The sequence below is a fragment of the Microcoleus sp. D3_18_C4 genome (assembly GCF_036702355.1).
Taxonomy (GTDB): Bacteria; Cyanobacteriota; Cyanobacteriia; order Cyanobacteriales; family Microcoleaceae; genus Microcoleus.
The window spans coordinates 1-57671 of record NZ_JAUBTF010000033.1 but is presented as its reverse complement, the minus strand read 5'-3'; the positions used below and the strand labels follow the sequence as shown (position 1 = coordinate 57671).

Sequence of the window (57671 nt, the reverse complement as noted above, 5' to 3'; positions counted from 1 at the left end):
TTTACCTGCTGCGACTGATTTGAGACGGAGTTTTCGGGCAATTCTAGGGGTTGGAAAGCGAGCGGGATGTGGGGATTTGCGATCCTCTTCGAGGGCTTCGCTAACGGGCGAGCGCCCGCCAATTTTTTATTATATCGAAAATCTACGGCTAATTGACCATCTAAACTCGATTTTTTGGGAAATAAATCGGGGAATTCACCGAAATTTAAATTGTCATAAATTATATCAAATGTCCGCGATCGCTGGTGCGGTTCGGCGGTGGAGTTAAATGCCCAATTCCCGTCTGCTGTTGATAAATCTGAGTTAGCGGGTTTGGCAATCCGGCGAGTGACGGCAACTCCCAAGGCGAAGGGGACAAGGGCAGCCGCAGACATTGCCAGCAGCCAGTTGTTGCCCCACCAAGTTGCGATCGAGGTTTTGGGGATGCCCCGAACTAAAATTGCTGCGGGTTTTCCCGCTAAATTGCCAAGGGATTTGGCAGCTACTGCATAAGTTTGACTGCCTGTTTGTAGGTTTCCGGCGACTGGTTTGCCGCCACCGGCGAGTGCAGATTGTAGGAGAGATTTGTCTATGGAATTTAAGTCTGGTAACTGTTGTTTTTTTGTAACTGCTTGCGAACTTGCCAAAACAAATTTGCCGTCAGCCAGCGGTGCGTAGATAGCCTGATATCCCCCGCCCTGTAAATTGAGGGTTTTGCTGCTAGCAACTACCGACGTTGTGCTGATAATTTTTCCTAATACTAAGGCCGCAATCACTGTCTGAGTTTTTGGATCTTTTATGGGAATTGCTGCGTAGTGGACGAGAACAGGTCGATCGCCCTTTCCGGGCGGCAAAGATCCCAATTGTTCCTGAACTTCTGATTTGGCAATGATTTCGGTAGCCGTAATTGGGTTTTTTGCACCAAATGCTCGATCGACTATTTTTTGCAGTTTAAAAATTTTTCCCTTCTGGTTGGAGTTGACGCTAACCACTATCTGCCTGTTTTTTCCCACTAATGCCGCGCTGTCTATTTCCCCTGTTTTGACTTGATTTTCTAGAATTTGCTTGACAGATTTTTGCAAATCTGATACTTTTTTGCCGCTGTTGTAAGCTAAGGCTGTTTGGGCGATCCTTTTGCTGTCAGAGGAGTTTTGCAAACGGTCGGCGGCGCGATCGAGTTGGAGATTATAGTTAATTTCACTAAGGCTCAGTTCTGATTTTGCTTGATTTTGCAGTTGATTGTTTGCAACGGCCGATGTTAGCAAAAGTGCTGCTCCCGTTAGCCCAACTGGCAAAATTGTTTGTAAAGCCACCAGTCCAATTAGCTGTTTTCTGGTGACGGACAAGTTGTAAGTGGACGGATTGAAAGCAGCTTTCAATTTTCTTTCGGAAGTCGCAACTTTAGTTTGCTGCAGACAATTTTGCTGGCTGTCGTTTAACTGAGTATGAGCCATAGTAGTAGATGCGAGATCGGTTGTAGATGACAGGCCATCAATTAATCGGGAAGGGAATTAATTAGAAATTTGAGATTTGAGATTTTAGACTTCGGCGTGAGCGCTCAGTCGAACGATTTTATATTTTATATCGAGTTCGCTTAGTCACTCATCATAAAATTGTTAGCTCTCGCCGGGGGCAATAAAGCAAGAAAATGACTGGGATATTTTTAAATAAATCAATTTATCGGTGTTCAATCAGATTGTCTTATTTAGTTGTTTTTCCATATACTGTCGGCTCCTATTTAAAGTTTGTTGCGAGCAGACAGGGGACATTGGTGTCAACTTCAGACTAAAACCATTTGTATCTCTCGTTTATAGCCGAGTCTCGCTCCCCGTAAATCCCCCTTAAGAAGGGGGACTTTGACGCTCTTGTCCCTGGGGGGTTAGGGGGAATCAGCAAGACTATGAACTCAAACAGTAGATTGGTACAACATAAGACGTTAAGTGGACACCAATGCCTGCAGACAGTCCGCAAGTTAAGTAGTTTTTTGATCGACTATAGAGTAAATTCACTTAAAAAAAGTTTAGCGTAATTATTGCAACTCTTAGATAGGCTCGATCGACTTTTTCCCGCCTTCACCTTTTTTTCAATCCCACAACCGCCTGCCTGCTTTGCCGCCCAGTCGCTGGTGAGTATCTTTGAGCAAAATTGGGATGTCTAACTCTTCGGGACACCTGGGCAAACATTCGCCACAATCGGTGCAGCGGTTGCCTTTGCTGCCGGGAAACCAGTGTCCGGCATTTTCAAACATGGCGTAGCGGTATTTGCCAAAGTCAGTCATGTCGAACCCGACGGCGAGATTGCGGAGTCGCAATACTTCGGGAATGTTGATGTTTTCCGGGCAAGGCAAACAGGCATAGCACTGGCTGCATTTGTCGGTTTTCAAAGTGTCTGCAATAGCCGATTCTAGCCGATCGAACGCAGCGATTTCGGCGTTGGTGAGGGGAAAGTCGCGATCGCCATATTTCAGAGGTTGCTCTAATTCTGTCGCATTTGCAGCCCCCACACTCAAAGTCCCAATCCTAGTATCGCTAAGTAAAAACCGATAGTTTAACTCTAAGGGCGAGAAAGGCGAGCACAATTGTGCGAGTGTTTCCGGGGGCGTGTAGAGTTGCCCTCCTTTATCGGCTGGGGAAATGATGAAAACGCCCATATCTTTGTTTTTGGCGAGTTCAATTGCCGGGGCGTTGCGCTGAAAAAAATAGTAATAATGCAGATTGACAAATTCAAACAAATCTGTATTGATTGCAGCCAAAATCAGATCCAGAGGCCCGTGAGTCGAAAAGCCAACGTGCCGAATGCGACCATCAGCCAGGGCTTTGCGTACAGATTCCATGCAGCCTGTGGGCGATCGCACCCAAGCCAAATGTTCCCAAGTATTCAAACCGTGAATTGCCAGACAATCGATATAGTCTAAATTCAGGCGTTTGAGGGATGCGTCGATCCAGCGTTCCATTGCTGCTGCATCCTCGGTTGGGGAAATTTTTGTAGTGACGTGAAGGCGCGATCGATCGACAGACAAACCAGCCGAAAGGGCCGCGCCAAGATATTCCTCGCTGCAACCGTAACCCGCCGCCGTTTCCAGGTGATTGATTCCCTGAGACACCGCCTGTTGTACAGTCTGACAGGCAGTTTCCTCAGAAGCCAAATAGCGCATGGTTCCCAAGGAAAATACAGACAGGTGCAACTCCGTTTTGCCAAACCGTCGATAGCGCATAAAGTTTAGGAAGTTTCGCCCGGGCCCAAGCCGCTTCTCTTAATCAAATCCTCTGGACGGAGGTTTGAGATAAATTCCCGGAAGGCCCGGCGTTCGGCCTCATCAGCATCTCGATCAACCGGTATCGAAGCATCGGCGACGACTTCTTCCATCACCCAGATGGGGCAGTTCGTACGCAGGGCCAGGGCGATCGCGTCGCTAGGTCGGGCATCGATCTCTTTTTTAACTTCTCCCTGACGGACGATCAGGACGGCATAGAACGTGTTATCTTGCAGCGAGTGAATAACTATGCGCTCCAAGGTAAGACTCCATGCCTCTAAAAAATTGACCATCAGATCGTGAGTTAAGGGCCGAGGAGGCTTGTGGCCTTCGATCGCGCTAATAATAGCCTTTGCTTGCTCCTGACCGATATAAATAGGCAAAGCCCGTCGCTCCGTAGCGTCTCTCAATAGGACAATAGGACTGCGCGTGGCTGCATCTAAGGCAATTCCAGCGACTTTCATTTCAATCATTCGATCGGCCTCATAGAATTAAGAAACTGTAAGGCAGTAGAGAACTTGGACATAAAGATCACCTAAATCCAGTATGACTTGATCTTCGCCGGAATCTGCAACAGATCTGGGACTATCGATTTTAGATTTTAGATTGACTCGGGGGGAGAGGGGACGGCAAAACCTCCTGTCTATGGTTTGTCTCTATGGTTTCATGTAAATAAGCGATCGACTACGGAAAAATACTTATGTTTACAGGACTAATTCAATCTCTCGGAAAGCTGAAGTCGCTAGGCAACGATTATTTCCAAATTTCCTGCACATCAAAGAACTCCTACCAGATTTTACAAGATTTAGCCATTGGGGACAGCGTAGCCGTGGATGGAGTCTGTTTGACGGTAGTGGAAGTTCTGCCGCAAGGTTTTGTCGCCGTCGCTTCGCCAGAAACTCTCCGGCGCACAACTCTGGGATCATTCCCCGATGCTTTGGTGAACCTAGAAACCTCCCTGCGCGCCGGTAGCAAATTGGGGGGACATTTCGTGACGGGGCACGTAGATGCGATCGGCACTTTAGCGACATCCACCCAAACCGCGAACGCTTGGGAGATGCGGTTTACTGCCCCACCAACAGCAAACTCGGGATGGCAACGTCAAATCGCACCTTACATCGTTTCCAAGGGCAGTATCGCCGTCAACGGCATCAGCTTAACCGTGGCAGATTGCGATGCTGACGGCAATTGGTTTGAAGTTGCTGTCATTCCCCACAGTTTTGGTGAGACAAACCTCAGTTATTTGCAACCAGGAAGTTTAGTTAATTTAGAAGCAGATATTCTGGGTAAATATGTCGCCAAATTTCTCCGCAGCGGCTCAAAATCCCATCCCGAACCGTGGGAAGAAGCCCCCACAATCAACAGTTTGGGAACAATTACACCAGAATTCTTAGCAGAACACGGATTTATTTAATCTTCGGGTGCGCGCGGCGCACCTTGCTAAGATAAAACTCGGGGGTTGAAAGCTACTACACAAACGAACTCCTAATTGCAAGCTCATGAAAATTCCATCATGGCCCGCGTGGTTTCCTTATCCTATCTCATGGTTAAGGGGTTTTGGACTTGTCTACATTCTCTCCGCCCTGGTCAAATCTCAACTCCAAAGTGGTGACAACTTTTTAGTCATTTTCATTGGGGCTTGGCTTACAGTACCGTTTGTATTCACCTTTTTCCATTGGGCGATCGCAGCGACAGTGAAGTTTCTACTGACTTATTTGCCAGCGCACCCAAAACTCAGCTCTGTCCGCCAGTACCTAACCGATCGCTGGACTGGACTAGAGCGGTCACACTGGAGAGAAGGACTGAACGCTTTCATTGTCAGCTTTGTAGCTTTTCTCATTTCAGTTTTGGTAATAGCGTACCTGCTACCAGTTCCCAGTAAAGCTGAAGCGTCGGAGTTCGACACTTATTTATTGAGGCGCAACATTCTCGTACTCAGACGCGATCTAATTCCAATCGGCATGCTCCTCCTCTCACCCTACCTTTATCAGTACGATTTGTGGGTTCGACATCGGCGGGCGGTCAAATCGGCTGCCAAAGCTAAAAAGCAGAAACCAACAAAAACGCGATCGCCTGCTGCCACAAACTTACCCGCTCCAAATCCAATAGAACAAGAACTCAATCAACTGAGTGCCGATGCTGGAGCAACTCGGATGCGACCTGTGAGACAAGCAGCCCCCGAAGTTGCTAACTGGTACGTGTTCCGATCAGGTAAAGCCGAGGGGCCGTATACCGCATTGCAACTGTGGGAGATTCAGAAAATTACGGCTCGCACAAAAGTTAGGCGAGGAGAGGGTGACTGGCAACGCGCTGGTGAAGTTTCAGAACTGACCAAATATCTTACACAACAATAGACCTCTTGCACAATAATTTTGTGCTATTAAGGAAAGTTTAGCCAATTTTATAATCTAGCAGGCTGGGCAAGTTTAAGGAGATGCCAATCAACCCAATAATTCAAAGTTTGACCTAAACTTGAGCAAACTTTTAAGAATAATACATATTTTTTTTGCAAGAGGTCTAAAGAATAAACTTGTAGTTGTAGGGTGCCTAATCCGCGAATTATTTTATCAATAATTGACGGCTCAAAGCTGACGCACCTACTAACTCTTACTCCTCTCTCTGCGTTCTCTGCGTTCTCTGCGGTTCAATAATCCAACTCTATTCCTCAACAAAATTGTTTTTCTCCCAAAACAATCCCGCAGCAATCCCCACCTGAGAAACTAAAAACAATACAGCAATTAATAGCTTTTGAAAGCCCGGTGCGTGGAAAAATGGATAAGTTAGCAAATTCAAATAAAATGACGGATGTTGTAGTTTCCCATTAGCCCCGCGTTTCGAGATCATTTGCTGAAACAAAAAAGCACCTCTACCATAATTGAATTGCTGTTTCCAAAATTTGCGAAGAGTTAGTGCATGGGAGTGATAAACTATAACTTCGGGAGCGTAAATTGCGGCATTGCCCGAATGCAACCACCGATCGCAAAATTCCCGGTCTTCTCCAGCCGCGAGAGAAAAAGTCGTGTCAAAGCCGCCGATTTTTTGGAAGGCCTCAGCGGGAAGGGCAAAATTGTTAGAAGTGAAAAATTGCGCGCGATCACCAATAGCATTATAGTAACTGTAAAGGTAATCGATCAGTTGCTGGCTGGCAGTAGAATAAATGTTATCCGGCAGCGCGTTTACAGTTCGACCTCCGATTAAGCAATCTGGTGTTTCCACAAATCGCTTTTCCAGATTTTGTAGCCAATCTACCCCCACAGTACAGTCATCGTCTGTAAACACTAAAAATTTGCCTTCTGCGGCAAAAGATCCAGTATTTCGCGCCGTTGCAGGGCCGGAGTTGGGTTGTGTCAGAAGGGTGATATTTAGCTGATTTTGAAAAGGCGAAATTGTATTTTCGACAGAGATTTCGGTGCTATCGTTGACGACGATAACTTGAAATTTATCGCGCGGATATTCAATTTCAACAAAAGACTGAATACACGCCGCTAATTTATCGGGGCGATTGTAGGTAGGAACAATAATTGAAAATAGAGTTTTAGCTTGGTTCATGTTCAGTTGACAGTTGACAGTTGACAGTTGACAGTTGACAGTTGACCGCTTTATAGCGACTTCTACCTGGAAGTCCGAGGATTGGAGTAATGAATAGTCTTCTTTTAATTTCCCCCGCTTATGCTTGGGGCTTTAAACCAATTCTTTCTGGTAACTAATAACTTTTAATTTTTCAAGCGATATAGCACCGACTCAGTATTAAAATCTTTACCGAAAACTGGTTGCAGCGGGCCTTGGGCACTTGTCAGCCAAGATAAAGCTTTTCTGGTAGCTGCGTTTGTCCCAGTCAGGGGCCCGAATCCCACAGTCCTAATTTTATTTTTCCGGAGTTTTTCAATCCATGCCGAAAGTCGATCGGCTCTAAACGGCACATATAAAACTTGTCTGTCCAAATTTCTCCCGTAAAACAGGTAGCTGCGCGAACTTAAAAAGAAGCCTATTCTTTCATCGGGTACTGTATTTTTATCAATATATTCGTAAATACCACGATACAGTTCTGTGCGTGCAATATCTCGCTTTTCCCTCCAATGACCAATTACTATCAATCCTATACAGACACCAATTATCACTAGGTAAATCGATTTTTTTCGGGTGGAAAATAGATGATTCAGCCATCCTAAGCCAGGATTGATTTTCAACCATATTGCAGCCAGCGTCACTGACACAAGATAAAATGTCGGATAGGGTAATATATATTGCCAACTGGTTCGTAATATTTTTCCGATACTGTTAATAGATTCTATGGGGTTAGACTTAAAATTGTCAATCAACAAACTCCCCCAAACAATGCTATCTCCGGTGAAAGAAGCATTTTTAATATAATCAAAAATTGTGTTGCTAGTAATTCCGAACAAACCACTAACCAAAACCACTGCCAGAATAAATTTATTTGGAGTTTTCAAGAGAGTTGCTGTAGCTGCGGCGGCGATGGCGAGTACGCTTAAAAAGGGAAATCCGTATCTGAGGTTAAAACCGAGTATAGGGCTGAGTTGACCGATCGACTCTCCGGCAGTACCGGACGTGTAAGGTGTAATTAGATACAGAATTCCTGTGCTGGCGAGAAGTACAATTAAAATAATATTATTTTGATTAATTATTCTGGTTTTACCCTGGATAAAAGCCAGAGGTGCTGCCAATACCTGAAGTGCGATCGCCAGAAAGGGCAGTTGCAATCTAATGATAATTTGTAAGCCGACAGTTTGCCAGTGGGAAATATTGCTGGGATTAAATTGAGCTGCTAAAGTGCTTTGCCAAATCTTTAAAAGTGGCGAAGCGGGCGGTTGCTGTACCGGAGGTGTTTGTGCAGGTAAGGGAGACGGTAAGGGAACAGGCTCTAAGGGAATTTTAATATCGCCGACTTCGGCGACAGGATAATTGATTTGCAGCAAGTTTCTCGCATACCAAAAACCTCCTAAAAGCAAGCAACAAGCTATGCCACACAGTAACACGGGTTTGAGAAAGTGGCGAATTCTAAATTTAGCTGATGTAGATTTTTTATTAACCGCGAATCTTTTAATTTCTAATATTGCTAATCCTCCTAAAAGTGAGGCTGCATAGACTATCCCGGTGATTTTGATTCCGGCTAGCATTCCTGCGGCGGCCAAAAATAGGGAAAGTTCGGATTGGGATCTGCTGCTATGGTAGGATAAACCTAGATACAAACCCACTGTAAATATTGCAGCTAGCGGTAAGTCTGGCTGAATGGTGTTCACTTGGTTGAGCATCATTGGTACTGTCAATACTAAAGATGCTGCTGCCATACCGTGAAGTCGTGTTGCTCCAAATTTTACGCTTAATAGATAGACGGCAATTCCCTCCAGTAGCCACGCAATTAGCATGGGAAAAGCTGCTAGAAAATCTTCTCCGAAGGGAAGCACGCACAAAGCAGATAAAACGTGCCAATTGTAGGGATATACTCGTGCTTGCTCTTGTTCAAAAATCCAATTTCCCGCGGCATCTAATAATGTAAATGAATGGGTTTGATACCATCGGGCGATCGCAGGCAGGTGAAACCACAATGAGTCATAATTGGTTGTGGGTTTGGTTGCCAGAGTTTTCAACAGCACAACTCCTACAACAGCGGTGGCAACAATAATTAGGAATTCTGATGGGCCGAAAGGTTGCTTGAGTTGGGGAATCGGCAACTGCGAGAAGGTAAAAGCTGTGTGGTTTTTGGTATAAATCAGGATGAAGCCGATCGCACAAATCAAAATTTCTGCTATAATCACCGCAGCAATATTTAGGCGATCGGCACTTCCTAGAATCAAGCCGATACAAACTTGTGCAATGCTCCATCCCGTCAGGAGCATGAGGAGAAAATGGGGAAATGAATAGTTATTGTTTTGTTTCTGATTATCGAAGGCAAGAGACAAGCTTAAGGGAATCGGCCCGACTAGAATAATCAGAAATAAAATTAATTCCCACAAATGCTGCGCTATTAGCATAAGCTGCAAGTTACCATTTTTTATCAGTTTTTCCTCGTTACCCGAAAGAGCCTGGTAACGAGGAAAAGTAACGAACACGCGAGCTCGTTGCACAAAACATAAATTTTCTTGTGGGGTGGGTTTTTCGACCCTTCCACAAGAAAATTAATCTAGCCAATCCCCAATTTTTACCTGTTAGCTTGCTTCTGAGGTTTGGGCTTGATTGCTTCAGAATCTTTGGGCTTAGAAGTGTCAGCTTTTAATAGTTCCGGGAATGGCGGCTGGAGGTTGTGAACTTCGATGTCCATTCCCAGCGGCAGAGGGGGAAGCTGGGGCAGATCGTTTTCCAAATCCTTGAGTCCGCTAGCGGTTTGTATTTCCACCATTTTCGGCATTTGCGGTACTTTGGCGGTTTCCAAACTGCCGATCATTTTTGCCAGAGCGAATTCTAGCTGAGATCCCGGGTCGATCGCCACCCAACCCTGGTCAGTCATTTGCCGGATCTCGAAGTGGAGGTGAGGCCCTGTAGACATTCCCGTACTGCCGACGCGGCCGATCGTCTCTCCCTGTTTCACCCACTCTCCCGGTTTCACAAACAGTTCCGAAAGGTGGCCGTAGAGAGTTTCCTGAGACTTTTTGCTGTGGTTGAGAACCACCGTCAAACCGTAGCCGCCCAACCAATCGGCGATCGCCACTTGACCTGCATAGGCTGCCAGTACGGGCGTTCCCATCGGGGCCCCCAAGTCAGTTCCGGTGTGAAACCTGCCGTAGCCCATAACCGGATGAGTCCGCCACCCAAACGGCGAAGTAATTGCCGAAGCAATAGATAGCGGAAACAGCAAGCTGGTGTTGCCATTTCCGGGCAGGCCTGCGGGACGCGGTGTGAGATTGTAGTAAGCAAAACCGGTATTGCTGCCGCTGCTGACACTAACCGCACCGACTTGAACCGGCCCGAGTCCCATGCTGGGCGCTGGAGGGCCGCCGCCGTAAGATGCAGATCCGGCATAATACCCAGCGTCTGCGGAGTATCCAGTGTCTGCGGAGTAGCCGATGTTAGCCGAGTATCCAGTGTCTGCTGAGTATCCTGCGTTAGCCGAGTAGCGCGGGGGTGCGTAAGCAGATTCCGGTGGGTTTGAATCCCTCCAAACCTGGCTGCCTATTTGTTGAACGGCTTGACCGAGTTTACTCACAGGATTTCCGCTACTATTTCCGGCAACAGTTCCCCGAACCAAGCCCGGAAGGCTTTCTGGCCGATTTCGAGGAGGAGGGGCTGCAATATAGCCGTCGTCTGCGATCGGAGGTTCCTGTCTGTAGTTGGGTTCTCCTGCATCTGCCGTCACCGGCTCGGAAACAGGAGGAGGCGCGCACAAACCGCCTTCTCCTTCGCACCCAGTCGATCGTTCTGCAAACTCTATCCTGGTTGGCGCTTCGTACTCGCTGGTAGCGCCAACGCTGTAGTCTGTTTGGTCGATTTCAGCGTGGGCTGGGTTAACTGGCGCTTCAAAAGGCGGCTCTTGGGCCGTCGCTTCTGGCAGGGGAATCAGCGCGGGTTCCGGCAGATAATATTCGGTGGGAGGTGGTTCGCTGGCGTACTCCGGCTCCCAGGCCGGTGCGGCATCGAAAGGCTCCGACGGTGGAACTTCTGCCTGCGGTTCAGGGTAGGGTTCTGGCGACCCTTGGCTGTATTCGGGTTCCGGGGGCGGGAGAGGAGCTTCAAATAATGGCTGGAGTTCTGCTGCGCCGGGGACGGCTTGTTCTGCTGGCGGAGTTTCGGCTTGGGCCCAAACTAAACCTTTGCTGAGCAGTCCCAGACTGGCAAGGCAACCCAGTCCCACCAGCAGTGAGCGATCGGACAAAAGGCGCGATCGAGTCCGGGCGCCTGTAGGGTTCTTTTTTTGCTGTTTGGTGTTCAAAGGGGCTGTTATTTGCTTGTCTGGAACTGGTTTCACGATTTTTTTTCCCAACTCAACAGGGGGCACAAGGATCTCGAAGTCAGGATCGAATGTATGGCAATCCTTGTCTTTATATACAGGCCTAACTGATTTTACCGGGCTTGAGGCAATTTTTTTTGCACATACAACAAGCTCAAATGCTTTACGCATTCAGTCGCGATCGATATCCGGTTTTTTTGATCCCGATGGCACTTGCGTAAAAGTGTCTTAGGGCCACACTGATGATAGCGCTTTGGCGTTCGCCTATGTTAATTAGTTGCCTATATTTGTCAGATTCTGCAAAATTTCTGCGCTGTCGGTCGTCCTGAAATATTGCACCATTCTCAATAATCTTTTCAGGGCGGACTCTCCTGCCCAACCCCTACTCCCCACAAGAAAATCTACTCTTTGTGGAACAGGCCGGAAAGCCTGTGCGAGCGAGAATGCTGCAAGATGTGAGTTGTTCTAAAACCGCCTACTCATCGCGATTTTTTCCTGAAAGCTGGCCCTGCCTTTAAAATTCGCGGACAAAATTTTTGATTGTTTAGAATACAAGCTAAATGATTCGCTTGGGTAAGGATAGGTTTCATGACTGTAGCTGGCGATCGCTTGACAAATTTTCCTGACTCTGAGTGTGGCGGACAGCCTGACGGTATCAGTTGGGACTGGCAGAGTTCTGAAGGCTTGCCCTATCTGACTTGCAGCTTGCTTTCTCGCTGGTCTCACGGCTTTTTTACTCGCGATTTCTCGCCCCAGGGGCCGATCGATCTGACGGAAGTTCTGGAACCTGGAGCTAAGGTTTACCGACTCCAACAGGTACACGGCAATGCGGTACTCAAAACCACTGAGTTGTCCCCGGTTGTGGCTCCGGGCCCGGAAACCGCTGCCCCAAGCTATGCTGAGGCTGATGGCTTGGTTGCCCATCGAGAATTGGAGGCGCTGTGGGTGTGCTCGGCTGACTGTGTGCCGGTGCTGATTGCTGACGATCGCACGGGACTGGTTGCGGCAGTTCACGCGGGTTGGCGCGGGACTGCTGCTAAGATATTACCAGAGGCGATCGCTCAACTTGTGGCACAAGGCAGTCAACTAGAAAATCTGAAGATTGCTATGGGGCCAGCGATCGCTGGAGAGGTTTACCAGGTATCTGTGGAAGTAGCAGCGGAACTGGGAGCCACCATTGCTCCTAAGAGTGGCGTTAGTGCGACAGCCGACGGCATTCTAGAGTTTTTGCACCAACTGCCGGAAACGCCTGTCTTAGCCGATCCAGAACCGGGAAAAGTACGCTTGGATGTTCGCCTCTGCAATGCTCTGCAATTGCAGCAGTTGGGAATCGATGTTTCTCAAGTGGCGATCGCTCCTTTCTGTACTTATTCTGACTCGGCTCGCTTTTTTTCCTACCGCCGCGATCGACTTAAAAAAGTCCAGTGGTCGGGAATTGTGAGTTCCAGCAGGACAAGTCCCTTCTGAGGGCATTTGGCAGAAGGTAAAATTTTAGACGGCCAAGATAAAAATAACAATCTTTGGATTCATTATTTTTTATTTACGAATGCCAAATGCCTTCTAGTTTCTATTTTCGTAAGGTTTGCTGGTTCCTGTTTTAAAGCACCAAAAACTAGCAGCAAAACTTTTGGGAAAGCGGCAGAGATCCCGCCCCGCTTTCCTCTCTTGTTAAGATTACTCTATAACGAGAGTCTTCAGCGGGTTATTACCATGAGTGAGCCAACTCCCTATCAACTTCTTGAAGTCGATGAAGATGCTTCCTTTGATGAAGTGCAAGAGGCCCGCACGCGCCTAGCTGAGCAGTACAGCGGTGACAAGAAACGTTTGGAATTGCTCGAAGCAGCTTACGACGCGATCCTCATGGATCGCCTGCGGCAGCGACAGGAAGGGAAAATTAAAGTACCTGAACGCATCCGCTTTCCCGAACGGCTGACTCCCCCACCCCCAAGCTTTACTCCCTCTCCTCCTAGTGGCAGCCCAGCTTGGTTGCAGCGGCTAATCGATACTCCTAGTCGATCAGACATTTTGTGGCCGGCTGGGGTGTATGTGGGGTTAGGCGGACTGAGTATTTATCCGGCGGCTAATGATGGTTTACTACAGTTGACTCTGGCTCTTGGGGTCGGCTCTTGTCTTTATTTTATTAATCGCAAGGAACAAAAATTTGGTCGCGCCGTGCTGCTGACTGTGGCTGGCTTGGTTATAGGCTTGTTGCTGGGAGGATTTTTGGGTTCTTTGGTCAGTCCGGCATTTATAACAACAGAGAAATTTATCGCTTTGTTTACGTTTTTAATTCTGTGGCTGGTCAGCGGTTTTCTGCGATAGTCAGTTGTCAGTTGACAGTTGACAGTTGACAGTTGTCAGTTGTCAGTTGTCAACAGTCATCAATCATTAGTCAACCATCAACAGTCATTAGTTATTGGTAATTGTTAATTGGTAATTAGTAATTGGTAATTGGTAACAATCAACTAACTACTAACACCTAAAACCTACGAACCAACCAATAACAATTAACCAATAACAATAATTAACCACTGCCAACTGTCAACTGTCAACTGACAAGTGACTATCTAAAATAATCTCAACTGCTTCGCTCAAATTGTTAGCAATTAAATCCGGTTGGTGCATTTCTAGTTGGGCGCGATCGCGAATTCCGCACAAAACACCAATTACCTTGACACCGTGGGTCTTTGCTGCTACAATATCTGCCTCCGTATCCCCAACCATCCAAGTGTCAGAAGCCGGAGGCAGTTCGGCAAGAGCTTTTGCCATCAACAGCGGCTTATCTTTGACATCCCCGGTTTTAACGTAATCGTTGGGGAGGCAATAGCGGCGGTTTTCTGGGAAAAAATGCCCTAAATTGCAGCGGTTGAAGGCTTCATCTAGTTCCCTAACACGGCGCATGGTCATCACCGCTAAGTCTACTCCAGCGCCCTGCACCTTTTCGAGAGTTTCCAGAGCGGTGGGAACTGGTTGATCATAAATCATGTAGGGTAGGGTGTGGACGGTTTGACGGCGTTTCTGGGCAAAATCGCGGGCTTGGGCTGCGTCTAATCCTGAGACAATGCCAATTTCGGTTTCGGGAACCCGCGCGCGCTTCATGTCCCAAAACTCGGCTTTGGGGAGTTCTCGCACTGGTTGGCCCGAACGCTTAGTCTCGGCGAGACAATACTGGTAAACTCGGTAGTAGCGATCGGACACGTCCATAATCGGGCCGTCAAAGTCGGTAATAAGTCTCAGCATTTAGCAGAGTATTTTTAAGCTTTTATACAAATCCTTCGATACTATAGCAGTTCTCAATCTTGGTGAGGTATGCCCTATGCCCACGGAGGCCTATGCCCTATGCCCGCTTATCAAGCGTGCACCTCATGTTACTGAGAAAGGCTATATATCATTTAAAGGTAACACTTTCTTTACAAAAATTGACACAAATACCCAGGGGAGGTAAGGTCTATAGGAATGGTGCTAATTAAAGCAAACATTTGAATTAAACTGTGCTGTTCCTCAACTTGAGCGGTTGTCAGCCATATCGGGGAATTTAAAATTAAAATGTGCCGCACAAATAGTGTAAACCGCTACATATTGTTCATAAATCTCAACCTCAATCGAGGCTGATTTTGACTTCGTTTTCTCAAAAAAATTTGGTTCAATTAATATTTGACCCCATTTTTAAAATAAGCAAAAAACTGCTTGGAGAATCCAAAGTGTACTGTTTGCATAAATTAGCCAGCGGTAACAGGTGATGACATTTGCCAGGATAAAAATTCCCATGAGAAATCGCATCCAAACAACAACTAACTTTACCGGCTAACCTTTGAGAGAGATGCTCTACAATAACGAGATGCTTCCCACATTAACTGTAGAGAGCAGCCCCAGAAGTATTAATATTCTTCTTTATAAGCTGTTATCCTTACGCAGGATTGAGTACCTCACAGTCGATCGGGATCTTAAGATTAAAGAAATATCTTTGAAAGTGCAAGATTTTGCCTACATTCATGAGGAAGTAGGCGAAGGAAAAGACGTGCGCGATAGTTTTCCTGAACTAATCGGAATTGAAGGAATCCTTGAAGATATTATTGAAGAACGACAGCAAGATTGTCAGTTAAAATCAATTAGCCGAGTTCTCAAAGACGGATCTTATTTGTATCTAAATTTGTACATTTTTGGTTGTAAAGGACAAGCCAATGCTGACAGATTGATTATGTTATGCGAAGATGTGACAGATAGCATTGGATCTCAGCCAACCATTGTTCAGGCTGCCAATAAAACAAGTATTAAAGGCGATAACTTAGCGGCGGCTGGCGATTATATTGACAAAATTATTAATTCCCTAGGGGATGTTTTGTTCGTAACAGGAACATCGGGCCAAATCAAAAAAGTGAATAAAGCTGCACAGCAATTATTTGGATATACCGAATCGGAATTAATTGGCAAATCCATATCCATGATTACGGCAGAGGAGGAATTGTTACGCAAAGTCAGCCAGCTACCTCCTGCACTTAAAAGCGAATATTGGCCTCAAGTAAAAGTAGCTTGCCAAACGAAAATAGGTTTAAAGCTGATTGTTGCGTTTTCATGTTCTACTTTCGAGACAAGCCCAGGAAGCAAGGATGGAGATAGCGGGGTTATACAAGATTTTGTTTATATCGGCAAAGACATTACCAAGCAACAACGCATAAAAAAGTGTCAAGAAGCACAGTATGCTGTGACTCATATCCTGTCAGAATCAACTTCTCTAGATAGCGCCACTCCGAAAATTTTGCAAGCTATTTGCCAAAGTTTTGGGTGGGATTTTGGCGAACTTTGGACGCCTGCTGAGGCGGAGAAAGAAACTAGATTGGGTGAGGAAATAAAATCTGAAACAGATCCGCTTTGGTGCCTGCCGCTTTGCTGTCCGATCGAGGAAACTCCTTGTTGGCGGCGGGTGGCCGTTTGGCAGGCAGCGGAGGAAGTTAGGGAGTTTGCCGAAAACGACCAGCAGATTACTTTTGCTGCGGGTGAGGGTTTGCCGGGAGCGGTTTCCAGAAGCGGTTGTACGCAGTGGATTACTGATCTTGTGGGCGATCCCAATTTCGTGCGATCGCGCTTGGCCGAGGAAGCGGGATTGCGATCGGGATTCGGTTTCCCCATTCACGCTAGGAGCCAAGTTGTAGGAGTAATGACTTTTTTTTGCCGGGAAGAACTGCAACCAGATCAAGATTTACTTCAGATCATAGCTGTGGTAAGTTCTCAATTAGGAGAATTTGTCAAGCGCAAATATGCAGAGCAAGAATTGCAAGAAGCTGAAGCTTCAATCCGCTTTTTGTACGAACAAGAAAAACGCCAAAGTGAAGAATTAGCTCGGCAAAACTTAGCTTTAGAACAAGCCAAATTAGAATTACAAGCAGCTAACATGGAATTGCAGCGCCTCGCTGCGGTGGATGGATTGACTCAAATTCCCAACCGTCGCTGTTTTGACAAAAAATTGGAGTTAGAATGGCAGTTGATGGAGCGAGAAAAAGAGTCGCTATCTTTAATTTTGTGCGATATCGATTTTTTCAAACTTTACAACGATCATTACGGGCATCAAGGAGGCGACGAATGTTTAAAACAAGTAGCCGAGATTTTAGCTAGCAACGCTCAGCGGGCAGGAGATTTAGCCGGCCGCTACGGTGGCGAAGAATTTGCGGTAATTTTGTCGCGAACTGATGTGCAAGAAGCAAAGCGGGTAGCTGAAGCAATTCGCAGCGATTTGAAAGCAGCGGAAATTTTTCATGCTGCTTCCAAGGTAAGTAAGTTTATAACTCTCAGTATGGGTATCGCTACTACTGTACCTGCTGCTGGTTTATCGATCGAGGAGTTAATTGGACAGGCCGATCGAGCGCTGTATCGAGCTAAACTAGAAGGACGCGATCGTATAGTTGCCCTAGACTTGAAAATAGAATTTCAGGGCCCGAAAGGAGTATGTTCTGATGATTGTGAGAGAAGCTAACATCGCTGACGCACCTGCAATCGCACGGGTGAATCTAGATACTTGGCGCACAGCTTACCGGGAAATTGTACCAGCAAATTACCTCGCACAGTTATCCTATGAAAAGCGAGAAAGCAATTGGCAAGAAATCCTGGCAAACGTCAAAAAGACTGGCGTTTTTGTCTGCCTTGCTGAGAATGAATCGGGAGAAATTGTGGGTTTTGCTGCGGGTGGTTGCGAGCGCACAGGCAAATATGTATATAAAGGAGAATTATTTGCCATCTATATTTTGGAGGAATATCAGCGTCAAGGAATTGGACGGCAACTCGTGAAAACAGTTGCCACAAAATTGGCAGAATTAAGTTTGAACTCGATGCTAGTTTGGGTACTAGGAGACAATCCAGCCTATAAGTTTTATGAATTATTAGGAGGTGAAAAAGTAGAGGAACAGCAAACAAGTAGAGCAGGAGTTGCACTCAAAGAAATTGCCTACGGTTGGAAAGACATCGCAGTGCTGATTAACACGCCTGTATGACCGAAAAAGTGGAAGTTTTATCAATCATCTATCAAACTTCCTCTCTTCATTTGTTCACGTTCAATTGCCTCAAACAAAGCTCGAAAATTCCCCGCCCCAAAACCTCCAGCTTGCACCTGTTTCCCGTTAACTAAACTAACTCGGCGCTCAATAATCTCGAAAAAGAAAGTCGGTTCTGCAAAAATTGGCTGGGTAAATATTTGCAGCAGCATTGCTGCAGGAGTATCTTCTTGCCAATCTGCCAAAACTTGACAAGCTGCAATTGCTTGCCAATCTGCGGGCAAATAGTTTTGCCGCTGCTGTAATTCGGAGTAGTATGTTGGAGGAACTGGCAGAAAAGGCAAACCGCACGATCGCAAATCGGCAACAACCCCCACGATATTATTAGTTTGCAAAGCCATGTGCTGAATACCCGGCCCCCGATTGGCGCTCAAAAACTCTTGAATTTGAGAATTAGCTGATGCCGGTTCATTAATCGGGAATTGCACCCCACCTTCAGCGTGCACCATAACTTGGCTCCGCAAAGCCGATTTCTCAGTCTGAATGTCAAAATTTTGCTGCGGTTGAAAACCTAATATTTTTTGATACCAACTAACAGCACTTGACAAATCGCCCGATTCAACATTTAACACTACGTGGTCAATCCGGGTAAACAACGGCAGCTTATCCGAAGCCGATAGCAGTGAATGGCTGCCAATTCGCTCCACGAGCGTATGGCTTAAATCTCCCCAGCCCGCGATTTTTGCCCGCTTAAAATAGCCTCCTGCGTTTAGGTCTTCTTGAATCGGTTCCAGGATTTTAGCGCCTTCAGCAGCCGCTCTAGCTACCGCTAATTCAATATTTTTTACCCGAAAACCCACATCGGCAATCCCTGGAGGATGAAACTTCAACCAACTAGCAGCGGGACTAGCGGGTGTCAGAGGCGAAGATAAAACAAAACATACATTGCCGCTGCTGACAACTTCAGTGTGAGTGTGGCTGTTGGCATAACCTGCTATTGATTGAAAGCCTAACTTGCCGACAAACCAGTCGCGGGATACTTTAGCGTTTTCAACGTAAAATTGAATGCGATCGAACTCCATAATCAATAATTGAAAATGGAAACTGAAAAATGGAAAATCTGCTGATTTTCAAGGCAAAATTGCAAGGTAGAGACTGAGTAATGGATATTTTTCATACTTTTTATTGCGCGCCCACTTAATAATAACCTAAAGATTGAATATCCTAGCTCCCTCTGAAGGCAGAAATACGTCAGCACTTAAAAGAAAAGACACCCGGTGTCTGGGATAACTTGGGTTTGCCGCGACGCCTTCGCCAAAAGGACTTACGCAAAAAACAAATAGTTTGACGCGCGAATTATAGGGGTAAGGTGCGCCAGCCCGTGCACCCTACATAATTAAGTGCTGTACAAGTTCTCAAACCTAAAAATATCATAATTTTTCTTGCCTTCAGCTTCCGCTGCGTTCTGCCTTCAAATCATTCCTCAATAGCTAAAAGAACAAATGACTTTCCGGCTGAATATTAATCTCCATCGGCACAGCTTGCGGGTCAGCCGAAAGAGCAAACATAATCGCATTGGCGGCAGTTTCGGTACTCAGCATTTTTGACCTGTCTACCTTCAAACTCACATTATCCCAAAACGGAGAATCCACCCCGCCAAAATAGAATAGCGTAAACTTAATGCCGTAGCGTCGCAGCTCATCTGCCATGCACTTGCTGAAACCAACTACCCCAAACTTTGAAGCGCAATAAGCCGTTCCCATCGCCATCGAATGCTTGCCCAAAATCCCGATGACATTGCAAATGTGGCCGGATTTACGCTCTTTCATCACATTCGCCGCTGCTTGAGACGTGTAAAAACTGCCTTTTAAGTTCAAGTCAAGCATTGCATCTAAATCAGCGGGTTCTAACTTGTTCCACTGCTTGAGAATTCCGGCACCGGCGGCGTTTATGAGGGCATCAATTTGTCCGAAATGTTCCACAGCTTTGTGCATCAGCGTCTCGACTTGCGGCAAATCGGTGATATCTGTGGGCACGCACAGTACCTCTGTTGCCGAAAGTTCGCTAGCTAAAGCGTCTAACTTACTGCTGTCTCTGGCGGCGAGCACTAGCCTCGCACCCGCATCAGCGAGTTTGCGGGCCACTGCTGAACCGATGCCGCCAGTCGCACCCACCACAACTACAACTTTGTCCTGCATATCCCTTTACATTTCTTTACGTCCAGATTGTATAATAACTCAAGTTGCTAGTAATGGGGATGCTTATAGCAATCCTTGCAGGAGTCGTAAATTTTTTACCCCACCCCAACCCTCCCCGAACCCAAGGGGAGGGAGTAAGAAATTTACCAATGATTTAGGATTGCTATATATATTTTAAATTTTAATTAATTGAGGGAAACTTGCCAGCCTTTTTCGGCTTTTTTAAGCTTGAGAGAGGCGCAGGATTGCAAAAATTTAGTAAATTTCCTACCGAGATTAAAATCTTTAATTATTTGGGTAATTTGTTTGCCGTATTGTCTGTGAAATTCGCTGCCTACATTTGAAAGAAATACAGAATTTTCAGGAGAGTTGCCGGTTAAGTCGCCAACGATTTTGACAAGAGCTCTTTCCAAGTCTTCCAGAGAATTAATATCTGTCAAACTCGCAGGTGCTGCTTGGTGGTTATTCAGAGTTTCTTGGCTCAGTATTGGCGGTGGTGGCGACAATCTCACTTCAAAAAGAGTGACATAAGTTTGAGAAGTTTCTGATGGTTTGTGGAGGACAAAATCGGTGGGATATTTGAGAAAGATATCGCGGGTTTTAGTGCCGAGCAAATGATGGGCAACAACTTGATTGAGGACTAAACCGTAATTCTCTTTAAATAAAGCTGAAACAGTAGAAAGTTTGATCCACTGAGTTGAGGTGCGTTTTTGCTCTTTTTTGATTAATTCTTTTAGCTGAATAACTAATTGTTCTAGGGGTGTAATTTCCGGTGTGGTGACGAGGGAATGGGTTTCCACTTGTCCGGTTTTGCTGTTTAAAACTATGATTTTATCTATTTGTTTGCGGACTTGAAATACGGTTAGTCCGTGGGCTTGCAGTGTGTTGCTGAGGTGAGTCAGGGCGCGATCGGACGAACAGACAAAAATCTCTTTGGCTGTGGGATAATGTACGAAAATCGATGCGCCGACTGTAGCCATTTTTAAGTCGGCGCTGTCTTTGCCGGGGGGGACGTGAATTAGTTGATAGCCGCGCTGGTGAAATTCGGCATCTTTCTTGCCCATGCTGCGCCAATTGGCAAAGGCAACTTTGATTTGGATGGGATAGTGGCAAATTCCCTCTAGGAATTTTTCGGTTTCGATGTTGAGTTGCAAGTTTTCGACATCTAGCAGCAAGATAGCAATGCCGATAGGAAGCGAATTTGTTTGATTTGTGGTGGGAGTGGGAGGTTTTGAGGAAACTGAGTTTTGTGATTTAGCGGGTGCTGTTTGAGATTGGGCTAGCTGCTGAATTTTGGCAAATAATTTGCTGAATTGAGGTGAATTAACGAATTCTGGAATCAGCAGAATTTGTAGGTATTTTTTTGCAGTCAGCAGCAGGGAATCTGTATCGCTGGCTACTGTGAAACTTTTTGTCAATTTTCCAATCAAAACTGACTGAAAATCAGGTTTGGCCCAGGGGGTTTTCCTGTATTTTTCAGTTATCCATTCGGGATGCTGTTCCTGAATGGTAATTAGGGTTTGAGCTATATAGCGACTGATGACGCTGAATGCGGGAGATTCTTGAGTCGCAAGCTCGGAAGTTCGATCGGGCATGGCCCTCTACAATGCGGGATGCTGTTTCAATTTATCACACTTCTAGTTTCTCGCCGGGAGTCGGACGATCGCCCGCCAAATTAAACCGGCGACAATTAATGCCAATCCTGTCAGCCAAATTTCCCTCTCCACCCAGAAAGCCAGAAACAGACAATTCCCCAAACCCACCCAAGCCAACCACTGCGGATAAAGCCTTTCGGCGGGGGAAAGTTGCAGCGCGGCGAGGTTGGTGATAGCGTAATATATCAAAACGCTAAAAGCGCTAAATGACCAAGTGGTTTTGACATCGCCGACGAGGATTAAAAGTGCGATCGTAACTTCCACAACCACAACAGCCACGTAGGGAGTTGTCCCCGAAGGATTCAGCCGCGCCAAGACTCTCGGCATATCCAAGCGCCGCCCCATCGCCAGCCAGATGCGCGAGAGCCCTAAAATTAAGTTCAGCAAAACTCCCAACATAGCGGTAATGGCGCCGACGGCTAGCAGTTGAGAAACTCCCGCAATTGGGAAACTGCGGGCGATGACTTCCAGGGGTGCAACCGTACCGCCTGGTTGTAAAGACAATTTATCGCCTCCCCCCGCGCCCGCGACAACTACTGCTACCCCCACGTAAAGCAGCATTGTCAGCACCAAAGTGAAAATTATGGCTTTCGGAATAGTTTCCCTCGGTTCCCGCACTTCCTCGCTCATTGTGGTGATGCGGGCGTAACCGCTATAAGCGACAAACATCAGGGCGGTGGCCTGGAGGATGGAGCCGATCGAGCTATCATTCTGTACGGTGGCCATTTCCCACCTTACCTCTGGCAAACCGACAGCAACAAACACTGCTAAGGATAGGAGTGTAACTGAGACTATGGCAGTATTGGCAATATTCGATCGCCTAATTCCCGTCAATACAATTAAAGTGATGGCGGCGAGGGCGAATAAAGCTGTTAGGATCAGGTAAGTGCGATCGGCTACACCAACTGCATTTAAAAAATACCCCGCAAAACCTAAAGCAGCAGTAGCCGCAGAAGCCGTTTTCGCCAACAGAAACATCCAGCCGGCAGTGAAACCCAGCCAAGGATTGAGATATTTGTAGCCATATTCATAAGTACCGCCGCTAACAGGATGATTTGCCGCTAATTGAGCGCTGCTAAGGCCATTGCAAACAGCCACTAAAGCCGCAATACCTACAGCCAAAATCACTCCCGGCCCCGCAACTTCCGCAGCAATGCCGATACTCACAAATACTCCGGTACCGAGGATTGAGCCCAGGCCCATGAGAGTTGCGCCGAAAATACCTAACTCTCGCTTCAGCAGTGGTGAAGACATAAATATACTAGGCAAGATGCCTGCACAAAAATATTTGTCTGTTGTGGAACAGGCATCTTGCCTGTTCTGAAAACATAACTATAGCAGGCAAGATGCCTGCACAAAAATATTTGTCTGTTGTGGAACAGGCATCTTGCCTGTTCTGAAAACATAACTATAGCAGGCAAGATGCCTGCACAAAAATATTTGTCTGTTGTGGAATAGACATCTTGCCTGTTCTGAAAGAGGTTCAAGATGTAAGTATTAACCGAAACGGCCTTGAATGTAATCTCTCGTACTCGAATTGCCCGCAGAAGTAAAAATCTTACTTGTCGGCCCAAATTCCACCATGCGGCCGATGCGACTTTCATCAGTATTAAAGAAAGCCGTGTAATCAGAAACGCGAGCCGCCTGCTGCATATTATGCGTCACAATTACAACTGTTAACTGCTGCCGCAGAGTCTGAAACAACTCCTCAATCTTCATCGTAGAAATCGGATCTAGAGCAGAACAAGGTTCATCCATCAACAAAATTTTCGGCTTCACAGCCAAAGCGCGAGCAATACAAAGCCGCTGCTGCTGTCCCCCCGAAATCCCCTGAGCCGATTTATTCAAATCGTCTTTGACTTCATCCCAAAGCGCCGCACTTTTGAGTGCCGATTCCACAATTTCATCTAATTCTGCTTTGCTTTTGCGACCAAAAATCCTCACCCCGTAAGCAATATTATCGTAGATGCTCAGTGGAAAAGGATTCGGTCTTTGAAACACCATCCCAATTTGCCGACGCAAACTATTAATGTTTACTTTTGGGCTGTAAATATCCTGTCCAAAAAACTCTACTCTTCCTTTAATTTTAACTTTTCCCTCCAATTCACCAATCCGGTTGAGAGCTTTGAGAAACGTAGATTTGCCGCAACCTGAAGGACCAATAATAGCCGTCACTTGCGGGTGAGGGATATTCATCGATAAATTTTCTAAGACTTTGTGAGTTCCGTAATAAAAACTCAAGTCCTGAACCCGCAGTGCTGGCATTGCATTGGGGTCTATTTCCGGGGCGGCATCTTCTAGGAATTGATCTGTATAGTTTTCGGATTTCAAGTTAGCTTTAGGTTTCATTATTTAGCTGGTTATCTTGTTAATATTTGACTGAGAGATGCACTTTAGTTATTGATTTATCGATTTTGCAAGCGTTTCCGAGTTACTGTACGGGATGCGACGCTAGCAATCAAAACCATACCCAAAAGGACAGAGGCAGCAGTCCACGCCAATTCGTTCTGCTCTTTGTAAGGAGAGCTGGCGTAGCTGTATATTAATACTGACATGGAAGGAGTCGGGGTCAGCAGTGTTTCGGGAATTTCTTTGAGTTTTGCAATGGTTTCTGCACCTATAGGGGACTGCATTATCTCGCCCAATTTATCAACTAAAGGAGGCCAAAATTGACTCGATAACGCCGTTACAATCAACGGTGCGGTTTCGCCGGCGGCGCGGGAAGCAGCGAGTAAAATACCTGTGGTAATAGTTGGAAGTGCTGAGGGTATGATAATGCGAAACATAGTTTGAAAGCGTCCGCCTCCCAAACCAGCAGAAGCGAGGCGGTAAGAAGTAGGCACTAATTTTAATGCTTGTTCTGTTGTCAGAGCAACCACTGGAAGCATGATGACGCCGAGGGCAAAACCGCCTGCTAAGGATGAAAATGCTTTGGTGGTAACGACGATTAGGGCGTAGGAAAAGACGCCAACTACGATCGAGGGAACGCTGCTGAGAATGACGGTGATAAAGCGAATACTATTGGCTATCGCTTTGTTTTCTCTACCAAACTCAGACAAAAATATTCCCGTCATTACGCCGATAGGTACGCTAATTAATGTCGCAATTCCCACCATTAAAGCAGTGCCGAGAATCGCATTAGCAAAGCCGTTGGGCTGGTCTTCAACTCCGACGGGTGCGGGCAGAGATACTAGCACTTCCCAGCTCAAATGTGTAAGTCCTTCCCCCAGAATTTTGTATAAAATAGCAAACAAAGGGAGCAGGGCTAGAGCTGTCAGAGCGAAAGCGATAACTGTCATTCCCCGGCTGAAAAAAGTTCGGCTTAGCGACAGGGGGTTGGTGATTTCTGCATCCAGAATACTATCTAATTTTTGTGCTTGAGCCATGGGATTTTAGATTTGAGATTTTAGATGGAACCAGGGGATAAATCTGGCGGCGCGGCTTGTGACCAAATTGCTTTCGATGATGTTAAGTTTTAGCTTTTTTGCCCCCAATTAGCTGAACCAACAATACTGCGATCGCATTTACGAACAGAGTGATCACAAATAAAATTAAGGCTAAATACATCAAAGCGCCGGTGTGCAGCGGTTCTACAGCTTCCCGAAATTGACTTGCCAAAACAGCAGGAATTGAGTAGCTGGGAGCCAGCAGGGATTTGTTAATTTGAATCGAGTTGCCAATCACCATTGTGACTGCCATTGTTTCGCCTAAAGCGCGTCCCAATGCTAATATGGTGGCGCCGATAATCCCCGAACTAGCTGCTGGTAATAACAGCTTAAATATTGTTTCCCAGCGGGTGGCACCAAGGGACATGGAAGCGCTTCGCACATCTACTGGAACCGACATCAATACATCGCGGCTGATGGCGGCTACTGTTGGCAAAATCATAATCGATAAAAGGATTCCAGCGGGCAGCATTCCGGGGCCTAAAGGTTCGCTGCTGAACAAGGGAAACCAACTGAAATTATCAAACAATGACTGCTGCAATGGCAACAAGAAGGGAATCAAAACAAATATTCCCCAAAGGCCAACTATTACGCTGGGAATAGCCGAGATTAATTCAACCATGAATCCCAAGGGCGATCGCACCCAAACGGGTAAGAAGTTCTCGCTAGTAACTATAGCTACTGACAGCCCTAAAGGAAGTGCGATGATTATGCCGATCGCAGAACTAATTACAGTACCGTAAATAAACGGCAAAGCCCCAAACTGCAACTCACCGATATCCCACTTGGGATTCCACAAGAAAGAGAGTCCAAATTGGCTAATAGCAGGCCAAGCATCTTTAAAAATTACCGCACTCATCAAAAACAACGTACCCGCTGTTGCTAGGGCAAAACCCCATACAAATAGTGTAAATCCTGACTCCATCCATAGACCTTCACCAGCAGTATCTGTCAAATCTACTTCTGTGTTCATTTCTGTCGGTTTCCGAGTCAATCTATCCCGCTTTTTTGAAATATTGGTCATACCAAAATTAGTGCGTACAAAGTAAAATACTTGCTTAAAGGACGAGGAATTATAATGGGCGGGTTGCGCGCTGGGAACCTAGTTTGTAAGGTACGCAGTGCGTACCTTACACAGTAAATTTAGTGCACACTAACCTGATCATTTATGAATTTTGAGTCATCGATTTAACTCGTCAACTCATAACCCCGTGCGATCGCCGGAATTAACCTCTGGCAATCACAGTCTGATTAACTGCTTGAACCACCTTTTGAGCTGTAGCTGAAGGAATCCGAGTAAACTCTAGCTGTTTGTTGATACCTTGACCTGTAGTCATCACCCAATTAACCATCTTTTTAATAGCCTCTGCTTTCGCAGCAGGATACTGTTTGTAGATTAACAGCCAAGTCAAACCAACAATCGGATAACCGTCGTTGGGATTGCCTTCTACTAAGCGGAAGTCTGCGGGGAATGTTTCCCCTGCTAAAGCTTTCTCTGCTTCAGCCAAGCTAGGGTCTACAAACCTGCCAGCTTTATTTTGAATAAATGCTGTTTGAAGATTGTTTTGCCGAGCAAAAGTATCTTGAACGTAGCCGATCGCACCCGCTGTATTCTTCACCAAAGCAGCTACGCCGGGGTTTCCTTGACCCCTGACAGCGGTGTCTGGCCACTTCGGCTGAGCGGCAGCTTTGATGGTGCTACCAGTTGCCTGCAAATGATTAGCAAAAATAAAACTAGTACCGCTGCTGTCTGCCCGTACAGCTACTCGAATCGCAGTATTTGGCAAGTTTTTAGCTTGTCCAGAAATTCCGGCTATTTTCGCATCATTCCAGCGAGTAATCTTGCCTTCAAAGATACCGTTCATGGCATCCTTATTTAGCCTCAGATTGGTCACTCCGGGCAAGTTGTAAACAACTGCAACAGCGCCGCCAGCCGTGGGAACAGCTATTACACCCCGCTTTACCTCAGCGATTTGTGCAGCAGTCATCAGCGCATCGCTGCCTGCGAAATCAACATTGCCTGAAATTAATGCTTTGATGCCAGCACCGCTACCAGTTCCTTCGTAGTTTACAGTAATTTGATTTGCACTTCTCATTTGAGAGAAGTAGCGATCGTAAAGAGGTTTAGGGAAAGTTGCTCCCGTACCGTTTAGTGTGACGGCTGCTACAGCAGAATTAATCAAAGTCAGCGAGAATGCTGCTGCTGCAAGTGTCACTATAAAACTACGTCGCCAACGTCCTGTGAAAAAATTCATATTCCTCCTCTCCCTTAATAGCCGACTTTGCAAATCTCCTCCATAGGATAGACTGAAACCTCCAAAGAAAGGGATATAAAAGAATAAGCTTGTTTTAAATTTTGGTTAATAACAGATTAAATAATAAAAGAATAAGCTTGTCTTAAATTTTGGTTAATAACAGATTAAATTTTCAGACGGAAGACTCGGAGACCTGATTTCTTAAATACATCAGGGAGCTGACTGTGCGATCGCCAATTGATAATTCTTATCCTTCTTCTGAACTGTCCATCTTTGGCATGATTGCCACGTGATGTTCGCTACCGATTAATATTACTTTAAAATCCGCCGATTCAGACTGGAATAATTTGATTAGACTGGAATTATTCCCCAACAATTGTTTGACAATTAAATCAGCATGAAACTGATATTTGGCAAAAAATTTTTTCTTAATTATTGCCACAGGAAGATAATCCTCTTTTAACTCAACTTTTGCAGTTTCAATTATTTGCACAAGTATATATTTTAAAACATCCAGCGACTCAATAGGATTTGAATTGAGATCGGGAATTATTTCTGGCAAATTTTGATTGACAACAACAGAAGCCAAAGATACTTCAGCCACCGGTGTCACTTCGTTTTCTCCTGATTCCGACACTGCTGTGGCAGGGGAAGTTGTAGAAGGGAAAACAATAGTACGACGATCTTGAAAAAACTCAGCCACACTAGAAAATCTAGCTATCCGCTCATCAATAGATTTGTGTTCAGCCTTCAAAAACTCACCAATTTGATTAGCCAATTCTTCAAAACTAGGGACTTCCTGTTCCCTTTTGCAAGAATAGTGATTAGTATCACCAGTCCGAAGATTTTCTACAGACAACACAGCATTTTGTCGTCGCACCCGAAACACAGTCAATCCCTGATTTTGCAACTGATTGCAAAGGTGATTTAACAAACCGTCAGAAGAACAGACAAAAACTTGTTTTACATCCCTATAACGGTATAAAATAGCAGCGCCAAAAGCAATCATTTTACCGTCAGCACTATTAGCACCACCCGGAACGTGAATCAGTTCGTAACCGCGATCATAAAGTTCAGCATCCAACTTGCCAGTAGTCGGCTTTTTCCAGTTAGCAAAAGCAATTTTAACTTGTAGGGGAGAGCCATACAAACTGGCTAAAAATTTTTCAGCATTAACGTCCAGTTTCAAGTTTTCTGCGTCTAGGAGCAAAATAGCTAGGCCCCGATCGCACTCTGAGCTTTTGTCAGCGATTCCCTTCGGGATAGCTTCGCTTAACGCACCTTCCCCGCACCTGCTGCTAGACGGCGGTAGCAAAGCCTCAAACAATTGTTGACCGTTAGGCTGACGCGGATAAAACTGTTGGCTGCGAGAACGACCGTTTTTACGAAATCGCTCAGGCGATCGTCGGGGATTTTTCACAATCTATCGAACGAGTATCGGGAATTTTTGATTAACTTATCATCGCAGTTTAACTTGTGGCAGTCGATCGGCTCATAATAACAAAAGAACGTTAACAATTCTTAAAAAAATGGCTAGAGACTTGCGGGGATTCCTCAAACTACTCGAAGAACGGGGACAACTGCGCCGAATTAGTGCCTTAGTCGATTCCGACCTCGAAATTGCCGAAATTTCCAATCAAATGCTGCAAAAAGGCGGCCCTGGACTGCTGTTTGAAAACGTCAAAGGGGCCGAATTCCCCGTTGCAATCAACCTGTTGGGTACGGAACAGCGCGTTTGCTGGGCGATGAACATGGAAAAGCCGATCGAACTAGAAGAGCTCGGCAAAAAACTGGGAATGCTGCAACAGCCAAAACCGCCGAAAAAGATTTCCCAAGCAATAGAGTTCGGCAAAGTGCTGTTTGACGTAGTGAAAGCCAAACCCGGCCGCGACTTTTTCCCAGCTTGTCAGCAAGTGGTAATTGAGGGAGAAGGGCTGGATTTGAACAAAATCCCGATGATTCGCCCTTATCCGGGAGATGCGGGCAAAATTATCACCCTGGGTTTGGTAATTACCAAAGATTGCGAAACCGGTACGCCGAATGTGGGGGTTTATCGGTTGCAGTTGCAGTCAAAAAACACGATGACTGTACACTGGTTATCGGTGCGGGGCGGGGCGAGGCACTTGCGGAAAGCGGCGCAGGCTGGTAAAAAGTTGGAAGTTGCGATCGCCCTTGGAGTCGATCCTTTAATCATTCTCGCCGCAGCAACACCAATTCCTGTAGATTTATCGGAATGGTTATTTGCCGGACTTTATGGCGGTTCCGGCGTGCAATTGGCCAAGTGCAAAACCGTAGATTTGGAAGTACCGGCGGACTCGGAAATTGTGTTAGAAGGAACGATTACGCCGGGGGAAGTTCTGCCCGACGGGCCCTTCGGCGATCACATGGGTTATTACGGCGGCGTGGAAGATTCGCCGCTGGTTCGATTCAACTGCATGACGCACCGCAAAGACCCGATTTATCTGACCACATTTAGCGGGCGGCCACCGAAAGAAGAAGCAATGATGGCGATCGCGCTTAACCGTATTTATACCCCTATTTTGCGGCAGCAAGTATCGGAAATTGTCGATTTCTTCTTACCGATGGAAGCGCTTAGTTATAAAGCGGCAATTATCTCGATTGATAAAGCATATCCCGGTCAAGCGCGCAGGGCTGCTTTAGCATTTTGGAGTGCATTACCGCAGTTTACTTACACTAAGTTTGTGATTGTTGTCGATAAAAGTATCAACATTCGCGACCCGCGTCAAGTAGTTTGGGCAATTAGTTCTAAAGTCGATCCGGTTCGGGATGTATTTATTCTGCCGAATACGCCTTTTGATACGTTAGATTTTGCCAGTGAAAAAATTGGTTTGGGAGGCCGAATGGGGATTGATGCTACTACGAAGATGCCGCCGGAAACGGATCACGAATGGGGGGAAGTTTTGGAGTCAGATCCGGATGTGGCGGCGATGGTAGAAAGGCGTTGGGCAGAGTATGGTTTGGCCGATTTGAATTTGGGTGAAGTCGATCCTAATTTGTTTGGATATGAGATGAGGTAGGGAAGCGAAACAATGTTGTCTCCTGGCTTTTTTGAGTAAAATACAATTCCTCAATTGCTGACAATACAGTAGGGACACAACAATGTTGTGTCCTGGTTTTTTTGAGTAAAATACTAGAAACACAACATTATTATGTCCTTAGACCATCAACTCTCTTTGAATCTTCACGAGCATTATTTTTTCTTTACTGTTCCAAAATCTCAACTAAATCTTCGATCGCAATATCAAACACGCGAGCCATTTTGTTTAAAGCTGTGTAATCTACAGTTGCCAGCTTGGGAGAATGGGCATAACTTCTAACGGTACTGTAAGGAATGCCCGATCGCTCAGAAACTTCTTTAAGCGTCCAACCCTTCTCCTCAGCTAGTTCTCGAACGCGCAACCGAGTTAGACCCATCTTCCCGCTGACAAATCAGTTTACCGTTCCAAAACCTCAACCAAGTCTTCCACCATCACATCGAAGACTTCAGCAAGTTTCTGCAAAGCCGTGTAGTCCACCGTTGCCAGCTTAGGAGCTTGCGCGTAATTTTTGACCGTGCTGTACGGAATACCCGTTCTCTCCGAAACTTCTTTCAGCGTCCAACTCTTCTCCTCAGCCAGTTCTCGAACTCGCAACCGTATTAACCCCATTTATGCTTGACAGAAGCTACGTCTTTAGCTTTTAATAAAAGTGTTAGATATAGCGATCGCCCTCGGACCTGAGAAATCTAGAGCGATCGCCTTTCTTCAACAACCCACAAAAGTGGGAAGGATTTTCCTATGATACCAAAACAACCGACATATCGCGATCGACTTCAACCTTGGCATCTAATTCGCCACCTCCCCAACTGTCAGCGGTTAACAGTCGCCCGTTTCGCCCGCCGCCCCGATGCCGAATCTTACCTAAATGCACTGCGCCGTTTAATGCCCGCAGTCCCGCATACAATTGTGTTCGTAAATGCGGTGTCTGTGTTGGATGAAAACAGCGTTCCAATTCAAACACAATTGCCTATCGAAGTTTAATGGTTGAAAAGTGCGATCGCCCTTCCACAAATAGGAATTATTCTATTTGACAGGAAGTGCGATCGCCCCTAATTTTCCCAAAACAACATTGCTAAACTGTAAATAGACTTAAGTCAAGGAGTCACATCAATGCCATCTCCCTTTCCCGGTATGGACCCGTATTTAGAGCATCCCGAACTCTGGCCTGCTCTACACCACTGGCTAATTATTGAAATTGCCAGATTATTATCTCCGCAACTACGTCCTAAGTATTTAGTGTCTGTAGAAGTGAGAATGTATGAAACCGCTGACGACAATTTATCAATTGGCATTCCTGATCTAAACATAATTCAGCCAAGAACCACAACCGAATTAATAACATCAAACGTAGCCGTTGCAGCGCCACCAACACAACCCTTGACAGTAAATATTCCCATGCCATACCAGGTTCGGGAAGGCTATTTAGAAATTAGAGAAAGAGGAAACCAAGAATTAATCACCCTGATTGAAATCCTCTCGCCTAGCAATAAGCGCCCAGGAAAAGGACGACAAATGTACGAAGAAAAGCGAGAAGAAATTTTAGGTAGCCGCACTCATTTAATTGAAATAGATTTATTGCGGCGCGGTCAAAAAATGCCAGTTATTGGCAATGACATTGAAAGCCACTATAGCGTTTTGGTGTGTCGGGGAAATCGCCGTCCCAGAGCCGATTTGTATGCTTTTAACGTGCAGAACCCGCTGCCTGCCTTTCCTTTACCACTGCGATCGGGCGATACCGAACCTATAATCAATTTGCAGGAATTATTCACTCAAATTTACGACATAGCAAGTTACGACCTGAAGATAGATTATCGCAACTGGGAAGTCATACCACCGCTGTCAGAAGCCGATACAATTTGGGCAAATGCTTGGTTGCGCGATCGAGGATTGCGAGATTGATTTGGCGTGCAGCAATTCTCTTAGTCTGCGGAGGCAGACTTCGTTTTTGTAGAAGCGATTTCCCTCGCAGAATGACTTAATTATCAAATTGCTTGAGGGCTAAACATCTTGACTTTGCATCAACCGCTGCTTCAAACGCGCCGGATCTCCCCGATCGACAACTTGGCCCTTTTCCAACAAAAAAGCCCCATCACAATAATTCAACTCATCCAAACGGTGAGTCACCCACAAAGCCGTAATCCCGCGATTTTTCACCAACCGCTGCACCGCCGCCACCAAATCCAACTGAGAATCAGGATCTAACAAAGCCGTCGGTTCATCCAACAGCAGAATTTCGCAGTGACGGGCGATCGCCCCAGCCAGGGCAATTCGCTGCTTCTGGCCCCCACTCAAAGCATAAATCGGCCGCCGCTGCAAATCCAGCAAATTCACAGCCTCCAAAGCCTCCGCCACCCTCTCCCGCACCTGAACGTTAGAAAGCTTTTCCTCCACCAAACCAAAAGCCACATCCGCACCCACCGTCGGCATCACCAATTGGTGATCCGGGTTTTGGAACACAAAACCCACCCGCCCACCGAGGTCAATTTCCCCCGACTGGGGGTGCAGCAGCCCAGCCATCAGCCTCAACAGCGTAGACTTGCCGCTGCCGTTAGTGCCCAAAAGCATCCAAAACTCGCCCTTCGGTACATCCAGAGAGCAACCTTGCAACACTCGATCGCCCGACGGCCAGCAAAAACCCAAATCCCGCACAGCAACGGCTGACTGGCTCATATCGGCACCAACACCCCCAGCCCTCATTCTGCTGTCATCGAGACAAAACCAGGGGATCTGCCTGTAGATGACGCCCCCGATTTCTGAGAAACCACCACCCCAGAAATCTCGCTGCTGAGTACAGCCACCTTTTTCTCAGGATTTTTCTCGCAGGTGAGTTCCAAAATTTGCGGTTGGGAGTTGCGAATCGCCGCCAGTACCTGCTGGTAAACAGTCTCAGCGTCCTCCTCCAACTTCCGCTGCACCGACAGCGAGACGGGCGTATTTTTCACAATGATGTCAATGCTGAACATATAGTCTTAAAAACCTAAGTTTGGAGCTCTCTCCTCAGTATATATATAGGACTTACCCACGGAAACCCAGTTTCTTAGAAAAATCAGAGGTTGAGGGCGATACATCTACCAATCCACGGGGCTTCTGACGCAAAGCGCAGAGACTCCTATATAGTAGAAGTTCCCAAATGCAGGGCAAAGACTTCGGGGACTTCGAGGGCTTCGGGGACTTCGCACAAGTCAAAAGTCAAGAGCCAAAAGTTTTTTAAGAAAAACTTGCTCTTGTAAAGAATTACCTCTATAATCGTCAATACGGTAAAGAAAAGTAAAGTCTGTTCATAATCCAACTTGTTTTCTGCTAAGCAGAGGCAACGGTGGAAGACTCATGACTAGAGACAGATCCGTTGTAATTATATCCATTTGGAGATTTGCGTAAATGACAATCGCAGTCGGACGCGCCCAGACCGAAAGAGGCATATTTGATGTACTCGACGACTGGCTCAAACGCGATCGCTTCGTCTTCGTAGGCTGGTCTGGCATCCTGCTATTCCCCTGCGCCTACCTAGCCATCGGTGGCTGGTTAACAGGCACCACCTTCGTCACATCCTGGTACACCCACGGTTTGGCAAGCTCCTACCTCGAAGGAGCCAACTTCCTCACCGTAGCAGTCTCCACCCCAGCCAACAGCCTCGGACACTCCCTGCTGTTCCTGTGGGGCCCCGAAGCGCAGTGGGACTTTACCCGCTGGTTCCAACTCGGCGGTTTGTGGACATTTGTCGCCCTCCACGGCGCCTTCGCACTGATCGGCTTTTGCCTGCGTCAGATTGAAATCGCCCGTTTAGTCGGCATCCGTCCCTACAACGCCCTAGCATTCACCGGCCCCATCGCCGTGTTTGTGTCGGTGTTCCTGCTTTACCCCTTGGGTCAATCAGGCTGGTTCTTCGCCCCCAGTTTCGGCGTCGCAGCAATTTTCCGCTTTTTGCTATTCCTGCAAGGCTTCCACAACTGGACGCTCAACCCCTTCCACATGATGGGCGTTGCAGGCATCTTGGGCGGTGCGCTGTTGTGCGCCATCCACGGTGCAACCGTAGAAAACACCTTGTTTGAAGACGGCGAAGGCTCAAACACCTTCCGCGCCTTCAACCCAACTCAGTCAGAAGAAACCTACTCGATGGTGACAGCCAACCGCTTTTGGTCGCAAATCTTCGGAATTGCCTTCTCCAACAAGCGCTGGTTGCACTTCTTCATGCTGTTCGTACCTGTCACAGGCTTGTGGATGAGCTCCATTGGCATTGTCGGTTTAGCATTAAACCTGCGCGCCTATGACTTTGTATCACAAGAATTACGCGCTGCTGAAGATCCTGAGTTTGAAACGTTCTACACTAAAAACATTCTGCTTAACGAAGGCATTCGTGCTTGGATGGCTCCGACAGACCAACCCCACGAAAACTTCATCTTCCCTGAAGAAGTTCTGCCTCGCGGTAACGCTCTGTAATCAGCGCGAAATATCAAAATTTCCAACATTTTAAAAGGGTAAGATAAAGCAGTTTAGGCTTTACCCTTAATGCTCAAAAAGCTCCCGCCACCAGGCAGGAGCTTTTTGTTTCCAGGATTCGATCGAATTAGCGCCCTAAAAAAAGTTGATTTTGTACAAAAACCAACTCTGCCTGTAGCTAGAACAACTTGTGTCTTTATATCTGGCGAACTCTCCTATCTGGCAAGAAATCGATCGACCTTTCCCCGCCGCCAGAGTTGCCATGCACCGGATAACCGCACAGCCCGGATTCTGAAGAAAATATAAACAAATGGCCGAAAGTGCGATCGCCCGATTGCTGTAGAGATCGATCAAAGAAGTTCCAGCAGCAGTAATTGGCCATCATCTTCAAAAATCTCCCTTTGCATCCCCCCACTTCTAATTCCTTGTGTTATTCTAATAATTGTGAATACTAGAACGATACTCAGAACGCAAGTTCTTCTGGTAACGCTGGCAATGGCTAGCGCACAAATCATCACCTTAAATCTTGTATTTAGGTGATGTGCGTTCCAATATTAAGCCATTTAGCTAAACCTGGAGGTGATGCCCATGATAGAAAGTAGTAAACGCATGGGTCATCAGATTGGAAACTACCGGCTGTGCGCCGGGGCCGCTCACTAGCAGTCAGCCGTCGTCTCCAACGGGAAACGACTTCCACGGGGAACCAGGCTGAGCTAGGGATTCTCCCGGCAGTCAGGTTCTAATCTGAAGACCCGCTAGACCGCTCTCACCTCAAATAGTGTTAAATCTTAAGTATTAAAACTTGAGACTAAACGCTATTGGTGAGAGCGGATAGTTTTTGGTCAGGGTTTCTAAACGTTGGCAGTTAATCTGCCATTGCTAATCCCAAAGAAAAAAAATTATGGCTGAGCTAATTAATAATACTGAAATTCAAGAGGGCGCCAGTCAATTGTCAGGTTGGACAATTGAAGGTAAACAACTGCGCTCTACCCGTTTATTTAAAGATTTTATCGAAGCGATCGCCTTTGTAAATAAGTTGGTCGCTCCCTCAGAAGCCGCAGGACATCACCCCGACATAGAAATCTCCTACAACAAAGTTACAGTTAACTTAACAACCCACGATGCCGGAGGCTTAACTGAGAAAGACTTTGCGTTAGCCCAAGAGATTTCTGCGCTAGATTAAAAGAGTGCCCGTTGACCCAACAAGAGTCCTGCATCTAGCTACAGTCCCCGATCGCGGAAAGCTCGCAAATAAAAAATCAACTTGGGGTTAAAATCAGGTGTGAAAAAGTCGAGAGGCCAAACGTTCAATCTATAAAAGGCTATTCCCCATCATCCGAACATGATCGTATTTGAAAAGCCAGAGTTCAAGAACGAGTCGGCAGCAGAAAAAACCGATCTGATAGAAAAGCTTTTAGATATTGGCGCAGCTCTGTCGAGCGCCCAAGATTTGGGCGACTTGTTAAACTTAATTTTATCCAAAAGTAGGGAAATTACCTACAGCGATGCTGGCAGCGTTTACTTAGTAGATCACAGCGACGAAACATCTAAGCTGCTGTTCAAGGTAGCCCAAAATGCTTCTAAACCGAGCCTGTCATTTAAAGAGTTTGCTCTGCCGCTGACAGACAAAAGTTTGGCGGGATACGTGGCAATTACAGGTCAAAGTTTGAACCTGTCTGATGCCTACGACTTACCCCCCGGCGTACCCTATCGGCTAGATACCAGTTTTGACAGGGATATTGATTACCGCACTTGCTCGGTAATGGTACTGCCGATGCAAAACCGACAGGGGGAGACAATAGGTGTACTGCAACTAATCAACCGCAAAACAAAGGCAGATACGGTGCTGACAGCAGACAATGCCTGGGAATCGACGCAGCAGTATTCGGAGTGGGAAGAAAGGATAGTTCGCTCGCTCGCTTCTCAAGCAGCAATCTCGATCGAGCGCAATCAACTCCAAGACAGCATAGAACATTTGTTCGAGGGCTTCGTCAAAGCCTCGGTGCAAGTCATAGAAGCTAGAGACCCCTGTACCTACGGCCATTCAGAACGAGTAGCAGCCCTCACAGTACGCCTTTGTGAAGAAGTAAACACCGTCAGCAGCGGAGAACTGCGCTCTATTTACTTTAACAACCGCCAAATTCAAGAACTTCGCTACGCCGCCCTGCTGCACGATTTTGGCAAAATTGGAGTCCCCGAAGCAGTTTTGACCAAACAGAAAAAGCTCTACCCCGCACAGCTAGAAATCATTCGCCATCGCTTTGGCTTAGCTCAACGGACAATGGAAATGGAATGCGTCCAGTCTAAATATAAATACTTGCTGGAGCATTCAGCCTACCGAAAACACCCGACCCAGGAGCCAGAGTGCGCTCAGTGCCAGGAAATCGAACAGCTAGACACTAAGCTAGCAGAGGCAAAAACCAGATTAGCAGAATACTGGGAAGTGCTGCTAGAGGCAAACGAGCCTCACATTTTGGCAGCAGAACCCCTAGCTCAACTGCGAGAGATTTCTCGACAAACTTACAGAGATATAGATGGGGCAAAGAAACCCCTGCTGAACCCAGACGAGATCTTGCAATTGATGGTGTCGAGGGGCAACCTGACGCCGGAAGAACGCTCTGAAATAGAATCTCATGTAACTCACACTTACGAGTTTCTCAAACAAATTCCTTGGACAAAGGATTTGAAAAATGTTCCAGACATTGCCTACGGACATCACGAAAAACTCGACGGCACAGGCTATCCGCGAGGTTTAAACAAGTCAGAAATTCCACTTCAAGCACAATTGATGACGATCGCCGATATTTACGACGCCCTGACAGCAGGCGATCGCCCCTACAAGCGAGCTCTGCGAACAGAGGCAGCGATGAAAATTTTGCGGCAAGAAGCAGCTCACAACAAAATCAACGCTGATTTGTTAGAATTGTTCGATCATCGCCAAGTCTTTAGCGTCCTCGGGCACAGCTTGGAGGTTAAAGTCGAATCAGCCTAGACGAGTCGGGCGTGCTGTGCTAAAAAGTAAATAAGGCGATCGGGCGCTATCTAGTGTCAGTAGTCAAATCAATCCACAACCCAAGCAGGGTCGGGTTTTGACGCACTTGACTACAGGTTAAAAAACAGGCTCTCTGCAGCCGTCAGTCACATCTATATACTTGGTCAGCCCGAAAGAATCAAAAGAAAAAGTGAATTTTAGGTCTCTTTTTAGAGTATGCTAGTTGAGCAACAACTGACCACATAGAAGACTAGAAAAGTTTCTCTGTAATCGGTGTGAGGATGAGAGTGAATATGTCGAAATTTTTGTGGAGTTACCTATTAATCAGCCCAGCAGTCTTAGGAGCTACCCTAGTAGTTTCTTCGAGCGCGATGGCAGCAGACGCTCAGCAGGCTGCTGATGCGCTCCAGCCCGCTGCCGCCAAAGCTGAAACCGCTGAAACCTCAGAAGCGAAACTCAATGCTTTAGCTGCTGTTTCCGAAACAATCGCAGTCTCCGAGCCAGTAGAAGAAATTTCCCAAGTCGCTGGCAGCGAAACCCACGCAGCGATTGAAGATTCGGCCACGGCTGCAACTGAAAGTGCGATCGTCGGAGCCAACACAGCCCCTGCAGACGCAAATCCCCAAGCAGCATCACAACCTACAAGTGAATCTTTAGCCGCAGTTGAGCCAACAGTCGCTCAACCAGTAGAAAATTCTGCCCCGGCAGCCCAACTAGAAACTCCAGCCCCGGCAGCTACCGCTCTCCCAGAGCAAATCGGTGCAGTTCAATTAGAAACTCCAGCCCCGGCAGTGGCAGAGTCGGCAGAACAAAGTTTGCCACAACCGGCTGAATCTTTAGCCCAAACTGCCGCACCACAAGAGCAAAACCCAGCCGCCACATTAGAACAGCTCAACCAGTACAGCAGCGAAGGTGCTGCCGGCGGCGAAACTCAAGGTCAAGTTACCTCTGTTTCCCAACTTTCCGACGTGCGGCCCACAGACTGGGCCTTCCAAGCACTGCAATCCCTAGTCGAGCGCTACGGCTGTATTGCCGGTTATCCCGACGGAACTTTCCGCGGCAACCGGGCAATGACTCGCTACGAATTCGCAGCCGGTTTAAATGCTTGCTTAGACAAGGTGAGCGAGCTAATTAGAGGTGGCACTGGCAACTTCGCTACGAGAGATGACTTGGCAGCCCTCCAACGGCTCCAAGAAGAATTTGCAGCGGAACTGGCAACCCTGCGCGGTCGCGTCGATGCTCTGGAAGCTCGGACATCCGAACTCGAAGCCAACCAATTCTCCACCACTACTAAGCTGACTGGGGAAGCTATTTTCGCTCTCAGCGATGACTTTGGTGGCAACGTTGGCTTGTTTGGCACAGACAACAGAAGAGTAGGCAGCGACAACAACGAAGCTGTCTTCCAACAACGGGTGCGCCTGAATTTAAATACGAGCTTCACAGGCAGAGACTTACTGCTGACACGGCTTCAAGTCGGCAATGGTCGCAACTTCAACCTTGGTGCTACCAGCGAAGGCACTCAAACTTGGAATTTTGTCGGCAGAACCGACAACGTTGTTGCCCTGGATACCTTGCTGTACAAGTTCCCCGTCGGTCAGCGACTGAACGTTAGCCTGATAGCCAACGCTGGCGTTTGGGACGACATTATGCCGACTGTCAACCCTTATTTTGAAGACTTTGACGGCGGCAACGGGTCATTGAGCACCTTTGGACAGCGGAACCCGATTTATCGTTTGGGCGGTGGCTCAGGTATCGGCTTTGACTATGCCTTCGGTGGCAGGGGCTTGCTGGGCGGCGTGTTCGGCCCGACTTCTCTGTCATTTGGTTATTTGGCGTCAAATGCAGCCAGTCCAGCTAGGGGTGCAGGCTTGACGAACGGCGACTACGCGGCGATGGGTCAGTTGACTTTTACCCCCGGACGCAACTTGCAAGTTGCATTCAACTACAACCACGGTTACTTTAGCAGAGGTAACTTTGGGTTTGACAATGCTTTATCGAATGGGCCAGGCAGTCTCGGCGGTTTCACAGGTACCGGCGTGGCTAATTCTCTCAACGGTTTAAGCGAAGGCTTTGAGGGCTTCAATGCTCGCAAAGTTGTCAGCAACTCCTACGGGGCTCAGGCTTCGTTGCGGCTGAGCCCGAGATTTATCCTTGGTGGCTGGGCTGGTTTAACCAATGCCCGCATTCTCGGCATCGGCGATGCGAAAATCTGGAACTACGCTGTCACCTTGGCTTTGCCTGATTTAGGGAAAGAAGGCAACTTGCTAGGGATCGTGGTAGGTCGTGAGCCTTACTTGGATAAACTTGAAGCTTCGAGGAGTTTGCGGAGCTTCCGCAACGATGATTCCTATCACGTTGAAGGTTTCTACAAGTTTCAGCTCTCGGACAACATTTCTGTTACTCCGGGCGTGATTTGGGTGACTAATCCTAATCAAGATGACCGTAATGATGACATCATCATTGGTACTCTGAGAACGACTTTCACCTTCTAAGAGCGGGTTAGAGGAGGCAGGTGGAGGGGGGTCATACCCTCTCTGCTGGCAACTCTAAAGGCCCAGTTTAGCCCTGCCTACTGCAGGGCTTTTTTGTTTACGGGACAAAGGGGCGCCGAGAATCTATTAAAAATTAAAAATTATTAGTCATAGACGCAGAAACCCGGTTTCTTGAGGTAATGCCGTCGTGGAAGCGGAGATAGAGTCGAAACTAGCAACTGGGTTTCACAGAAGCGAGAGTGCGGATCGTTCCAACGATGAAGTGATGAAAGTCGATTAAGTTCAGTGGAAAACCGGGGTATAATAAAAGGTAAAGTTAGGAGTTAGAATTGGGAGCTCAACATTGAGGAGAATTTTAACATCTGACTTCGGAGTTGATAATTCTGGTATTGGAAGCAATTATGGTAGAACTCTCCTGTAAAAGCGAATACGCAATCTTAGCTTTGCTGGAGCTTGCCGATTGCTACGAAGAAGGCGAGCCTCTGCAAATTCGCCAGATAGCGGCTCAGCAAAATATTCCAGATCGATATTTAGAGCAGTTGCTGGCTACCATGAGACGCTGCGGCCTCATTCGCAGCCAGCGAGGAGCTAAGGGAGGTTATATCTTGGCGAGGGAACCCTGGAAAATTACACTCCTAGAAATTATCAACTGTCTCGAAGGCTCAGATTTCGATCGCTCTGAAAAAGACTCGCCTGCTCAAACTGTAGAAAGTGCGGTAATTTGGGAAGTTTGGCAAGAAGCTCGATCGATTGCCAACTCAGTTTTGCAAAAATACACGCTACAGGATCTGCGCGAAAAGCGCAATGGCAGACGGCAGCTCGATATCATGTATTACATCTAGTTAAGATTGCCAACTAGGAATTAACATTTACTTTCAACCACAAACTGACAAAGATTATGCGTATTGCTGGCGACATTACAGAATTGGTAGGGCGGACGCCCCTGGTGCAACTCAACCGCATTCCCCAAGCTGAAGGCTGCGTGGCTCGGATTGTGGTAAAACTCGAAGGCATGAATCCGGCAGCATCGGTGAAAGACCGCATCGGTGTCAATATGGTCAATCAAGCCGAGGCCGAAGGGCTGATTAGTCCAGGCAAAACGGTTTTAGTGGAACCGACTTCTGGCAATACCGGAATTGCTCTGGCAATGGTGGCAGCGGCTAAGGGCTACCAGTTGATTTTGACCATGCCGGATACGATGAGCACGGAACGCCGATCGATGCTGCGAGCTTACGGGGCCCAACTAGAACTGACTCCCGGAATTGAGGGCATGAGTGGCTGCATCCGCCGCGCTCAAGAGATTGTGGACAAAACTCCCAATGCGTATATGTTACAGCAGTTTCGGAATCCAGCGAACCCGCAGGTTCACCGTTCGACAACGGCTGAGGAAATTTGGGAAGATACAGACGGCGAGGTGGATTTCCTGATTTCGGGAGTCGGCACGGGCGGTACGATTACGGGTGTCGCAGAGGTGATTAAGTCGCGGAAACCCGAGTTTAAGGCGATCGCCGTTGAGCCGGCCAATAGTCAGATACTGTCGGGCGGAAAGCCTGGGCCTCACAAAATTCAAGGTATCGGTGCTGGTTTTGTGCCGCCGGTGCTGAATGTCGATTCGATCGACGAAATTATAGTTGTTACGGATGACGAGGCGATCGCCTATGGCCGCCGCTTGGCCAGAGAAGAAGGACTTTTGTCCGGTATTTCCAGCGGTGCGGCACTATGTGCGGCGGTGAAAGTCGGCAAGCGCCCCGAAAATGCAGGGAAATTGATTGTGATGATTCAGCCTAGCTTCGGCGAACGCTATCTCAGCACTCCCTTGTTCCAAGATCCAGAACTCAATCTGGCGATGGCCATCAACTAGGCTAGCCTCCAGCCCAAGTAGCAGCAACACAGAGCATAGGGCGTACAGTGTACGCCCTGCTTTGCTTTTTAGTTTAAAGAATTGGCATAGGTTGTAAATCCCTCGATCGCGAATGATGCCGAATTTCTGAAGGCGCTTTTTTTTGAACTGCTTTTGGCGTGTTAGCGAAGCGGGCGTTGAGCTCTCTTGTGGCGAAGGAAGAGAAAAGAAAAGAAGCAGCTAACTGTTGGCGGGAGCAGGGCTATAGGAGTCCTCAATGTCGATCGGCTTACCACTTCCAAAGCCTCAATGTTTTTCTAAAATAGATTTATGATAAGTTGAAAACTGAGGTTTTTTACTGACAATTTTTGACATTTATATCAGATAAATAATTAAAAAATTAGCAAATAATGATATTTTTGTCAAGGACTTTTTCATAGCTCATCCAGATTTCAAGGAAATAACAGCGTGTCTTCCGTTATCAATCACTATAAAACCCTAAAGATTAGCCCAACCGCAACACAAGCCGAGATTAAACAAGCATACCGCCGTTTAGTCAAATTATTTCATCCAGACAGCCGCAGCGACACAGCGGGTCACGAAGAAATTGTCCGCCTCAATGCAGCCTATGAAATATTAGGAGACGCCCAGCACAGACAATCTTACGATCGCCAACTTTCCCAGGAAAGTGAACAGCAATCACCCAGCGCACCAAACGTCAGCCGCCAGCAAAAACAAACAGCAAGGGAGGCGGATGAACTAATGGAACAGTGGCTAATTAAAGTATACAAACCAGTCAATAGAATGCTCAACAGCATCTTGAAGCCACTTAAAAAAGAAATAGACGAATTGTCAGCAGATCCGTTTGATGACGAACTGATAGAAAAGTTTCAACTTTATATCGAAACCAGCCGCGAGTTCCTCAAAAAAGCTCATAACTTTCTTACATCAATGCCCAATCCATCTAATGTAGCCGGAGTTGCCGCCCATCTCTACTACTGTATCAATCAAGTCGGAGACGGCATAGAAGAATTGTATTTATTTACCCTCAATTATGACGATCGCCACTTGCACACCGGTCAAGAACTGTTTAGAATTGCCGCTAGACTGCGGCGGGAAGCGCAGGATGAATTAAAAATTAAAAGTTAAAAAAGCAGATTGTTCCCTCTTCCCTCTTCCTTATTCCTGACATCCGTTACATCCGTGGAGCGAATCCGTTGCCGAACTTCCTTCTTTCAAATTCCAAAAAGGACTTGAATTCGCTTGCGAATTTTAATAAAAGGAGTTTGTTCCAGAGAGTCACCATCTAACAATCCCAAATCTCTCAAAGCTTGCTGGCGTTCCGACAATTTTTGAGCAATCTGATCTGCTAAATTGGGTTGTTCTCTTAAAAGTTTTTGCAAATCGTGGCGTTCCACCACAAACAAAATTGCATCTTCGCTAGTTTTAACAGTCGCCGTTCTCGGAGTACCCAACAGCAAAGATATTTCCCCAAAAAACTCGCCCTCGTGAAGTGTAGCAATATACTGACCGGCTTTTTGAGAAAGAACTTCTACAGTCCCCGAAAGAATAATATAAAAAGAATCGCCAGGGTCATTCTCTTTACATACAACCTGTCCTGCTGGAAACAGTTGTCGGTAGCCGTATTCAATCAACTGTCGCAGTTCTAAATCCGTACACTGTTCAAAATAAGTTACTCGCCGCAACAAATCTCGCAGCGTCCAATTATTGGGGGATTTAGGTACTGAATTTTTAGGTTCAGAAAGGGTGGAATTAGATTGTAAATCTGCTGAATGTTTGGCATCCTGCGGAAAAACTTTCCCGTTGGAATTATCATCTTTGTTATTGTGAAAAAGTTGAGTTAACTCTTGCGGGTTTCGCAGCCACAAATCCCGTTGGGGAAAGGGAATTTCGATATTTCGGTGGCGCAATTCGTAATCTATTAAAAAATTTACCGCGCTTTTAATAGCATCGCTTTCCTGTGGCTGGTCAATCCAAACCAAAAGTTCAAAATTTAAAGCATTATCTCCAAAACCGTGAAACCATACTTTAGGAGAAGGATGGGACAGAACATTCGATTCCATCCGCGCCGCAATTAACAGCGCTTCCGTAACTATTACGGGGTCAGATCCGTAAGCAACGCCGATGGGGATATGGAGGCGACATCTGGGGTCTCTGTAACTCCAGTTAATAATATTAGTTTCGACAAACTTAATATTTGGTATGATTACAAATAGACCGTCAATTGTTTTAATAATGGTAGAGCGGATAGAAATTGTTTCTACTGTTCCTAATAACTTGTCTATTTCAATAAAGTCTCCGACTCTAATTTGGTGCTCGAATAGCAGGGTGAGCCCGCTGATAAAGTTACTGGCGAGATTTTGCAAGCCGAAGCCGAAACCAATGCCGACAACCCCAGCTAAGACGGTGAGAGAAGTGAGGTTGATGCCGGAACCTTGCAGGACGAATATACAGCCAATAGTGGCTAAAATATAGCTAATGATCGTAGAAATTGCTTCTCGACTGCCGCGATCCAATCTCATCCGAACTAGCACGCTGCGCTTGATTCCTTCACTGATAATCTTAGCTATAATCAAGGCAAATATAGCTAAGATTATCAGTTTGACGATCGCACTGATGGACAGATGAGTGTCCCCGATATAGAATAGCGGGGTTGTCATCGCACCCGATAAATGGTCAAAAAAGCGATCGGCTCGTGCAGTAATCGAATTCATTAATAGTGGGTAATCGGTAATTGGTGATTAGTTTTGAGCGCAACTGAACTGCCAACGGCTAACTATTGCAGAGCTTAGGCGAAAAACTCGAACTGTGGAGTGTCCTGTGTGGCAAAAAAGTCGGTTCCCTTGGGAATAGCTCAGCTTCACCCACTCTCTCAAAGACTCGTAACTGATGGGTTAGTAACTGATGGCGAAAAACTATTTTGTAGCGGTATTTTCTGCCGGATATCTGTGTTGTGGCGTAAAATGGGCCCGGCAGCGCGATCGGCGACTTGTGGCCAATATTTGGAAAATTGGTAGAAATTCATTTACAGCACCCTCAAATAATCGAAAAATTCCAGCAAAAATTAGTTTATCCTTAAGAAGTAAGTCCTTTACAGAACTTAACAAGCTTACCCTACTTGACTTTTATGCAGTGCATCATCAATCGTCGGGCACAGTTTTCGGCGAGTCACCGGTACTGGCTGCCGGAGTTAAGCGAAGCCGAGAACTTTGAGCGGTTTGGTCCAACTGCCCGCGCACCGGGACACGGACACAATTACGTCCTTTACGTTTCCATGATAGGCGAACTCGACGAGTACGGCATGGTGCTCAACCTGTCTGATGTCAAGCACGTCATCAAGCGGGAAGTTATCAAGGATCTCGATTTTTCCTTTCTCAACGAAGCGTGGCCGGAATTTGAGCAGACTCTGCCAACTACCGAAAACATAGCACGGCAAATTTGGCTGCGGCTAGCCCCTCATTTACCTCTGAGCAAAATTCAATTGTTTGAACATCCCGAACTTTGGGCTGAATATTTAGGAAACGGAATGGAAGCTTATTTAACTTTGTCCACTCATTTTAGCGCCGCCCATCGGTTGGCTCGTCCCGATTTGAGCTTTGAAGAAAACTCGGAAGTTTACGGCAAATGTGCTCGTCCCAACGGTCACGGTCACAATTATCATTTAGAGGTGACTGTTAAAGGGGAAATTGATGCGCGGACTGGCATGATTGCTGATTTGGGAGCTTTGCAAAAAGCTATTGACGATTATGTTGTTGAACCGTTCGATCACACTTTTTTAAATAAGGATATTGCTTATTTTGAGAATGTTGTGCCGACTGCGGAGAATATTGCTGTTCGGATCGGGCAATTATTGCGATCGCCCGTTCGGGAATTGGGCGCAGAGTTGCACAAAATTAAGCTGATTGAAAGTCCGAATAATAGCTGTGAAATTTTCGGCGCTGATTTAGAAGAAGTGGCGGTTGAACATCAGCAGCCGGAAGCGGTTTTAGCTGGGGTTTAGAGTTAAAAATCGGGTCGGTTGGGGCGGGTTCACCCGGATAGTTGGCTAATTGTGCAGATTGGTGAAGCCACCCCTACCAGCCTAATGATGATTCCGAGAGTTATCCAACCGCATCAGGCCGGAGAATATATTCTTTCACCAAAGTTCCCCAGCCAGAATTACTGGCAGTTTTCCTGAAAAGTCAGACTCCGCGCGTATTTTGGAGATAGTAAGTCAGCATTCCTCATGTCAGCTATTCTAACTGCTGAGACGATGAGGTCGATCGCCCGATCGCTGACAATCAAGCACTAATTTCTCCTAAATGAGTTGACGTTTATGCGCGTCTCTAATCTAGCTCTCTTGACTCTGGCTGCCCTCGCATCCCACAATTTAACTGCTAATACTAGCGCCAATCCTGCTGCACATCCTATTTCTCCTGAGACACCGCAGGCTAGCAACTTTGTTGATGCGGTAAATAATACTGAATCGCGTCCGGCTGAGTCAATTAGTGAGCCTGAGACGATCACCCACGAACAATTTTCCCCAAATACTACCGCATCGCGTCCGGCTGAGTCAATTAGTGAGCCTGAGACGATCGCCCACGAACAATTTTTCCCAAATACTACCGCATCCCGTCGGGCTGAGCCAATTAGTGAGCCTGAGACGATCGCCTACGAACAATTTTCCCCGCGAATTGCTGTAAAATCGCCGACAGGTTTGCTGGTAGCGGCCGCTCAACCCGATGTATCTGCTACTGCGAAAACCAAGGCGAATACTCCTGCTGCATCCGGCGATGAACTAACAAAATCTTTACAAGAAACCTGGCTGTCTAAATTAATCGAAACTGGGGTTGAAAGCAATCCTCAAGTTCGCGATGTTTTCGCTTTTATTTCCCCGTCTGGTGCCAGTTCTGAATCTGGATATGGTTTTAATACTACCATAACTCTGCTGAATATTTTACTAATTCTTGGTACCGTATTTCCACCAGTAACAATTGCCTTTTTTTGGATGATGCGACGGCTGATCATCAAACACTTGGTTGCTGATGCCAATAAACGATTGCAAGGCATTGGTGTATTGGAATCAGAACTCATAAATTCTAGCCAACTGACTCAAAAGTTGAGAAATGAATTAGAAGCGCAAATGAGTGCGGCTAAACACTCTATTGATTTTTTAACTAGAGAAACTGAACTTTCCAAATCTTCTGTCGAGCAAATTGAGACTCTCAAATCGCAATTTATCATGCACTTGCAAGTTTTGCGGACAGAAGTTGACGAGAAAAAATCTCAAATTGTTCAAGAAATTTCCCAAGTTCCCGCAGTTGTTGCCAAAGAAGCTCTCAAAATTGCACCTCAACCGGCCTTAAACAATTCCCAAAATTCGCAAACAGCACTTACTAACAACGAAAATTTGATTGCTGACGATTATATCAAGCAAGCCGAAGGGCTTTATTGTCAAGGCAATTATGATGAAGCATTAGTTTGCTTGGAAAAAGCTGTTTTAGCGAATAAATTTTTGCATGAGGCTTGGTATTGGCGCGGAAATGTATTAATAAAATTGCAGCGCATGGAAGAAGCACTCGCCTGTTACGACCAAGCAATATTAATTAAACCGGATAACTACGAAGCCTGGTATAATAAAGCGAGTTTGCTGGCAAAATTGCAGAAGTACGAAGAGGCGATCGCCTGTTACGAACGAGCAAGTTCGAGCGAATCCCGAAAATACGCTTGTTGGCACAGTATAGCGGCTTTGTTGGGTCAATTGCAGCATTACGAAGAAGCGATCGCCAGTTACGATCGCGCCCTCGCTATCAAAGCAACCGACAGCGAAATTTGGCACAACCGAGGTGCGATGCTGGCCAAAGTACAGCAGTACGCAGCAGCAGTTGATTCTTACGATCGCGCTCTTGAACTCAATTCCAAGAGATATGAAACTTGGTACAATCGAGGCAATATGCTGTGGAGACTGCTCCGCTACAGTGATGCTATTGATTCTTACGATCGGGCGATCGGCATCCGGCCCGACAAATACGAAGTTTGGTACAATAGAGCCGCTGTGCTCGGAAAAATGCAGCGATATCAAGAATCGATCGAATCCTACGACAAAGCAATAGCGATTAAACCGCAGGATTTTGAAGTGTGGCACAACCGAGGTGCAGCTTTCGACAAACTGTCGCAGCATGAAGCAGCAATTGCCTCTTACGAATCCGCAATTACCCTTAATTCCGAGTGTTACGAAGCTTGGTTTTGTAAAGGTGAATCATTGGCAAAATTGCAGCGCCATGAAGAAGCGATCGCAGCTTATGAGAAAGCGATTGCTATTAAGCCAGACTCCTACGATGCTTGGCGTCATGTGGGGATAGCTTTGTCCGAATTAAAGCGGTATGAGGAAGCAATGGCAGCTTACGATCGAGCTATTGCCATCAAACCCGAAAATGCGGAAGCTTGGCGCGATCGAGGCGCACTTGTATCAGAATTAAAGCAGGATACAGAAGGATTTAGTGCCGGGGAAAAAGATACTCAAAAACAGCCACAATCCGATGATTCTTCGGACAGTTAGTTATATCAATTCCGGTTGCGCCGGAATAGTAAATTCGAGTTCACTGGTGACTGTTGACGGTTGACGGTTGACAGTCAACAGTCAACCGTCAACAGTCAACATCATAAGGAGTGTAACCGGAAATGATATTAGGTGTAGCCTACACCGCTACGTACACACCCGAATTTTCTTGTTGGTAATTGTGCGCGGTGATGGGCAATCGCAGAAACCCCGCGATTGCCCATCACAGCGCACAATTATGGATGAAGATACCCGAAATTATATCAAGCTGACAGCGACAAGACAGGAGACTCCTGCCGAATCGGAATCTCAATAATAAACTCTGTTCCCCCGCCTGGTGCAGAAATACACTCCAATCTTCCCCGGTGTTTTTCCACTACAATTTGCCAGCTAATCGACAGCCCAATCCCTGTGCCCTTACCGGGGGGTTTTGTCGTAAAAAACGGGTTAAATACGTGGCGACGAACCTCTTCCGAGATCCCTGGCCCATTGTCCACAATTCGGACAGCTAAGCAATTGCTGCTGGTTATTTCTGTGCTAATCCGAATCACGCTAGGATTCGCTTTAATTTCTTCTAGCGCTCTCTGCGTGTTCCACTCGTCAATAGCATCGATCGCATTTGCAAGTACATTCATAAATACCTGATTCATTTCTCCCCCATAACAGTCCACTTCGGGCAGGTTTGGGCAATAGTCCCGCACCACTTCTATCGAGGGGCGGTCTGAGTTAAATTTTAGTCGGCTCTGTAAAATCATCAGCGTGCTGTCCATGCCTTCGTGAAGGTTGACCGCTCTCATTTCATATCCTTCTTGCCGTGCGAATAGGCGCAAAGATAAAACAATTTCGCGGATGCGATCGGCTCCTAAGTACATCGATTTGAACAATTTAGGCAAGTCGTCTTTGAGATAATTTAGCTCGCTTGCCACGATTTCTGCTTGTATATCTTGAGGCGGATGAGGATAGTGCTTTTCGTAGAGGTCAAGGATAGTGACCAAAGTTTTTGAATATTCCAGAGCATAGGAAAGATTTCCATAAATAAAATTAATTGGATTATTGATTTCATGGGCTACGCCAGCGACGAGTTGGCCTAGCCCGGACATTTTTTCGCTCTGAATGAGCTGGCTTTGCACCTGCTTGAGTTCGTGCAGGGAATTTTCGAGCTGTAGGGCTTTGTGCCGCTCTCGTGCTTCCGATGCTTGCAAAGCTGCTTCTGCAAGCTTACGTTCAGCAGCCTCCTGCTTGAGGCGTTCATTCGTTTGGGAAAGTTCAGCAGTGCGCTGTTCTACTCGCGTCTCTAGCTCTTGTGCTAAAACTTGTAGGTCGGCTTGCGCTTGCTCGCGTTCGACAATTTGCGCCTGAAGCTTTTTAGTTAGATTTCGCAGATTCAGGTGCGTGATAGCCCGAGCTAAAACTTCTTCCTGTTGAAGGGGCTTAGTGATATAATCAACTCCCCCCACATTAAAGCCTTGGACTTTGCTTTCTGTATCGTCCAGCGCGGTCATAAAAATGACTGGGATATCTTTAGTTAAGTCATTTGCTTTTAGATGTTGACAGGTTTTAAATCCGTTCATCTCTGGCATCAGAACATCCAGCAAAATTAAATCCGGCTGGGAATATTGCACTTTTTTGAGAGCGCTAGACCCACTGCGAGCTACCCAAACAGTGAAGCCAGATGCGCTCAAAAAATCCAATACTGAACCCAGATTAGTGGGCGTATCATCTACAATTAAAATGGTGCCTCTGTCTAAAGATTCGCTAGTCATTTTTAGTCCTCATCTAAACTGTTGAACAAATTCTACTAATTTGTCTTCTTCAAAGTTTTTGGTTAATTCAAGTAACTGATTGGCAAAAGGTGCATAACGCATATCTATTGCCTTCAGCTTGCTGGCTCGCTTCTCAATACTGAGTAGTTCACCTTTCATGGCTAAATCGAACAGGACTGCAACTTCTTCCGAAGGGGGAGCAATCAGTTGTTGGTCTTGGATTTGGGAAGGGGGATCGGTGAAGAGACCTTCTAAACTGAAAGTTGTTCGCTCATCATAAACCCATTCTAAACGTAAATGGTGCCCCAAGCATTCTAATAACTTTTCTGCCCGAATTGGTTTGAGGAGAAAAGCGTTGCAACCAGCCTGGAAAATGCTTTGGGGATCGCCCGATAAAATGCTAGCAGAAGTTCCGATCGCGATTACATCCTTCAATGGAGGGATTTTCCTGAGCCGCCTCACCGCTTCAAAGCCGTCCATAACTGGCATTACTAAGTCAATTATAATACAGTCAGGTTGAAATAACAGCGCTTTATTCACGCAGTCTTGACCGTCCGTTGCCTCCATTAATTCAAACCCAATGGGAGCTAAAAGATTAACGAGTACAGAACGATTTTCCCAGCGATCGTCAACGACTAAAATTTTCCGTCGCTCGCCTGAGAAACCCCTGATAAATTTTTCAGGTTCTTTTTGATACCCTTCCCAGCTTTCGGTAATAGGCAACTCTAACTCAAACCAGAAAATACTGCCTTTACCTAAAGAGCTTTGTACTTTCAGTTCGCCGCCCATCATCTCCACTAATTGGCGACTAATTGGCAGCCCTAATCCTGTCCCCTCTATCTGGCTAACTGAACCGCTGGCTTGCTCGAAGGGCAAAAATATTTTTGAGAGTTCCTCCGGCGTGATGCCAATGCCTGTATCTTCTACTTGGAAAATAAATTTTGCTGTTAGGGATTGGGAATTGGCGATCGGTGATGACAAAGATTGCTGAATATCCAGTCTGTCTACTTTAAAACTAACGCCTCCTTTTTCGGTGAATTTTATGGCATTGCCGAGTAAGTTGATGAGAATTTGCCGCAACCTTTTTTCATCGGCTTGGACGCAAGTGGAAAGTTGAGTTAGCGGTTCGTAAATCAAAGAGATTCCCTTCTGGTGGGCGCGAATCTGGCAGATTTCAGTAATGCCTTGGAGAAAGTCTGACAGGTGAAACTCGGTGAGGTAGAGTTCCATTTTTCCGGCTTCGATTTTGGAGAGGTCTAAAACGTCATTGATCAGAGTTAGGAGGTGTTCGCCACACTGATGAATGATATTAATACCAGAAATTTGCTGACTGGTTAAATCTATGTCTCGTTTGAGGATTTGGGTATAACCTAAAATGCCGTTGAGTGGCGTGCGAAGTTCGTGGCTCATGTTGGCGAGAAATTGGCTCTTGGCGCGGTTTGCGGCTTCTGCTGCTTGCTCGGCTCGCTGTCTCTCTTGAACTTCTACTTCGAGGCGCGTATTTTTGGCTTTTAATTCCTCGGTTCGCTCTTCTACTTTGACTTCTAAAGTGTGATAGAGGTTGGCATTTTCTAAGGCGATCGCAGCTTGTCCCGATAGCATCCGCAACACTTCTACCCGCTTCGGCGTGAAAGCGCCAGCAATCACGTTGTTTTCTAGGTACAGGATGGCACTTAACTTACCTTGATATAGGATAGGCGCACACAAAATTGATTGTGGTTTGTGGTGGGTAATATAGGGGTCGGCGTTAAAGATTTCCTCGTTGCTGGCATCATTTAAAACCACATCTTTCTGAGTTCTGGTGACGTAATTAAGTACCGATATAGGCACTTGCCCAAAAGTTGATACTGGTAAAGATTCCAGCACTCGGACTTCATCTTTAGTCCCCGCCGCTTCTATAACAAGTTGACCCTGTTTTGAGAGAATAAGCGATCCAGTTTCAGCGCCTGCGTTTTCTATCAAAATTTTCATTAACTTGTTGAGCAAGTTAGGTAGAACAATTTCGCTAGAAATGGCACTCGATGCTTTCATTACAGTTGCCAAGTCTAGCAACTCTGGTTGACCGCCTGTAATGGTCAAAGGAGGAATTGTCATCGTAGGGTTGAAAGGGGTTTCGGTGAGCGCAGGCGATCGCGCTATTAATTGCGGGTATTTTTCTTCGAGATGTTTAACTTTAGCTATAGCTCCCCAGCGCATATAGGCATAATAAGAATCGGTCATGTAGGTGCGGGCAATCTTTTCTTTACCCCATGAAAAATAGAATTTAGCAGCGAGTTCGTGAGCTAGTGCTTCTTCGTTGATGTACTCGTTTTCTTTGGCAAGAGCGATCGCTTTGTCGTACATCTCCATTGCTTCTACTTTTTCGCCTAAAACCCGATGCTTTTCTGCTTCTACTAAATATAATTTATGCCGATGATTGATTGGGGCATAAGCCGCCCAGTTTTGCATTTTTTCTTGATTACTTTGTACGCGATCGCAAATTTTATGTTGCCCAGGCGCGGGACTAGGGGAATACACCGCTAACCGTACTAAAGAATCGTAAAAATGGAATAGAGGAAGATGAGGTGTTGCGACTAATGCGTCCAAATAGTTCTCTTCTCTCTCAGTATTTTCAATCGCTTCTGAGTAATTTTCAAATAAATAACAAAGTATAATTTTATTTAAATATATGTAGGCAACTGCCGCTTTGTCGTTTGCTTGCTGGTGCAGGGGCAATCTTATCTGCTCATCGCAGGCTTCACCCTGGAGACGGCAGGTGTTTTCACTTTTTCCGAGCAGATTTAAGGTAGCCTGCAAATAAATTTCGTGATAATTAAGCGCTGTTTTCTGCTTAATTTTATGAATAGCATTTCTGTTGATTGCCATTTCTCTTTCAAGGGCAGTCAGTTCTTTGCCGGTATAGTAAGAGAAATAAGAGTACACCAATAGACCAAAAGCACCAAATTCTAAATCTCCCATTTCCAATCCGCTAGAGTAAGCTGATAGCAAAGGCTCTAATGTTTGTCTCAGATGCTCTTTCCAAGGTCGGATAAATATATTTACTATGACGACTGTTTTGGCTTTGATTTCTTGAGCATTTAACTTTGACAGCAGACTTAAAGCTAATTGACCAAACTGATAACCCGAATCAATATCTCCCACAACTCCGCAAAGCAGAAGACCATAATTGGCATAAGCAATGGGAGAAACACGAGCATTACCATATTGGACGGATAAATCTACTTGTTTGCACACCGTCAACGGCAACAGTGTAGGAGCAGCAATATATGCAGGAGCAAAGATACTTGATAAAAGTTTGATGGCTGCTAGTTTATAGCGATCGCTCATTCGGGGCAGGTCAATTAAATCCTCAATTGGCGTTCCACTCAAAATTGCCGCAGTTTCGCCTAGTGCCTGCCCAATATCGGAGGGTTTCGGCTCAGAGGGAAACTCGACCCCTAATAGCTTTAAAACTTGTAGCGCTGTATTAACCGCTTCTAGCAGCCTGTTCTGCCCTATGTAAGCCTGCATCTGGACTTCGTACACTTTCACTTTGTCCAGCAGCGTTTTGGCGCAGTTTTGTACTATCTCAACGAATCTCTGCATTGCATCAAAATCACCACTCAAATATGCTGATTCTGCTGCTTCCTCATGCAGACTTAATGTCAGTTCATACCGATTTTCCCAGCTATCTACCGCTAGCAGAGATAAACCTACTTGCAAATATTTGACGGCGGAATCGTGGGCTGTAGCAGCTTTCGCTTTCTGACCTGCAATCAGATTCAATTGGGCTAGTTCATATTTTTGGGATTCAGTGATAAGTAAGTCAGTACCATAATTGAGTTGGTTAACTAAAGCGAAAATATTTTCTTTTCGGTCTTCTGGCGTTGTACTTTGCAGCAGCAGTTGACCGATTTTTAAGTGGGTTTCTTTTTTCTGCTCATCTGGAATCAAAGAATAGGCAGCTTGCTGCACTCGGTCATGTAAAAACTTGTAGTCAACCTTCACATCAGTTAAGGTAAAACGGCCCGATTCTTCCTGACTAAATACGAGGGGAATTTTGTATTCATTGCTCAAAGGTAAAATCAACCCAGCTTGAAGTGCTTCCCACAATTGCGCCGCCGTGACTAAGGATAATTCCTGATTGACAATCGCCAAAACTTCTAAGTTAAAACTGTTGCCAATACAAGCCGCCAGTTTTAATACTTTTTGTGTCTCTTCGGGCAATTTGCGTATGTTTCTAGCAATCAGTTCGACAACATTGTAATCGGTGATGCCGATCGCTTGAATTTGCTCGATATTCCATTGCCAGACGCCAGAATATAAATCATAAGTCAACAAATCTTCTTGATAGAGAGTTTTGAGGAGTTGACTTATGAAGAAAGGATTGCCCTGCGTTTTATTAAAAAGTAGAGACGCGAAATTTCGCGTCTTTACCGACAGGGATTCCGAACCGCCAGATTCATTTAAAGTATCCGCAATTAATTCTTCGACATGAACCAGGTGTAATGGTTGAACGACAATATTATTCACCGTCGCACCAGTGTGGCGAATCTTGTCAATCGTTTGAATCGTCGGATGAGTTGGAGAAACTTCGTTATCTCGATATGCCCCAATCAGCAATAAATACTTGCTATCAGAATCAGTTATTAGCAATTCAATTAATTTCAACGATGCCGAATCCGCCCACTGCAAGTCATCGAGGAAGATAACTAAGGGATGGTCAATAGTCGTAAATACGCCAATGAATTGTTTAAAGACTCGACTGAAACGGTTTTGAGCTTCAGTTGCCCCTAGCTCAGCTACGGGTGGCTGTTTGCCAATAATTAATTCGACTTCAGGGATAACATCAATGATGACTTGTCCGTTATCGCCTAAAGCGGATAAAAGTTTTTCTTTCCTAGTTTGGATTTCTACTTCGCCTTCGGTTAGAAGTTGCTGAGTTAAGGATTGGAATGCTTGCATCAGGGAAACATAAGGAATATTGCGCTTGAACTGGTCAAATTTCCCCGCAATAAAATAGCCTCGTTGTCGCACAATGGGTTTGTGAACTTCATTGACCAAAACTGTTTTGCCTATCCCGGAATAACCGGAAACCAGCATTAATTCGCTGGTGCCACTGGCAACGCGATCGAAAGTTTCTAGAATTTTTTCAATTTCTTGGTCGCGACCGTAGAGCTTTTGCGGTATGTTTAATTGCCCTGCTTTATCCGCACTTCCAACAACAAAGTTGGAAATATATCCGCTAGCCTGTAGTTTGAGCAAGGAAGTTTCTAAGTCAAATTTTAGTCCTTCAGTGCTTTGGTAGCGGTCTTCAGCATTTTTAGCTAATAACTTCATCGCAATCGCTGAAATTTGTGGTGGGATTTCAGGATTTAGCTGGTGAGGGGGAATGGGTGTTTTGGCAATATGGCTGTGTACCAATTCCAGCGGGTCTGTGGAATTAAAGGGCAACTCGCCTGTGAGCATTTCATAGAAGGTAACGCCTAGTGAATAAAAATCAGTGCGGTAGTCAATTGACCGATTCATCCGGCCAGTTTGTTCTGGCGACATATAGGCGAGTGTGCCTTCGAGCAAATCTGGATGGCTGAGCGTCGAATTTTCTCGCTCCAGGCGCGAAGCGATGCTGAAGTCAATAATTTTAACTTTTTCAGTGGCTGGGTTGATGATAATATTTTGGGGCTTTATATCTTTATGAATAATGTTATGTTTATGGAGTTCGGCTAAGGCAGAGACAAGCTGGAGACCCACAGAAAGAAATTGAATGATTGTGATTTTTTTATCCTTCATCCAATCGTTGAGAGACTCGGAGCCGGAATCTTCTAATATCAGTGCTAAACCGTTTTTATAGGTTTCTAAACTAATGGCTTTGATAATCGCTTCTACGTTTAAGCTGTGCAGAATTTGATATTCGTGTCGCAAGCGGGTGATGTCAGAAAGAGTGGGATACTCAGCCTTTAGCGTCTTGACGATCACGCTGGAAAAGTCCGAATCCTTCCGAGCGCGATCGACTGAAGTTCTTATTCCGCTGTGAAGGGTTTCAACGAATTGATAGCCAGCTAAGTTGATAGTCATTGTTATTCTACAGATCGCAATGGAATGGAGCGTAAGGTTAAGGCCGGTTTTAAAACTTAATTATTGTTAGAGCTGATTGTAACATAGTAATTTACTCAACAAAAGTTAGCCCAGTTTTTGCCGGGACTTTTCTACAAAGCGTAGAGGAGCCAAGGGCAGCGAGTCAGAAAGGGTTTTTCTACATCCAAAAGTTTACTATGTTAGAAAGGCTATGCTTGCTTTTAGCGAACTATGCCGGTCTATCTAGGATGCACTAAAAATATTAAAACCTATTAAAACTTAATAAAGTGTAATTTATTAATTTATTGGCTTTTACTCTCCTTGGCTCCATCGGATTGCGCTCAAACGGATATCCTTTAATTATAATTTTGTATCAATCAGTAAAGAAAACTTAACAAGTTTAAAATAAATAAAAAAATAAATTCACAAAGCTTCAAATGAGTTTCAGGAATTATACCAAGTTTCTAAAAGAGTGCTACAGTTAGTAGATGTCTTTTTTGTAAGTTACTACCCAAATATAAAGAGCGCAAATGTCAGGAGTTGTCAAGATTCAAATGGGGGAAACAGAATCAGAACTGCAAGGTCTTCTCGCTCAGAGTTACGGCCAATGCCTACAGTTCGATGCAAAAGTTTGAGCGCGGTCAACAAGTTGCGCCGCTGGCTTTTCCCGATTTAGAAGTGAGCGTTGATTTTATATTGGGTTAGTATGAATAAGTAATGGCTGCTTACGATCGAGCGATCGCCATTAAGCCGGAGAATGCGGAAGCTTGGCGTGCTCGCGGCGCAGTTGTATCAGAATTAAAACAGGATACAGACAAAATTGACTCGGGGGAATCTGATATTACAAATGCCTCCGATAGCAAGGTCGAGCAACCTAAGTCAGCAGATTAGATGTAAGAATTGATGATTACATAGCACTTTTCAGTAAAATCAGGTACGCCTGGGAATTGGAATGCGATCGGGGCGTACATCACTTATTTGAGAATCGGTATAGTGGCTTAGGGGAAAATTGGGTGGGTGCGATCGGCACGGGTGACTCTGGTGAGACTAAATTGTGGTTAGGAACGCCCTGCGGCTTGAGTTGTTACAGCTATTAGCGAAAAAAATGAGCAATGAGGAGGCTCAGTCAAGTTTAAAGTCTAATCATCTAGGCATTATGCCGAATAATTTGTTTATTATAGAAAAGACGCTTTGGTTATAGATATAACTTCACTCTTGCATGATTGCCCCTAGTACAGCTCGGCGTAAGTAGACAGACTATATTTGTGGTAGAATAACATAGTTAGTTTAGACCAGTTTCGGTA

General features: G+C 46.0%; 46 protein-coding genes (1 of these 46 running past the window's edge). 20 read left to right on the top strand and 26 right to left on the bottom strand.

Annotation, left to right across the window (positions count from 1 at the left end):
* The 3 genes from QUA90_RS17415 to QUA90_RS17405 form a co-directional block, all read right to left on the bottom strand.
* Positions 1–1433: the beginning of a PAS domain-containing protein gene (locus QUA90_RS17415; protein ID WP_333446752.1), read on the bottom strand. Its footprint begins 1813 nt before the window's first position; the window shows 1433 of its 3246 coding nt (coding positions 1–1433); its start codon is at positions 1431–1433; its stop codon lies beyond the left edge, outside the window.
* A gap of 629 nt (positions 1434–2062) precedes the next feature.
* A complete protein-coding gene (locus QUA90_RS17410) occupies positions 2063–3193 on the bottom strand; it encodes an aldo/keto reductase (RefSeq protein WP_333446750.1) in 1131 nt (376 codons plus the stop codon).
* A 5-nt stretch (positions 3194–3198) separates the two neighbouring features.
* Complete coding sequence (locus tag QUA90_RS17405) at positions 3199–3705, bottom strand: bifunctional nuclease family protein (RefSeq protein ID WP_015176672.1); 507 nt, start codon at positions 3703–3705, stop codon at positions 3199–3201.
* 227 nt (positions 3706–3932) lie between these two features.
* Between QUA90_RS17405 and ribE the strand changes: the two genes are divergently transcribed.
* Positions 3933–4646 (top strand): riboflavin synthase, encoded by a 714-nt coding sequence (gene ribE / locus QUA90_RS17400; protein WP_333446748.1) that lies wholly within the window; start codon positions 3933–3935, stop codon positions 4644–4646.
* Positions 4647–4731: 85 nt separating this feature from the next.
* Positions 4732–5586, top strand: coding sequence for a DUF4339 domain-containing protein (locus tag QUA90_RS17395; protein WP_333446746.1), 855 nt, complete (start codon positions 4732–4734; stop codon positions 5584–5586).
* Between the two features lie 304 nt (positions 5587–5890).
* Here the strand turns inward: QUA90_RS17395 and QUA90_RS17390 are convergent, their stop codons facing one another.
* The 3 genes from QUA90_RS17390 to QUA90_RS17380 all read right to left on the bottom strand — a co-directional run bounded on the left by QUA90_RS17390 (position 5891) and on the right by QUA90_RS17380 (position 11153).
* Positions 5891–6781 carry a glycosyltransferase gene (locus tag QUA90_RS17390; protein WP_333446745.1) on the bottom strand — a complete coding sequence of 297 codons (891 nt, stop codon included), beginning with the start codon at positions 6779–6781 and terminating at the stop codon, positions 5891–5893.
* A gap of 164 nt (positions 6782–6945) precedes the next feature.
* Positions 6946–9318, bottom strand: coding sequence for a hypothetical protein (locus tag QUA90_RS17385; RefSeq protein ID WP_333446743.1), 2373 nt, complete (start codon positions 9316–9318; stop codon positions 6946–6948).
* Between the two features lie 74 nt (positions 9319–9392).
* On the bottom strand, positions 9393–11153 hold the full coding sequence (locus QUA90_RS17380; protein WP_333446740.1) for a peptidoglycan DD-metalloendopeptidase family protein: 1761 nt from the start codon (positions 11151–11153) through the stop codon (positions 9393–9395).
* A 570-nt stretch (positions 11154–11723) separates the two neighbouring features.
* Between QUA90_RS17380 and pgeF the strand changes: the two genes are divergently transcribed.
* Positions 11724–12602 carry a peptidoglycan editing factor PgeF gene (gene pgeF / locus QUA90_RS17375; RefSeq protein ID WP_333384048.1) on the top strand — a complete coding sequence of 293 codons (879 nt, stop codon included), beginning with the start codon at positions 11724–11726 and terminating at the stop codon, positions 12600–12602.
* A gap of 243 nt (positions 12603–12845) precedes the next feature.
* Positions 12846–13457, top strand: coding sequence for a CPP1-like family protein (locus QUA90_RS17370; RefSeq protein ID WP_333384045.1), 612 nt, complete (start codon positions 12846–12848; stop codon positions 13455–13457).
* Between the two features lie 219 nt (positions 13458–13676).
* Here the strand turns inward: QUA90_RS17370 and QUA90_RS17365 are convergent, their stop codons facing one another.
* On the bottom strand, positions 13677–14375 hold the full coding sequence (locus QUA90_RS17365) for an HAD family hydrolase (RefSeq protein WP_333446738.1): 699 nt from the start codon (positions 14373–14375) through the stop codon (positions 13677–13679).
* 580 nt (positions 14376–14955) lie between these two features.
* Here QUA90_RS17365 and QUA90_RS17360 point away from each other — a divergent pair.
* Together QUA90_RS17360 and QUA90_RS17355 are read left to right on the top strand one after the other, a co-directional pair.
* Positions 14956–17103 (top strand): diguanylate cyclase domain-containing protein, encoded by a 2148-nt coding sequence (locus QUA90_RS17360; RefSeq protein WP_333322197.1) that lies wholly within the window; start codon positions 14956–14958, stop codon positions 17101–17103.
* Positions 17084–17617: a GNAT family N-acetyltransferase gene (locus tag QUA90_RS17355; RefSeq protein WP_333322199.1), complete on the top strand. Its 534-nt coding sequence runs from the start codon at positions 17084–17086 to the stop codon at positions 17615–17617. The genes QUA90_RS17360 and QUA90_RS17355 overlap by 20 nt, the downstream gene beginning before the upstream one ends.
* Before the next feature lie 20 nt (positions 17618–17637).
* Here the strand turns inward: QUA90_RS17355 and hppD are convergent, their stop codons facing one another.
* From hppD to QUA90_RS17310, 9 genes are all read right to left on the bottom strand, one after another.
* Positions 17638–18699 (bottom strand): 4-hydroxyphenylpyruvate dioxygenase, encoded by a 1062-nt coding sequence (hppD, locus tag QUA90_RS17350; protein ID WP_333322202.1) that lies wholly within the window; start codon positions 18697–18699, stop codon positions 17638–17640.
* A gap of 408 nt (positions 18700–19107) precedes the next feature.
* A complete protein-coding gene (locus QUA90_RS17345; RefSeq protein WP_333446736.1) occupies positions 19108–19815 on the bottom strand; it encodes an SDR family oxidoreductase in 708 nt (235 codons plus the stop codon).
* A gap of 185 nt (positions 19816–20000) precedes the next feature.
* Entirely contained in the window at positions 20001–21410 is a 1410-nt protein-coding gene (locus QUA90_RS17340) for an NYN domain-containing protein (protein ID WP_333446734.1), read from the bottom strand.
* Positions 21411–21452: 42 nt separating this feature from the next.
* Complete coding sequence (locus tag QUA90_RS17335; RefSeq protein ID WP_333446732.1) at positions 21453–22724, bottom strand: APC family permease; 1272 nt, start codon at positions 22722–22724, stop codon at positions 21453–21455.
* A 243-nt stretch (positions 22725–22967) separates the two neighbouring features.
* Complete coding sequence (gene pstB / locus QUA90_RS17330) at positions 22968–23819, bottom strand: phosphate ABC transporter ATP-binding protein PstB (RefSeq protein ID WP_333198572.1); 852 nt, start codon at positions 23817–23819, stop codon at positions 22968–22970.
* A gap of 56 nt (positions 23820–23875) precedes the next feature.
* A complete protein-coding gene (pstA, locus tag QUA90_RS17325) occupies positions 23876–24856 on the bottom strand; it encodes a phosphate ABC transporter permease PstA (protein WP_333198570.1) in 981 nt (326 codons plus the stop codon).
* A gap of 82 nt (positions 24857–24938) precedes the next feature.
* Positions 24939–25940, bottom strand: a complete 1002-nt coding sequence (gene pstC, locus QUA90_RS17320; RefSeq protein WP_333446730.1) for a phosphate ABC transporter permease subunit PstC — start codon at positions 25938–25940, stop codon at positions 24939–24941.
* 202 nt (positions 25941–26142) lie between these two features.
* Positions 26143–27171: a phosphate ABC transporter substrate-binding protein PstS gene (gene pstS, locus QUA90_RS17315; RefSeq protein WP_333322210.1), complete on the bottom strand. Its 1029-nt coding sequence runs from the start codon at positions 27169–27171 to the stop codon at positions 26143–26145.
* 247 nt (positions 27172–27418) lie between these two features.
* The gene (locus QUA90_RS17310; protein WP_333446728.1) at positions 27419–28591 is read right to left on the bottom strand and encodes an NYN domain-containing protein; all 1173 of its coding nucleotides are present in this window, start codon (positions 28589–28591) and stop codon (positions 27419–27421) included.
* A gap of 109 nt (positions 28592–28700) precedes the next feature.
* Here QUA90_RS17310 and QUA90_RS17305 point away from each other — a divergent pair, with 109 nt between their 5' ends.
* A complete protein-coding gene (locus tag QUA90_RS17305; protein ID WP_333322213.1) occupies positions 28701–30209 on the top strand; it encodes a UbiD family decarboxylase in 1509 nt (502 codons plus the stop codon).
* 184 nt (positions 30210–30393) lie between these two features.
* On the opposite strand, the gene QUA90_RS17300 is transcribed toward QUA90_RS17305, so the two are convergent.
* Both QUA90_RS17300 and QUA90_RS17295 read right to left on the bottom strand, forming a co-directional pair.
* Positions 30394–30606, bottom strand: a complete 213-nt coding sequence (locus QUA90_RS17300; protein ID WP_333322217.1) for a helix-turn-helix transcriptional regulator — start codon at positions 30604–30606, stop codon at positions 30394–30396.
* 20 nt (positions 30607–30626) lie between these two features.
* Complete coding sequence (locus QUA90_RS17295) at positions 30627–30839, bottom strand: helix-turn-helix transcriptional regulator (protein ID WP_333322222.1); 213 nt, start codon at positions 30837–30839, stop codon at positions 30627–30629.
* Between the two features lie 129 nt (positions 30840–30968).
* On the opposite strand from QUA90_RS17295, the gene QUA90_RS17290 reads away from it, so the two are divergent.
* Together QUA90_RS17290 and QUA90_RS17285 are read left to right on the top strand one after the other, a co-directional pair.
* A complete protein-coding gene (locus tag QUA90_RS17290) occupies positions 30969–31211 on the top strand; it encodes a hypothetical protein (protein ID WP_333182555.1) in 243 nt (80 codons plus the stop codon).
* Positions 31212–31340: 129 nt separating this feature from the next.
* Positions 31341–32129 (top strand): DUF4058 family protein, encoded by a 789-nt coding sequence (locus QUA90_RS17285; RefSeq protein ID WP_333322229.1) that lies wholly within the window; start codon positions 31341–31343, stop codon positions 32127–32129.
* A gap of 99 nt (positions 32130–32228) precedes the next feature.
* Here QUA90_RS17285 and QUA90_RS17280 read toward each other — a convergent pair whose 3' ends face one another.
* The 3 genes from QUA90_RS17280 to QUA90_RS17270 all read right to left on the bottom strand — a co-directional run bounded on the left by QUA90_RS17280 (position 32229) and on the right by QUA90_RS17270 (position 33519).
* Positions 32229–32900, bottom strand: a complete 672-nt coding sequence (locus tag QUA90_RS17280; protein ID WP_281363590.1) for an energy-coupling factor ABC transporter ATP-binding protein — start codon at positions 32898–32900, stop codon at positions 32229–32231.
* 23 nt (positions 32901–32923) lie between these two features.
* A complete protein-coding gene (locus tag QUA90_RS17275) occupies positions 32924–33193 on the bottom strand; it encodes a hypothetical protein (protein WP_190663726.1) in 270 nt (89 codons plus the stop codon).
* Positions 33194–33339: 146 nt separating this feature from the next.
* The gene (locus QUA90_RS17270) at positions 33340–33519 is read right to left on the bottom strand and encodes a hypothetical protein (RefSeq protein WP_333055207.1); all 180 of its coding nucleotides are present in this window, start codon (positions 33517–33519) and stop codon (positions 33340–33342) included.
* 89 nt (positions 33520–33608) lie between these two features.
* On the opposite strand from QUA90_RS17270, the gene psbD reads away from it, so the two are divergent.
* Complete coding sequence (psbD, locus tag QUA90_RS17265) at positions 33609–34667, top strand: photosystem II D2 protein (photosystem q(a) protein) (protein ID WP_333055206.1); 1059 nt, start codon at positions 33609–33611, stop codon at positions 34665–34667.
* Positions 34668–34863: 196 nt separating this feature from the next.
* Here the strand turns inward: psbD and QUA90_RS17260 are convergent, their stop codons facing one another.
* Entirely contained in the window at positions 34864–35052 is a 189-nt protein-coding gene (locus QUA90_RS17260; protein WP_333446725.1) for a hypothetical protein, read from the bottom strand.
* A 516-nt stretch (positions 35053–35568) separates the two neighbouring features.
* Between QUA90_RS17260 and QUA90_RS17255 the strand changes: the two genes are divergently transcribed.
* From QUA90_RS17255 to QUA90_RS17230, 6 genes are all read left to right on the top strand, one after another.
* Complete coding sequence (locus QUA90_RS17255) at positions 35569–35850, top strand: 4a-hydroxytetrahydrobiopterin dehydratase (RefSeq protein WP_333446723.1); 282 nt, start codon at positions 35569–35571, stop codon at positions 35848–35850.
* Between the two features lie 159 nt (positions 35851–36009).
* Complete coding sequence (locus QUA90_RS17250; RefSeq protein ID WP_333446721.1) at positions 36010–37659, top strand: HD domain-containing phosphohydrolase; 1650 nt, start codon at positions 36010–36012, stop codon at positions 37657–37659.
* Between the two features lie 293 nt (positions 37660–37952).
* A complete protein-coding gene (locus QUA90_RS17245; RefSeq protein ID WP_333446719.1) occupies positions 37953–40151 on the top strand; it encodes an iron uptake porin in 2199 nt (732 codons plus the stop codon).
* A 401-nt stretch (positions 40152–40552) separates the two neighbouring features.
* Entirely contained in the window at positions 40553–40993 is a 441-nt protein-coding gene (locus QUA90_RS17240) for an Rrf2 family transcriptional regulator (RefSeq protein ID WP_333330078.1), read from the top strand.
* A 56-nt stretch (positions 40994–41049) separates the two neighbouring features.
* Entirely contained in the window at positions 41050–42012 is a 963-nt protein-coding gene (gene cysK / locus QUA90_RS17235) for a cysteine synthase A (protein WP_333446717.1), read from the top strand.
* Positions 42013–42459: 447 nt separating this feature from the next.
* Positions 42460–43140 (top strand): J domain-containing protein, encoded by a 681-nt coding sequence (locus QUA90_RS17230; RefSeq protein ID WP_333330083.1) that lies wholly within the window; start codon positions 42460–42462, stop codon positions 43138–43140.
* 86 nt (positions 43141–43226) lie between these two features.
* Here the strand turns inward: QUA90_RS17230 and QUA90_RS17225 are convergent, their stop codons facing one another.
* Positions 43227–44726, bottom strand: a complete 1500-nt coding sequence (locus QUA90_RS17225) for a cyclic nucleotide-binding domain-containing protein (protein WP_333330086.1) — start codon at positions 44724–44726, stop codon at positions 43227–43229.
* Between the two features lie 108 nt (positions 44727–44834).
* Between QUA90_RS17225 and QUA90_RS17220 the strand changes: the two genes are divergently transcribed.
* Together QUA90_RS17220 and QUA90_RS17215 are read left to right on the top strand one after the other, a co-directional pair.
* Positions 44835–45029, top strand: coding sequence for a hypothetical protein (locus QUA90_RS17220; RefSeq protein ID WP_333330089.1), 195 nt, complete (start codon positions 44835–44837; stop codon positions 45027–45029).
* 110 nt (positions 45030–45139) lie between these two features.
* A complete protein-coding gene (locus QUA90_RS17215; protein ID WP_333330091.1) occupies positions 45140–46012 on the top strand; it encodes a 6-carboxytetrahydropterin synthase in 873 nt (290 codons plus the stop codon).
* A gap of 158 nt (positions 46013–46170) precedes the next feature.
* Here the strand turns inward: QUA90_RS17215 and QUA90_RS17210 are convergent, their stop codons facing one another.
* Positions 46171–46296 (bottom strand): hypothetical protein, encoded by a 126-nt coding sequence (locus tag QUA90_RS17210; RefSeq protein ID WP_333330094.1) that lies wholly within the window; start codon positions 46294–46296, stop codon positions 46171–46173.
* A 31-nt stretch (positions 46297–46327) separates the two neighbouring features.
* Here QUA90_RS17210 and QUA90_RS17205 point away from each other — a divergent pair, with 31 nt between their 5' ends.
* Entirely contained in the window at positions 46328–48550 is a 2223-nt protein-coding gene (locus tag QUA90_RS17205) for a tetratricopeptide repeat protein (protein ID WP_333446714.1), read from the top strand.
* Between the two features lie 263 nt (positions 48551–48813).
* On the opposite strand, the gene QUA90_RS17200 is transcribed toward QUA90_RS17205, so the two are convergent.
* On the bottom strand, positions 48814–50313 hold the full coding sequence (locus QUA90_RS17200; RefSeq protein WP_333446712.1) for a response regulator: 1500 nt from the start codon (positions 50311–50313) through the stop codon (positions 48814–48816).
* 9 nt (positions 50314–50322) lie between these two features.
* Positions 50323–56367: an AAA family ATPase gene (locus QUA90_RS17195; RefSeq protein ID WP_333446710.1), complete on the bottom strand. Its 6045-nt coding sequence runs from the start codon at positions 56365–56367 to the stop codon at positions 50323–50325.
* Between the two features lie 717 nt (positions 56368–57084).
* Between QUA90_RS17195 and QUA90_RS17190 the strand changes: the two genes are divergently transcribed.
* A complete protein-coding gene (locus QUA90_RS17190; protein WP_333330105.1) occupies positions 57085–57258 on the top strand; it encodes a hypothetical protein in 174 nt (57 codons plus the stop codon).
* Positions 57259–57671 lie beyond the last annotated feature (413 nt).

Excerpts from the sequence above, each read along its gene's own strand:
- QUA90_RS17410 (WP_333446750.1), bottom strand. The coding sequence starts at position 3,193 with ATGCGCTATCGACGGTTTGGCAAAACGGAGTTGCACCTGTCTGTATTT.
- QUA90_RS17405 (WP_015176672.1), bottom strand. The coding sequence starts at position 3,705 with ATGATTGAAATGAAAGTCGCTGGAATTGCCTTAGATGCAGCCACGCGC.
- ribE (WP_333446748.1), top strand. The coding sequence starts at position 3,933 with ATGTTTACAGGACTAATTCAATCTCTCGGAAAGCTGAAGTCGCTAGGC.
- QUA90_RS17395 (WP_333446746.1), top strand. The coding sequence starts at position 4,732 with ATGAAAATTCCATCATGGCCCGCGTGGTTTCCTTATCCTATCTCATGG.
- QUA90_RS17390 (WP_333446745.1), bottom strand. The coding sequence starts at position 6,781 with ATGAACCAAGCTAAAACTCTATTTTCAATTATTGTTCCTACCTACAAT.
- pgeF (WP_333384048.1), top strand. The coding sequence starts at position 11,724 with ATGACTGTAGCTGGCGATCGCTTGACAAATTTTCCTGACTCTGAGTGT.
- QUA90_RS17370 (WP_333384045.1), top strand. The coding sequence starts at position 12,846 with ATGAGTGAGCCAACTCCCTATCAACTTCTTGAAGTCGATGAAGATGCT.
- QUA90_RS17365 (WP_333446738.1), bottom strand. The coding sequence starts at position 14,375 with ATGCTGAGACTTATTACCGACTTTGACGGCCCGATTATGGACGTGTCC.
- QUA90_RS17360 (WP_333322197.1), top strand. The coding sequence starts at position 14,956 with ATGCTCTACAATAACGAGATGCTTCCCACATTAACTGTAGAGAGCAGC.
- QUA90_RS17355 (WP_333322199.1), top strand. The coding sequence starts at position 17,084 with ATGATTGTGAGAGAAGCTAACATCGCTGACGCACCTGCAATCGCACGG.
- hppD (WP_333322202.1), bottom strand. The coding sequence starts at position 18,699 with ATGGAGTTCGATCGCATTCAATTTTACGTTGAAAACGCTAAAGTATCC.
- QUA90_RS17345 (WP_333446736.1), bottom strand. The coding sequence starts at position 19,815 with ATGCAGGACAAAGTTGTAGTTGTGGTGGGTGCGACTGGCGGCATCGGT.
- QUA90_RS17340 (WP_333446734.1), bottom strand. The coding sequence starts at position 21,410 with ATGCCCGATCGAACTTCCGAGCTTGCGACTCAAGAATCTCCCGCATTC.
- QUA90_RS17335 (WP_333446732.1), bottom strand. The coding sequence starts at position 22,724 with ATGTCTTCACCACTGCTGAAGCGAGAGTTAGGTATTTTCGGCGCAACT.
- pstB (WP_333198572.1), bottom strand. The coding sequence starts at position 23,819 with ATGAAACCTAAAGCTAACTTGAAATCCGAAAACTATACAGATCAATTC.
- pstA (WP_333198570.1), bottom strand. The coding sequence starts at position 24,856 with ATGGCTCAAGCACAAAAATTAGATAGTATTCTGGATGCAGAAATCACC.
- pstC (WP_333446730.1), bottom strand. The coding sequence starts at position 25,940 with ATGACCAATATTTCAAAAAAGCGGGATAGATTGACTCGGAAACCGACA.
- pstS (WP_333322210.1), bottom strand. The coding sequence starts at position 27,171 with ATGAATTTTTTCACAGGACGTTGGCGACGTAGTTTTATAGTGACACTT.
- QUA90_RS17305 (WP_333322213.1), top strand. The coding sequence starts at position 28,701 with ATGGCTAGAGACTTGCGGGGATTCCTCAAACTACTCGAAGAACGGGGA.
- QUA90_RS17300 (WP_333322217.1), bottom strand. The coding sequence starts at position 30,606 with ATGGGTCTAACTCGGTTGCGCGTTCGAGAACTAGCTGAGGAGAAGGGT.
- QUA90_RS17295 (WP_333322222.1), bottom strand. The coding sequence starts at position 30,839 with ATGGGGTTAATACGGTTGCGAGTTCGAGAACTGGCTGAGGAGAAGAGT.
- QUA90_RS17290 (WP_333182555.1), top strand. The coding sequence starts at position 30,969 with ATGATACCAAAACAACCGACATATCGCGATCGACTTCAACCTTGGCAT.
- QUA90_RS17285 (WP_333322229.1), top strand. The coding sequence starts at position 31,341 with ATGCCATCTCCCTTTCCCGGTATGGACCCGTATTTAGAGCATCCCGAA.
- QUA90_RS17280 (WP_281363590.1), bottom strand. The coding sequence starts at position 32,900 with ATGAGCCAGTCAGCCGTTGCTGTGCGGGATTTGGGTTTTTGCTGGCCG.
- QUA90_RS17275 (WP_190663726.1), bottom strand. The coding sequence starts at position 33,193 with ATGTTCAGCATTGACATCATTGTGAAAAATACGCCCGTCTCGCTGTCG.
- psbD (WP_333055206.1), top strand. The coding sequence starts at position 33,609 with ATGACAATCGCAGTCGGACGCGCCCAGACCGAAAGAGGCATATTTGAT.
- QUA90_RS17260 (WP_333446725.1), bottom strand. The coding sequence starts at position 35,052 with ATGATGGCCAATTACTGCTGCTGGAACTTCTTTGATCGATCTCTACAG.
- QUA90_RS17255 (WP_333446723.1), top strand. The coding sequence starts at position 35,569 with ATGGCTGAGCTAATTAATAATACTGAAATTCAAGAGGGCGCCAGTCAA.
- QUA90_RS17250 (WP_333446721.1), top strand. The coding sequence starts at position 36,010 with ATGATCGTATTTGAAAAGCCAGAGTTCAAGAACGAGTCGGCAGCAGAA.
- QUA90_RS17245 (WP_333446719.1), top strand. The coding sequence starts at position 37,953 with ATGTCGAAATTTTTGTGGAGTTACCTATTAATCAGCCCAGCAGTCTTA.
- QUA90_RS17240 (WP_333330078.1), top strand. The coding sequence starts at position 40,553 with ATGGTAGAACTCTCCTGTAAAAGCGAATACGCAATCTTAGCTTTGCTG.
- cysK (WP_333446717.1), top strand. The coding sequence starts at position 41,050 with ATGCGTATTGCTGGCGACATTACAGAATTGGTAGGGCGGACGCCCCTG.
- QUA90_RS17225 (WP_333330086.1), bottom strand. The coding sequence starts at position 44,726 with ATGAATTCGATTACTGCACGAGCCGATCGCTTTTTTGACCATTTATCG.
- QUA90_RS17215 (WP_333330091.1), top strand. The coding sequence starts at position 45,140 with ATGCAGTGCATCATCAATCGTCGGGCACAGTTTTCGGCGAGTCACCGG.
- QUA90_RS17205 (WP_333446714.1), top strand. The coding sequence starts at position 46,328 with ATGCGCGTCTCTAATCTAGCTCTCTTGACTCTGGCTGCCCTCGCATCC.
- QUA90_RS17200 (WP_333446712.1), bottom strand. The coding sequence starts at position 50,313 with ATGACTAGCGAATCTTTAGACAGAGGCACCATTTTAATTGTAGATGAT.
- QUA90_RS17195 (WP_333446710.1), bottom strand. The coding sequence starts at position 56,367 with ATGACTATCAACTTAGCTGGCTATCAATTCGTTGAAACCCTTCACAGC.
- QUA90_RS17190 (WP_333330105.1), top strand. The coding sequence starts at position 57,085 with ATGGCTGCTTACGATCGAGCGATCGCCATTAAGCCGGAGAATGCGGAA.